Origin of the sequence: Ectopseudomonas oleovorans (assembly GCF_003052605.1) — a bacterium.
Classification (GTDB): domain Bacteria; phylum Pseudomonadota; class Gammaproteobacteria; order Pseudomonadales; family Pseudomonadaceae; genus Aquipseudomonas; species Aquipseudomonas oleovorans_A.
The window spans coordinates 12,755-69,700 of record NZ_QASO01000070.1 but is presented as its reverse complement, the minus strand read 5'-3'; the positions used below and the strand labels follow the sequence as shown (position 1 = coordinate 69,700).

Genomic DNA, 56,946 nt, shown 5'->3' with positions numbered 1-56,946 from the left:
GCTTGCTCGCCGGGCGTGGGTCGATCTGCGCCTGCAGCAGCAGCTCACCCAGGCGGCCACTGACGAAACGCAGTTCGCTGTCTACCCGTTGCGGGCGCAGTGTGCTGTCCAGGCGCAGGCTGTCGTAGGGAAAGTCCAGCCACTGCTCTTCATCCGGCTGACGAATACGCAGATTGCCAGCGCCAGCATCGAGCCTGATCTGGCCATTGGGGCCGCTGTCGGGTAGCTCGACTTTCAGCTGACCATCCAGCCGCCCCTGCCAGGCCAAATCATCGGGCAACCAGGGCTGCAGGCTGGCCAGCGGGAAGTTTTCCAGGCGCCAGTCCAGGCTGGGCTGCGGCATCAGCCGCTGCTGCCCGCCACACAGGCTGGCATCGCCGGACTGCCAGCAATGCGCGCCCAAGTTGAGCCGGCCGCTGGCCAGGCGCTCCAGGCTCGCGGCCTGCTGCAGCTGCCAATCCTGCCCGCCACTCTGCACCCGGCCACTGGCGATGCGCCCGCGCCAGTCGCCCTGCTCGCTCAAGTTGCCGTCCAGCGCCAGCGCCAGTTGCAGCAGCGGGCCTTGCAGATCGATATCCAGCGCCTGGCGACGCTGGTCGCCACGCCCCTGGGCCTGCAGACGCCCGAGGTAGGTGTCGCCGATGCGGATGCCACGCAGGTTCAGATCGACCAGCGCCTGCTGGCGAGCATCCAGCGTTGCCTGCAACTGCAGACGACGCAGGCTGGGGTCGCCGTAAGCCAGGCGCTCACCACTGAGCGCCAGCTGGCCTTGCGGCGCCTGCAGGGTACCGGCCAGGGAAAGCTGCCCCTGTATCTGCCCATGCAGGCCGGGCCAGAGCTGACCCAGGCGCGGCAAGGCCAGCTCCAGCTGACCGCGCAAGCGTTGATCCAGCGCGCCCTGGCCGCTGACCCGGTTGTCGCCCAGGCGTACCAGCAACCGTTCGAGCTGCCACTGCTCGCCGCTACCTACGCCCTGTACCTGCAATTGCGCGGGCTGGCCACGCAGACGGCCATTGAGGTCGATATCGGCCTTGGCCTGCAGCGCACCGGCATTGAAGCTGCCCGAGGTATTCAGCGGCCCTGCCAGATTACCCGGCATCTCCGCCAGCCAGTACCCCGGGTCGAGGGCGCTGAGCTGCAGCATGGCCTGCCAGTCGACGCCGTCGGCAAAACCGACCTTGACCACACCTTCGGCGCGGCCCTGGCCAGCCACCAACTGCAATTGCGGCAGGCTGACCTGGCCGAGATCGCCACTGACCGGACTGCTCAGGCTGAAGTCCCCTGCCGGTCCCTTAAGCTGCGCAGCGAAGTTACCCAGGTAATTGCCTTCGCTATAGCTGGCTTCGGCGTGCAGCTCCTGCAGCGCCACGGGCGGCGGCTCATCCAGCGGGTACAGGCGCTGCCAGGGAAAATTCAGCCAGTCGAGCTTGGCATCGACCTGAAACGCTTCGCTCCAGGCGAGCGTACCGCTGAGCTGCAGATGCTGCTGATCCTCGGCCTCGATGCGCAGCAATTCGATATCCGCGCCCTTGGCATCGACCCTGCCACGCAATGTCAACGGCATCGGCGCCTCTTCGGCGGGCAGAGTGGCGCTGCCATCGATGCGATAGCCGCTGCTCAGGTCACCCTTTGCCGACAAGGTAAGCGCCTGCAGGTGCAGCGTCTGCGGCAAACCGCTGCTGGCCTGGAAATCCTGGCTGGTCAGGCGCAGTTCAGCGGGCAGATGCTCAGCCAGCGCCTGCACCTGTCCTTCCAGACGAGCATCGAGATAGCCACTGCTATCGGCCTCGATCGTCAGGTTGCGTTGCAATTCGCCGCCCACCTGCAGCGCCACCTGCCAGGCCTTGCCATCGACCTCCGGCAACTGCAGGCGACCACTCAGGGTCAAGGGCCAATTGCCCTGTGGTGTCAGCTGACCACTGAGATCCAGGCTCAGGTCATCACGTTGCAAGGCCAGGCGCTGCAGCTCCACGCCCTGCTCGTTCCAACTGGCGATCAGTTCGAGATCGCTCAGTTGCGCCTGGCCGTCCAGACGCAACTCACCCAACTGAATATCGCCCAATTGCAAGCGCAGTGGCAGGTTGAGGTTCGGCAGGCTCAACGGCTCATCGCTGGCCTCCCCACTTTCGGGCAGAGTCACGGCCACCTGCTGCAGATGCAGGCGATCCAGACATAGCGTCAGGCGCAACAGGCAGGACGGTGACCAGGCCATGTCCAGCTGCTGCAGCTCCACGCGCATATCGTCTTGCTGCCAGATCAGCGCATCGACCTGCCAGTCACCGCCCAGACGCCCTGCGAAGTTGTCGACCTGCAGGCCTGGCACCTGGGCCAGCAGCCAGCGACTGCCACCCTGGGTACCCAGCAGCGCCCACAGGGCCGCGACGAGCAGCAACGCCAGGCCGAGCAGACCGCCGGCCAACCATTTCAGCAGGCGCCGGGTCATAGCTCAGGCCCCATGGAGAAATGCAGGCGTACGCCACCGTCGTCGTCCAGCGCATGAGCGAGGTCCAGGCGCAGCGGGCCAACCGGCGATACCCAGCGCACGCCGAAGCCGACACCAGTCTTCAAGGTGGGAATGTCCAGCGAATTGAAGGAATTGCCCTGGTCGATGAAAGTCGCCAGGCGCCACTTGTCGGTGAGACTGTACTGGTACTCGGCGCTGGTGGTGAACAGGTAACGGCCGCCGATCTTGTCGCCTCGGTTGTTCTCCGGCGACAGACTCTGATAGTCGTAACCGCGCACGCTCTGATCGCCACCGGCGAAGAAGCGCAGCGACGGCGGCACTGCAGAGAAACCATTGGTTTCGGTACCGCCGAACTGCACCCGCCCGAGCAGACGGTGATTGTCGAATACGGTAGTCAGGCCCTTGAGCATGACGTTGCCGTGCAGCACGTTGGCATCGGACAGCACGCCATCGACAGCGCCACGCAAGTCGAACTGCACGCGGTAGCCCTGATTCGGGTCGAGGCTGTTGTCGCTGCGCAACAGCGAATAGCTGACGCCCGGCATCAACAGGGTGCTCAGCCCGGAGTCGTCACCCAGGCGATATTCCTCACGCTGCCATTTCACCGACAGCACGCGCTGCCAGCCACCGGAGCGCTGGCTGTGCCATTCCGGACCGAGGGTGAGCAGCCGGCTCAAGCTGTCCTTGCTGGCCAGCTCCTCATACTGATAACCGCCGGCCAGGCGCAGTTTGTCGGTCAGTGGTGGGTCACCGGGAATGTCGTACCACAGGCCAACGTTCTGCCGCGGGGCGGACAATTCGGTTTCCACCCCGTAGCTGTGCCCCTGCGGATTGCGCCAGTGGCGCGTCCAGTTGGCGCGCAGGCGCGGCCCGACGTCGGTGGAAAAGCCCAGCCCCAGGCCCATGGTGCGTGGCTTACGCACCTGCAGCGCCACCGCCACTGGAATACGCAACTGGTCGGCCTGGGTCGGGATGGCATCGACGCGCACCGATTCGAAATAGCCACTGGACTGCAGCGCCTGATACAGCTCGGCGATCAATTCGGAGTCGTAGGGGGTGTCCGGTTCGAACGGCACCATGCGCAGCAGCAGCTCTTCATCGAACGGGAAGTCACCGCTGAAGGCGATATCGCCCAGGCTGTAACGCGGCCCGCTGACGAACACCAGCTCGATATCGGCCACCCCGACAGCCGGGTCGATTTGCAAACTCTGGCGAGAGAATCGGCCGTCGAAGAAGCCATAGCGCGAGGCCTGATTCTGAATCAGTCGCTTGGCGTCCTCATAGCGCCCATGGTTGAGCACCGAGCCTGGCTGCAAACGGCCGGCACTGGGTACGCGAAAGGCAGACAGCTCGCTGGCAGGCCCTTCGATACGAATGTCCACGTTGCGCAGGCGCACCCGTTCGCCGGGCTCGACTTCCAGCACCAGGCGTGGCGTTGCGCCCTCTTCGATATGGCTGCGGATGCGCGCCTGGTAATAGCCCAGCGCCTGCGCGGCCTTGTCCGCCTCGCTTTCGGCGATGCGGCGCAAACGGCGCAACGACTGCGTATCACGCCCATCGAGGCTACCGACGTAGCCCTCGATATTGGCCTTCAGCGCCGAATTGCTCGGAGTGATTCGCACGTCCAGCTCGCCAGCCGCGAGGGCGCCAGTACTGATCAGCAGCAGCGCGAGGCTGCGCCGGATATGTCCATATACACTCATGGCGGGGATGCTACCACGGCGCGAAGCGCGCGCCAGAGGCTTCGCGACATGGGCAGACAGCCGGAGCTTGGAACCTGCTCACGATCTTGCGAGCTAGAGCGATGCAAGGCAAAAACAGGCGAGGAAGCGCAGTTTATGAGTTGTAAATGAGCATTCCGAGCCTGTTTTTAACGCAGCAGCGCCGACGCGCAGCTGATCGTGAACAGGTTCTCAAGCGCTGGCCCGCACCACCGGCTGTGGATTGGGATGGAAGAACACGTGCTCCACCACCGGGCCGATGGCCAGCTCGCCGATTTCCTCGTAGCCCTGGCGCCTGTAGAAGTCCAGATAGCGCGCATTGCCGGTATCCAGCACCACACCTTGCGAGCCGCTGTCCTGTGCACACCAGTCGTGCAGCGCCTCGAGCAACTGCTCGCCGTGATGCTGCCCCTGAAACTCGGGGTGAATGCCCAGTAGCGGCAGCACGTGGTAAGGCCCGGGCGGCAGACTGGCAAGCACCGCATCGTGGTACTCGAGATAGCGCTTGGTGCAGCTGAAACCGGTGCTCAGCAGCATGCGCAGACGCCACCCCCAACTTTCGGTGATATCCAGGCGGCGCTGCGGTGGCGCGATCAGTGCTGCGCCGATCAGGCGGTCATCGATCAGCAGGCCAATGGCCGGCAGATCCTCGGCGAAGTGCTGCTGCACAAGTTCGCGAATCGTCGCGCGTACACGCTGATCAAAACCCGGTCGCTGCGCTTCGAACAGGTAGGCGAAGGTCGGCTCGTGGCGATAGGCGTGGTAGAGCAGCGAACGGACCTCGCGGGCGTAACCACCATCAAGCATGCGTACTTCTGCTGGAGCGTTGTTGGGCATGGCAGACCTCTGTTGTTATGCGTTGTGGGTCAGGCGCGTCCCAGCCAACTTAGCACCACCTCATGATGCCCGCCAGGCGCTGGCCGCGAGCGCCGAGGATCGGCTAGCATCGCCGTTTAATCTGAAAGTCGCGCAGCGACACCTTCCTCATGCCCTTCCCCTTTCGGGAGAAGGTGGCGCGAACCAACGGATGAGGGAAGGCATGCCGCGAAGGCTTTCATCATCCGGGATACCTCTCATGGCATGCCCGTTAGCCCAGGACCCGCCGCCCATGAAAATCGTCTCGTTCAATATCAACGGCCTGCGCGCCCGCCCCCATCAATTGGAGGCCCTGATCGAAAAACACCAGCCGGACGTGATCGGCCTGCAGGAAACCAAGGTGGCCGATGAGCAGTTCCCCGAAGCCGAGATCCGTCAGCTCGGCTACCACGTGCATTACCACGGCCAGAAAGGCCACTATGGCGTTGCCCTGCTCTCGCGTCAGGAGCCACTGAGCCTGCACAAGGGGTTTCCCGGCGATGGAGAAGACTCTCAACGCCGCTTCATCTACGGCACCTTCGCCGATGCGGGTGGCAACCCGGTCACCATCATGAACGGCTATTTCCCGCAAGGCGAAAGCCGTGACCACCCGGTGAAGTTCCCGGCCAAGCAGCGCTTCTACGCCGACCTGCATCAACTGCTGGTGGAGCACTTCGATCCGCAGCAGGCCCTGGTAGTGATGGGCGACATCAACATCAGCCCGGAAGATTGCGACATCGGCATCGGCGAGCCCAATCGCCTGCGCTGGCTGAAAACCGGCAAGTGCAGCTTCCTGCCGGAGGAGCGCGAATGGCTGGCGACGCTGAAGAGCTGGGGCCTGGTGGACAGCTTCCGCCACCTCAACCCCGAGGTGAATGATCGTTTCAGTTGGTTCGACTACCGCAGTCGCGGCTTTGAAGACGAGCCCAAGCGCGGCCTGCGCATCGACGTGATCCTCGCCAGCCAGCCGCTGCAGGCGCGCTTCAAGGATGCCGGCATCGATTACGACCTGCGTGGAATGGACAAGCCCTCGGACCATGCGCCGATCTGGCTGGAACTGGCGTGAAACTGGGCGCGTGTCGATGACGCGCCCTGTAATATGACTGCAACTCGACTGACTTAATCTGCGCGGTATTTCTCTCCACTAGAAGGTGCTTGCCGCATGCCGCGCGCCCTGTCCGCCGACCGCGACCTCTGGGGTCGTACTCTGTCCCTGCTGCTGATCGGTTTCATCTGCTACGCCCTCCCTCTTTCCGTCTTCGCCGCACTACCAGCCTCCGAGGGCAACCAACCGGTACTGCGCATCCAGGGCTCCAACACCATTGGTGCCAAGCTCGGCCCGGAGCTGGTCAAAGGGCTGTTCGAAGCTCAGGGCCTGCACGATATCCACAGCGAAGAAGGTGCCCGGGAAAACGAGCAGCGCCTGCTCGCACGACGGGCCGACGGCCGCCAGGTGATAGTCGAAGTCGCCGCTCACGGCTCTGGCACCGGTTTCACCTCGCTCAAGGACGGCAGCGCCGATCTGGCCGCCTCGTCGCGGCCGATCAAGGACAGCGAAGCCGCCAGCCTGGCCGCCCTGGGTGATCTGCGCAGCCCGCAAAGCGAACAGGTCATCGCCATCGACGGCTTGGCGATCATCGTCCACCCGTCCAACCCTGTCGCAGCACTCAGCGTGGAGCAGATCGCGCAGCTGTTTTCCGGCGAAATCGACGACTGGGCCACACTGGGCGGCAGGCCTGGCCAGGTGCGCCCCTATGCACGCGATGACAATTCCGGCACCTATGACACCTTCAAGGAGCTGGTGCTGGCCCCAGACGGACGTACCCTTGCGCCCCGCGCGCAACGCTTCGAGTCCAGTAGCCAACTGTCCGACGCGGTGAGCAGCGATCCCAATGGCATCGGTTTCATTGGCCTGCCCTACATCCGTCAGGCCAAGGCGGTCTCGGTCGCGTCTGGCGACTCCCAGCCAATGCCGCCGAGCCCCACACTGATCGCCACCGAAGACTACCCCCTGGCACGTCGTCTGTTTCTCTACAACGCCCCGCAGCAGAGCAATCCCTGGGTACGCGCGCTGATCGACTTCGCCCACAGCCCACGCGGCCAGGCCATTGTCGACAACAGCGGTTTCATCGCCCAGACCGTCCAGGCGGTCAAGGTCGCCGCAGATGCGCAAATGCCAGCGGAGTACCAGCAACTGGCAAAGCAGGCGCAGCGCCTGTCGGTGAACTTCCGCTTCCAGGAAGGCAGCGCAACGCTGGATAACAAAGCACATCGTGATTTGCAGCGGGTGCTGGACTATCTCAAGCAACACGACAAGCTGCAGGACAAGGTGGTGCTGGTTGGTTTCGGCGATCCGAAAAGCGACCCCGAGCGCGCCGAACTGCTGTCGAAACTGCGCGCCATGGCCGTGCGCCGCGAGCTGGCCAAACAAGGCGTACTGTTTCGTGAAATCATCGGGATGGGCAGCGAGCTACCGGTGGCCGCCAATGATCAGAACAATGGCCGTATCCGTAATCGCCGTGTCGAAGTCTGGGTCTACTGACGCTTGAAAATATTTCCTTACAAAGGGCTTGGCAGAGTAAGGGCTCGGCGCTAATCTTCGCCGCGCGTGACGCCGGGCCCCTCTGGCGGTGAGTTTTCTCACCGTGATGTCGGAGTCACTGAGTCGATTTCTTTCAACTCAGGCAGACATAAGGGAGGGCTCATGGACGCTCTACTTGCCTTTTTGACATCCCCCATCTTCGGTACCCCCGGCTGGTTCTGGCTGGCCTTTCTGGTACTGATCATCACCCTTCTGGTACTCGACCTCGGCGTGCTGCATCGCGATCAGCATGAAATCGAGATGCGCGAGAGCCTGCTGCTGTATTCCGGCTATTTCAGTGTCGGCGTCGCCTTCGGCGGCTGGATCTGGTGGCAGCTCGGCGGTACCAAGGCGATGGAGTACTACACCGGCTTCCTGGTGGAGCAATCGCTGTCGATGGACAACGTCTTCGTCATGGCGATGATCCTCGGCTACTTCAACATCCCGCGTAAGTACCAGCACCGCGTGCTGTTCTGGGGCATTCTCGGGGTGATCGTGCTGCGCGCGATCATGATCGGTCTGGGCACGGCCCTGGTGCAGCAGTTCGACTGGATTCTCTACCTCTTCGGTGCCTTCCTGCTGTTCAGCGGCATCAAGATGCTGCGCAGCGGCGGTGACGAAGAGTCGCATCCGGACCTGGCGCAGAATCCGGTGATCCGCTTCGTGCGCAAGCACATTCGCGTCACCGATGAGCTGCACGAAGGCAAGTTCCTGGTGCGTCTGAAGGATCAGGTCAGTGGCAAGCCGCTGCTCTATGCCACCCCGCTGCTGCTGGCGCTGGTGCTGATCGAACTGGCCGACCTGGTGTTCGCGGTGGACAGCGTGCCGGCTGTACTGGCCATCTCGCAGGACCCGTTCATCGTCTACACCTCGAACATCTTCGCCATTCTCGGCCTGCGCGCGCTGTATTTCGCCCTGGCCGCACTGATGCACCGCTTCATCTACCTGAAGTACGCCCTGGCGCTGGTGCTGATGTATATCGGCGGCAAGATCTTCCTGCACGACCTGATCAAGGTTCCCGCCCTGCTCTCGCTTGGCGTCACCCTGGGGCTGCTGGCAGGCGGGGTGATCCTGTCGCTGCTCAATACCCGCGACCAGAAAGCCCCGCAACACTGAGAAACGGCGTAGCCGGACGACCGAGCAGCAAAGTCGACGACAGACAAACAAAGAGGCCCGCAGATGCGGGCCTCTTTGCTTTGGCTTGCGGGATCAGCGGCTGGCTTTCATCACGTCGCGCGGCACGTACTTGCCAATCTCGAACTTGCCGATGGCTGCGCGATGCACCTCGTCCGGGCCATCGGCCAGGCGCAGGGTGCGCTGCATGGCGTACCAGTAGGCCAGCGGGAAGTCGTTGGAGACGCCCGCGCCGCCGTGCATCTGGATCGCCCGGTCGATCACCTTGAGCGCCACGTTGGGCGCCACCACTTTGATCTGGGCGATTTCGCTGGCGGCGATCTTGTTGCCCACGGTATCCATCATGTAGGCCGCGTTCAGGGTCAGCAGACGCGCCTGGTTGATCTCCATGCGCGAATCGGCGATGTGATCGATATTGCCACCCAGGCGCGCCAGCGGCTTGCCAAAGGCGGTCCGCGAAACAGCGCGCTTGCACATGAGTTCCAGGGCGCGCTCGGCCATGCCGATCGAACGCATGCAGTGGTGGATACGGCCCGGGCCGAGGCGCCCCTGGGCGATCTCGAAGCCACGCCCTTCACCAAGCAATACGCTCTCGTAGGGCACTCGCACGTTCTCGAACAGCACTTCGGCATGGCCATGTGGCGCGTCGTCATAACCGAACACCGGCAGCGGGCGCAGTACGGTGACGCCTGGTGCATCCATCGGCACCAGGATCATCGAGTGCTGCTGGTGGCGCGGCGCGTCCGGGTTGGTCAGGCCCATGAAGATCATCACCTTGCAGCGCGGGTCGCAGGCACCGGAGGTCCACCACTTGCGGCCGTTGATAACCCACTCATCGCCCTCGCGACGAGCATTGGCCTGCATGTTGGTGGCGTCGCTCGAAGCCACGCCTGGCTCAGTCATGGCGAACGCGGAACGAATCTCGCCGGACAGCAGCGGCTCCAGCCATTGCTGCTTTTGCGCCTCGTTGCCGTAGCGCACCAGCACTTCCATGTTGCCGGTATCCGGCGCGGCGCAGTTGAACGGCTCGGGGCCGATCAGCGAGCGACCCATGATCTCCGCCAACGGTGCATATTCGGTGTTGGTCAGGCCGGCACCGTAGTCCGACTCGGGCAGAAACAGATTCCACAGACCTTCGGCTTTGGCCTTGTTCTTCAGCTCCTCCATGATCGCGGTCGGCTGCCAACGATCACCTTCGGCCACCTGCTGCTCGAACACCGCTTCAGCCGGGTAGATGTGCGCCTCCATGAATGCACTGACGCGCTCACGCAGCTCTTGAACCTTCGGGGAATAGGCGAAATCCATGGAATTACCTGTTTGTAATAAAGGGTGAGAGGTTGTGGAAATGATGCTAGAACAGCGCTTAGGATTTATCTAACCTATTTTCAGCGTGTATGAACATTCATAACCTATATATGATCGATTGATATCGACGCCCCCTGGAGCACTGCCGGCATGAACCTGACCAAGGTGGATCTGAACCTCTTCATCGTCTTCGACGCCATCTACACCGAGGCCAACCTGACCCGTGCCGGGCAGATCGTCGGCATTACCCAGCCAGCGGTTTCCAACGCCCTCGCCCGTCTGCGCGAAACCTTCAACGACCCGCTGTTCGTGCGCACCGCCCAGGGCATGGTGCCGACGCCGATGGCGCAGAACATCATCGGTCCGGTACGCAACGCCCTGCAGTTGTTGCGCGTTTCCGTGCAGGAAAGCCGAACCTTCAACCCGCAGCAGGCCGGCAAGACCTACCGCATCAGCATGACCGACCTGTCGGAGCAGATCCTCCTGCCACCGCTGTTCCAGCGCCTGCGTCGCCTGGCGCCGAGCGTATGCATCGAGAGCTTCCTGGCCAAGCGCCGCGAAACCACCAAGGAGCTGGCCGCCGGCCGGCTCGATTTTGCCGTCGACGCGCCACTCAATACCGACCCGCAGGTTCGTCACGTCAAGCTGCTGGATGATCGCTATGTCTGCGCCATGCGCCCTGGCCACCCAATGGCCAAGGAAAAGATCAGCCTCGACGAATACCTGTCGCTGAGCCACATCCACATCTCCAGCCGCCGCAGTGGCTTAGGCTATGTGGATCTGGCCCTTGGCAAGATGGGCATCCAGCGCAAGATTGCCCTGCGCTCGCAACACTATCTGATGGCCAGTAGCGTGATACAGCAGACCGACATGGTGATGACCGTGCCGGAGCGTTTCGCCCGCCGCCACAACCTGCATCATGTGACCTTACCGGTCGGTGATGTGCCGGCGCTGGAAACGCACCTGTACTGGCATGAGAGTACCGATCAGGACCCGGCCAACCGCTGGATGCGCGAGCAGATGATCGAACTGGCGCAGCAGGTCATTGCGCAGGAAAAGAAAGCTGATCAGGCCGCTACCGCCTGATCGTTCAGCGCTTGATGCAAGAAGGCCCGCATGTGCGGACCTTCTTGCTGGTACCTGAACGCAGGATGGTGATGCCGAAGCTGGCCTGGGTGGCGGTGATGTTCTTGATCAGGTTGTTCATTACAACCCTTCCTTCGTGTGTGGAGTTGATGGCGCACAGAATATCCAATGCACTCGATTAAAAAACAGCAAAAAACCGGCAATTAATATCGAATAAATAAATATCTACTTGGCCGTCAGACGCTGCCTTTACGGTTCGAGCAGATAGCGCTCACGGTCATAAGCAAGGTAGTACTTATTCACCGCATTCACATAACTCACCACGCCCATGCCCATCTGCTCCATGGCCACACGTTCGACCTGGAAGAACCACTGATTGGGATTGAGGCCACGCCTGCGAGCCTCGGCGCGCAGGCTCTGCACCCGCTGCGGCCCCAGGTTGTAGCCAGCCAGGACGAAGGCCATGCGCTCGCGCTCGTTGAGCTGCGGGCTGTTGAAGAAGTTGCGGCGGATCATCGCCAGGTACTTGCTGCTGGCCTGGACGTTACCGTCGAGGTTCTGAATGTTGCTCACCCCGACGCTACGCGCTGCCGCCGGGGTGATCTGCATCAGCCCGGTCGCGCCGCTGGCGCCGCGCGCCGATGGGTTCAACGTCGACTCCTTGAATGCCAGCGCAGCCAGCATCAGCCAATCGAAACCCTGCTGCTCGGCATGCTGCTGCAGCACCGGGCGCACCTTCTCCAGACGCTGTCGTTCAGTGCGCCCCAGCGGCGAATGCACCTTGTATAAGCGGCGATAGACACGCTGGAACGCCGCATCCTGGTCGGCCGGGCTCTGATAGCTGCTGAAGAAACGGTCGATACTGGCTCGTAGCATCGGCGCATCGGGGCGCATGAACCATTTCATGTCGCCATCACGTGCCAGGACCAGATGCTTGTCGACGCGCAACTTGGGCATCACCTTGGCCCAACGTTCGGCGATCGGCAGCTCCACCGCAGTACGCTCGAAGATGCCGGCCTGGACCATTTCCAGTACATCTTCGACGGCCAGGCTGGGGTCGACCCACTCGACCACGATGGGCGGCAGTTTGCGCTCAGCCAGTTGCTGGTTGATCAACCGTAGCGCGTCACCCACGGCGCTACCCGCTGGCAATGAAAGACTACGCCCGGCCAGCTGTTCGAGGCTGCGGTAATGCCGGTTACCCTGCTTCGACACCAGCACCAGCGGTACTTCGCGGCGAATCGCCGTACTGGCACTGACATCATGCCCGGTGCGCACATTGAGCAGTTCGCCGGGCGCAACCAGATCGCCCTCGCCGCGCTGCAATGCGCCAAGCAACTGATCCTTGGCTTTGGGGATGATCTTCAGTCTGAGGCTGCGACCATCTCGGGCATTGCGGTTGAGGTACTGCTCGAACGCCCGTAGGCGGTGATATTCGACGCCAATGCTCTGGCCCTTGACCGAGCCCGAGCTGTTGCGGCTCTGATTGACCAGCACCCGTAGCTCACCACTGCTGCGAATCGTCGGCAGATCGCGCGCACTGCGGGCCTGACTGCCGACCTCCGGCGGGCCGGCCACGCGCGCACTGACCGACAACGGCAGCGCAGCCAGTAGGCACAGGATCAGCAGCAATCGCGACATCGACTCTCCAGGGAAGGCGGTAGACCGCCGAAGCCTCATCCGGTTGGTGGCTGCTGTACGCCGATGCGCGACAGGCGGCTACTGACCGTATACCCGCCAAACAAGCTCCAAGGGCGGCAGGGGCGCGGAGATTGGCACAGCAGAGCGCTGCCGCGCCACCCCACAACCTTGCATCAACCTTAAAAACAGCGACCAACTTATTGTTTTAAATCGACTTCCTGACGAACGGATAGCATCTGCTATTCTGCCCCCTCGCGTTCAACAGGTGGCACCATGCAACTCATCGATATTGCCGTCAATCTCACCCACCCCAGCCTCGCGGTGCAGGCCGAGGCGCTGCTCGAACGCGCCTATGCAGCCGGGGTGTGTCAGTTGGTGCTGACCGGCACCAGTCTGAATGAAAGCGAGGCCAGCCTCGCACTTTGCCGACAGTTGGATAGCAGCGGCCAGCGCCTATTTAGCACCGCCGGAGTTCACCCGCACGATGCAAGCTCGTGGAATGGCGCCAGCAGCCGCACGCTCAAGGCGTTACTGGCCGAGCCACAAGTGCGCGCCGTAGGCGAATGCGGACTGGATTTTGATCGCGACTTCTCGCCACGCCCGGCGCAGGAAAAAGCACTGGAGGAACAACTGGCCCTGGCCGTCGAGTTGCAGATACCGGTGTTTCTGCATGAACGCGAAGCCAGCCAGCGCCTGCTGGAAATCCTGCATGACTATCGTGACCGACTGCCAGCGGCCGTGGTGCACTGCTTTACTGGCGAACGCTCTGCACTCTATGCCTATCTCGATCTCGACCTGCATATCGGCATCACCGGCTGGGTCTGCGACGAACGTCGCGGTACGCACCTGCATCCGCTGCTCAAGGATATCCCCGGCGAGCGCCTGATGCTGGAGACCGATGCGCCCTTCCTGTTACCGCGCAGCCTGCGGCCAAAGCCCAAGAGCGGGCGTAACGAGCCTGCCTTTCTCGGCGAGGTGCTGCGCGAGGTGGCGTTGCACCGCGGGCAAAGCGAGGAAACCCTGGCGGCACAGACCACAGCCTGTGCGCGAGCGTTCTTCGATATGCCAGCCATAGTCGAAGACTCGACGCAAGAGTATTGATTGGCGTCAAGACCCTGGCTGTGTACCGATGCATACTGCTGGCACTTGGCCAATAGCGAACGCAGCGAGACGGATAACAACAGCATGGGCGCCTGGATCAGCGATCTTTCTCTGAAGTACAAATTCTGGGCGGTCAATGCCGTTGCCTTCGTCATCAGTCTGATGCTGGTGCTGTTCGCCCTGCATACCGAACAGCAGGCACGCAGCGCCGATGCCAAGCAGGCTGCAATCGCGCAGGCGCGCCTGCTCCAGCAGTGGCCGCAGCAGGCGGCACTGCCCAGTTCGAGCAACATCCAGGTGGGCAACGGCAGCCTGCCAGGTGCTCAAGGTGGCCCCGACGCCAGTGGCTGGCAGGCCGTGCAGCATGACGCCCGGTTCGGCGACTCGCCGGTGATCGGCGCGCAGCGCGTCACCCTCAGCGATGGACGCACCCTGGCGGTCATGGCGCGCGCGCCCAGCCTGCTCGACCTGTTCGCCCAGCACGCGCTGACCTATGCCGTCGCAGTCGCCGTGTTGATGCTGTTGCTGCTGGCTGCTTCGCAGCTGTTGATCCGCTTTCTGCTCAGCCATCTCAACACCCTCAAGGACGTGATACTGCAAGCCGAGCGCAGCGGCGACCTGTCCCTGCGCGTCCCACTGAGCAGCCGTGACGAGGTCGGCCAGATGGCCGCCGCCTTCAACGCCATGCAAGCCGGCTATCAGCGCGTGGTCGGCACCGTCGGCCAGGTGGCTGGCGAGCTGAACAGTGGCACCCGCGATATGGCCGAGCGCATGGGGGCGGTGCGCCAAGGCATGCTCAGCCAGCAAAGTGAAACCGATCAGGCTGCCACCGCGATCAACGAGATGTCGGCGACCGTGCAGCATATCGCCGATCACGCTGGCACCACCCGCGATCAGTCGCTCAATGCCGATCAGCTAGCGCGCGCAGGCCAGCAGGTGGTCGAACGGGTCGAGCAATCCATCGCAGCCCTGTCGCAAGGTGTGCGCCAGAGCGCCGCCAGCATCGAGCGCCTGGCCGAAGACAGCCAGCACATCAGCCGCGTGGTCGGAGTGATTCACGGCATCGCCGAACAGACCAACCTGCTCGCCCTCAATGCCGCCATCGAGGCCGCCCGCGCCGGTGAAATGGGCCGCGGCTTCGCCGTGGTCGCCGACGAGGTGCGCAACCTGGCCAAGCGCGTGCAGGAGTCCACCGACGAAATCACCCAGATGATCGGCAACCTGCAGGGCGGCACCCGCGACGCCGTGGAGTTCATGCGCGAAAGCTCGGAGAACGCCAACCATTGCGTACAACTGGCGCAAGAAGCCGGCGAGTCGCTGGCGGCGATCACCGCCGCCGTGGCGCTGATGCGCGACAGCAATACACAGATCGCCGTGGCCGCCACACAGCAGAGCCAGGTGGCCGAAGAAATGAGCCGCTCGGTGGTGGGCATCCGTGACGTCACCGAACAGACCGTCGGGCAAACCCTCGAGTCGGCCGCCACCAGTCAGCAACTCGCCCAGCTGGCAGGCGAGCTGAACAAGGCCATACGCCAGTTGCGCCTATAACGGCGCCGTTTAGACATAAGCCTATCTGCGCCATAGCCAGGAGCAATTCGCTCTGCATGGGCGGCGCTCCTAGACTCGCTTCATCGAGTCGAGGAGCGTGCCATGAGCAAACGTCACCCCAACCTGCTGGCCTGGCAATGGCGCCATTACGCCAGCCAGCATCGGCATCCCACCAATCTGCTGCTGCACCTGATCGCCGTGCCGCTCTTTCTACTGTCGCTGATACTGCTGCTGATCGGCCTGTGGAATCTGCGGTTCGTGCCATTGGCGCTGGGCAGCATCGGCCTGATCGCCGCCCTGGCGCTGCAAGCTCACGGCCACAGACTGGAACAACAACCCGTTGAGCCCTTCGCCAGCAAGGGCGATGCGGTGAAGCGCCTACTGCTGGAGCAGTGCGTGACGTTCCCGCGCTTTCTTTTCAGCGGCGCGTGGTGGCGCGCCTGGCGCCAACGTCGGCGCCATTGAATCAGGCAAAGACGGTCACGGTCTGCCGGCTCAAGGCGATCAGCTCGCCTGCAGGTGTCCACATCGCCGCCGCCACATGCCCGTAACCATCGCGGGCATGTTCGATGTCCGCGCGATACAGGCACCAGTCTTCACTGTTGAGGGTGTGTAGCGGCTGGACGAACTCGATGGTCCAGGTCAGCGAGCTGCCCGGCGCAGGGCTTTTCAGATACGGCAATACCGCTGGCGGCCAGGCATCGACCAGTGCCAGCACATGCGCCTCGCTGAGGGCCTGTGGCTCGAGCTCACCGCGCAAGCGCACCCAGCCGCCCATCTGCCGCGACGGCGTGTTGCTGAAAGGCATGCCGCCAATCCCCCAACGCATGGCCAGAAAGCGGGTGAACTCCGGCGTGACATTGCGCACGTAGGGCAACTCCTGGCACTGCTCGACCGGCGTAATCTGCGGTGCGGCAAGCGCCTCCACGGCAATCGCCGAGGAACGCGATGCACCAAAACTGCCCTGAACCACGGTCACCACCTGGCCATCCTGAACTGCACGCAGGGACATCTGGCTGACCGCCTTGCCCTCGCGCAGCACCTCGGCCTGGAAACTTACAGGAACATCCGGCGCCACCGGCCCGACGAAGGTGATGGCCAACGAGCGCACCGGCCGGTCCTGCGGCACCTTGGCGCGCATCGCCTCGAACGCCAGAGCCGCCACCAGACCGCCGAAACTGGCGCGCCCCTGCCCCCATTCGGCCGGGATCACCACGGCATCGGCATCGCGGCGCACCGCTTCGAGCATTTCGGAAAAGATCATACGCACCTCGGCATTCATTGATGGCGACGATCTTAGGGGATGGTGGCAACTGAACGATAGCCCGCGAGGATGCTTATTCGGTCATATTTGCGGCGAAAATGTCGCCTTATTCCACGCTGGGAAAATCGCCATACAGTGCCAGCAAGGCTCCATCAGCACGTTGCTCGGCCGCCTGCTGAGCCTGCAGCCAGATTGCCCGGCAAGGGCCCAGCGACGCCAGCGCATCGGCCTGCGCCAGCCATTGCAGGTGATCGTGCCAGTCGCCAAGGGCGCTTTGCGCACGTTTGAGCCTGAGCTGCGCCGCCTTGCTCAAACGACTTTGTGCCGGGTAGGTTTCAGCAGCGTAGCGCACACGTTTGATCAGCAGGCGCAGGCGATGGCGGTCATGCGCCGGATCGCGTAACGCGCGGGCCAGTTGTCGTTGCTGGTGCCGCAGGCGGCGCCGGATGCGCTTGTCCACATCGTTCAATTGGCCTTGCCTGGCAGCTTCACGCCAATTCGCCGGCCAGCCGTCGAGCAACAGCATCAGGTCGGCCAACTCGCGACTGCTGGCAATGGCGACGTAACCTGCGGCGCGCTGCGCTTCATCGGCAGGCGCCAGATGCACCAGGCCCAGACGCGTCAGCTCGGCCACCAACACCTCACGATCACGCAGCGGCCCACTGAGGCGGCCCAGCACTGCGGCTCCCTGCTCCAGAGCATCCACAGCCGGCAAACCGCGCAGCGGACGCAACAGGCTGCGCAATTGCCGCAGGGCGATGCGCAGGTCGTGCAAGGCCTCGGTGTCAGTGCAGTCAGCCAACCGCGCCTGGCAGGCATACAGCCGCACCTGCAGAGCCAGGACACGCCCCAAACAATGTTCGATGAAATCGCTCATGCTCGATCCTCCCAAACGACGATGCATCAAGCTAACAACCCGGCCCCCACTCAAACAAGTGACCAATGGTCGCTAACGCGACAGGCGCCAGGGTAATGCTCTGCGCAAATCACTCAATGCCTGCCGCAGGGCATCACGCGACGCGGGCCCGCCGGCATAGCGCTGCTGCTCGAAGCATCGGGCAAATGTCTCGATCTGCTCCGCCTGCTCGGGCAACTGCCGCGCCGCGCGCAACGCGAAGGAGCGTGCGCCCTCACCCGCTTCCCGGCGCACGTCATGGCGCGCCAACAGCCGCTCGAACTTGCGAAACGCCTGGCGTTGCGGATCAGGCCGCTGTTGCCAGGGCTTGAGCAACCACAGCGCCAGCAGGCCAATCAGAAGCGCTCCGGTGCCCACCAGAACGAGCGCCAGACGCTGCCAATCGAGGCTGCCGAACCAGTTCTGCAGCAGTTTCAGCTGCTGCTCGCCCTGGTACCCCAGCACCCAGCGCTGCCAGCCGTAATTGAGATTCTCCCAGCTCATGCGCAGCTGATTGAGCCAGGCCAGCTCGCGGTAGCGCAGTGGCGAGAAGGGTTGATCGTCGAGAAAACCATCCTCCTCGGCCAAGGCCTCTTCCAGCCCTTGCTCGATACGCTCCGGTGCTACCTGAAAAGTCGGATCGACGCTGCGCCAGCCACGGCCCGGCTGCCAGTACTCGACCCAGGCATGGGCGTCGAACTGACGGACCTGGATGTAGTTGCCATTGGGATTGAGCTCGCCGCCCTGATAACCGGCCACCACCCGCGCGGGAATACCCGCGGCACGCAGCACGAAGGTCATGGCGCCGGCATAGTGCGCGCAAAAACCACGCCGGGTGTTGAACAGGAAATCGTCGATGCTGTCGCTGCCCAGAGGCTGCGGGCGCAGTGTGTAGACGTAGGGTTCACGGTTAAAATGCTGCAGCACTGCCGCCACTAATGCGTCGCTCTGCGGATACTGCTCCTTCAGTGCAGCCGCCCAGGCGCGACTGCGCGGGTCGCCCTGCTCGGGTAATTGCAGCGCCTGCCGGATACCTGGCGGTTCGGCCTGCGCCTCCCGCATGGCCTCCGGCCAGGAACGCACCTGGTACAGCAGGGGCCGATCCACCGGACGCAGTCTCTGCCAACGGAAGTCGTTCATCATCCGCCCGCTGTCCTGCGCCATCTCGCCGACATCCAGCGCGTACAGCCAGCGCTTACCGCTGGGCTGCATGATGATGCTGTAATCGAGCGGTTCGCCGGCCTTGCTCCACTGCGGCGCGACGGGTACATCAGCGTAACCGGACTGCGACCAGCGCCGGCCATCGAAACGCTCCAGTGTCAGGGCGCGCCAGTACAGTTGTTCGCGCGGCGGCACGTCACCTTCGAAGCTGGCGCGAAAGGCCAAGGCCGGGGAGCGACTGAGTTCGGCGATATCGGCCGGTTCCATGCTGTCCGACAGCCCGGTAACGCCCTTATCACTGGGCAGTGGCAGCGACCACAACGGCCCCATGCGCGGGAAGAAGACGAACAGCAGCACCATCAGCGGTATCGCCTGCAGCAGCAGCCCACCGGCCAGGCGCAGGGTCGGCCAGGGGCGTTCGGCGAAACCACTGTGCTGCAATCCAACCAGGGCAGCCAGCAAGGCAGTGACCGGCAACAGACTGTAGAGCGCTGCGAGGATGCCGTCCTCGAACAGGTAGGCGGTCACCACGCAGAAGAAACCGAGGAAAATCAGCACCAGCGCATCACGTCGCGTGCGCATCTCCAGCAACTTCAGAACGAACGTGGCGATCAGCAGCACCACGGCGGCATCCAGCCCGACCAACGTGCCACGCGACAGCAGGATACCGGCCAGCACCAGCAGCATCAGCCCGCCCTTGACCCAACCACCGGGATAAGGGGCACGCATGCGAAAGATCTGTACGCGCCAGGCCGCTGCGCCCAGCCACAGCGCGATCATCCACAACGGCAAATGCAGCAGATGCGGCACGATCACCAGCACCTGGGCGACCAGCAACCAGATCAGAGCAATACGCGGGATACCCGGCAGGCTGCTCATGCGCGCGCTCCGAACAGCGCCAGGGCACGCAGGCAGGCATCGCGGTGGCCCTCGCCATAATCCGGGGCAATCACCTGCCCCGGCAGTTGCAGACCGAAGGCCTGCTGACGCTGTGATAACTGCAGCACCCAATGACAGAGCAGCGAAAGGCGCGTTTCACTGTCGCCACCCAGGCTGTCGAAGTCCAACCATAGATCGTGGCCGCTGAGCATGGCGAAATCCTTGACCAGCAGGCCCTGTCCACGTGAATAGGCTTTCCAGTCCAGGCGCCGTTTCGAGTCCCCCGGCTGATACTCGCGCAGCCCCTGGAAATCATCGGCACCCTGGCCGCGGGCACGCATGCCCTCTTCCTCCTCGTCGTCCAGGCCCGCCGACAACGGCAGCTCCCCCTCCAACGGCCGCGGGTAGACCAGCACCGCCTGATCCAGATCGACCCAGCTCCAGGCCACCAGCAAGCCCAGCGGGAAACGGCTTTCCACCCTCAGACGCTCGGGTCGCAGCCAGCCACGTCTCACGGCGGGCTGGCTCAAATCCACTTCGGTCTGCCCCTGGCGCGGCACATCACGCAGCATCAGCTCGGCTGGCGGCCAACCGAGCGCGATGGCCTGGTGCTCGCGCTCGCGGCTTTCCAGGCGCACGCGAAAACACGCCTGCTCGCCGACGAACACCGCTGCGCCGCCACCCGCCTTGAGCACCAGCCCGGCCAGGTTGCGGTAGGTGTGCAGAATGGTGACGACGAACACCGCCATCAGTAGAAAAGTCAGGCCATAGGCCAGGCTGTTCTGGTAATTGATGCCCACCAGCAGCATCAGCAGCAGCGCCACGGCAAATGCGCCCCCCACGCGGCTGGGCAGGATGAAGATACGCCGCTGGTTCAAACGCACGCTGGCCGCTGGCGGAATGCGCCTGGCCAGCCAGCGCTGCCAGAGCGGCTTCAACGCGGCACGCATCAGAGCGCCGGCACTTCACGCAGCAGCCATTGCACCAGGCTGCCGCCGCCATGGCCAGCCGGGTCGGCGCGCTCGCGCAGGCGATGGCCAACCACCGAGGGCAGTACGGCCTGCACGTCTTCGGGGATCACATAATCACGCTCGGCCAGCAAGGCCCAGGCCCGTGCCGCCGCCAACAGCGCCAGACTGGCACGCGGCGACAGGCCCCAGGCGAACTGCGGCTGGCTGCGCGTGGCCTCGACCAGACGCAGCACATAGTCGACCAGGGCATCGCTGGCGCGTACCTTCGGCACTTGCGCCTGCAGGCGGGCCAGTTCGGCATGGTCGAGAATGGATTCCATACGCGGCAGCAGATCGCGCCGGGCATCGCCCAGCAGCAACGCCCGTTCCGCAGCTTGCGCCGGATAGCCCAGCGAAAGACGCATAAGAAAACGATCGAGCTGGGATTCGGGCAAGGCGAAGGTGCCGCCACTGCTGACCGGGTTCTGCGTGGCGATCACGAAAAACGGCTCGGGCAGTGGCCGGGTCGCGCCCTCGATGGTCACCTGCCCTTCTTCCATGGCTTCGAGCAGCGCGCTCTGACTCTTCGGCGTGGCGCGGTTGATTTCATCGGCCAGCACCAACTCGGCAAAGATCGGTCCCGGATGAAAGACGAACTGCCCGCTGTCCTTGTCGAACACCGAGGTGCCAAGAATGTCGCCCGGCAACAGGTCGGAGGTGAACTGAATACGCTGGAAACTCAGCCCCAGCACGCGCGCCAGGGCATGGCTGAGAGTGGTCTTGCCCATGCCCGGCAGGTCTTCGATCAGCAGGTGACCACGCGCCAGCAGGCAGGTCAGGGCCAGGCGCACCTGCGCCTCTTTGCCCAGCAATACCTGATTGACCGAGTCGAGACAGGCATCGAGTTTGGTTCGCATCGTTGGCTCCTTATGCAGAACACCGATGCTACTGGGGCGCCGAGGCGTGGCATAGCGCTATGCAAAGTTTGCTCACGAAACTGTGAGGGCAGACGCTATGTCATGCGAAAGTGCCCTGCCATGCCCTGCAGCTCCCGCCCCAGCTCAGCCAGCTGGATGCTCGACGCAGCGGTTTCGTCCATGGCCGTAGCTGACTGATCGGCAATATCGCGGATCGAGGTGACGCTGCGGTTGATTTCCTCGGCCACGGCAGTCTGCTGCTCGGCCGCGGCAGCGATCTGCTGATTCATCTCCGAGATCAGGCTCACCGCCTCGGCAATGGCCGCCAGGGCGCCTTCGGTCTGGTTGGCGTCGCCAACCGTGAGATTCACCAGGCTGGCGCTCTGCTCCATGTCCGTCACGGCGCGGCGGCTACCCTCGCGCAAGGCCGCGATCAGCGACTCGATTTCCGCCGTGGATTGCTGAGTGCGTTTTGCCAGCGCCCTTACCTCATCGGCGACCACCGCGAAACCGCGCCCCTGTTCTCCGGCGCGCGCCGCTTCGATGGCCGCGTTGAGCGCCAGCAGGTTGGTCTGCTCGGCCACGCTCTTGATCACCTCGAGTACGGCATCGATACGCTGAGTGTTCTGGCTCAGGCGCTGAATGCTCTCGGTAGTGGCGTCCATGGCGCGAGCCAATTGCTCGATGCGCTGCAGGGTCTGGCGCACCACCTGGCTACCGGCACCGACACGCTGGTCAGCCTGTTCAGTGGAAGCCGCTGCGGCCTCGGCATTGCGTGCCACCTCGTGCACCGTGGTCGTCATCTGGCTCATGGCGGTGGCGACCTGATCGGTCTCCAGCTTCTGACCATTGACGCCCTGGCGCGTCTGCTCGGCAGTTGTCGAGAGGGTTTGGGCGGAGCTGGAAATCTGCGCCACACCCCCCTGCAGGCGGCCGACCATATCGCGCAGGTTGGCGGACATCCCTTGCATGGCAGCCAGCAGCTGCCCGATTTCATCGCGCCGATCCTGTTCGATACGTACGCTGAGGTCGCCACTGGCAATGGATTCGGCGAGGCCGATCACGCGCTTGAGCGGACGCACGATGGCCAGGCTGATCATGATCGCCGCGCCAAGACCGAAAAGCAGCGCCAGGGCCGCTGCCAGGATGATCAGACCGCTGCTGGCCTGACGCTCGGCATGCATGGCCTGGCGTTGCGTGTCCAGGGCCAGCTCGACTCGCTGCAGCAACTGCTCGACCTGAGCGACCAGTTGCCCGTATACCTGTTTTTGTTGCTGCAACTGGGTGGCGTATTCCTTCAGGCGCTCATTGAAGGAGTCGACGTTGACCACCACCTCGCCGAGCACCGCGGCATAGCCGGGATCGTCCAGCGCATCGCGCAACTCGGCAGCCAGGGCTTGCGCCTCGCCTGCCTGGGCAATTTCCGCCAGCTCACTGCTATCGCTGCGCCGGCTGGCCTCCAGGCGCTGGCGTGCCTGATCCAACGCCTGCAGCAGTAGTTGATGAATCTTGCCGACCTTGCCGGCCTGCAGGACCGAATCACCGCCCTGCTCGCCTTGGGAGCTCTTGAGCAGGTCGACGCCGTCTTCGGTCAGCCCTTCCTGCAGCAGATCCAGGCTGTTGGCCGCGCTGACCACCAGCCAGTCGGCGGCTTGCAGGGACAGCTGCATGTTGTCGGTGAGTTCAACGTAGCGGGCAAAAGCGCTGCGGTAGTCGGCCAGTGCAGGCTCGACCTGCGCCAGAATCGCGGCCGTGTCGCTATCGAGCTCACCTTGCAGTGCCTGCCCGGCCTGCAGAATCGCCTCGGCCTGTTCGGCCAGACGCGCGGCGTGCTGACTATCGCCACTCAGCGCGAACGCCTGCTCGCTCTGACGCATGCGCAGCACCTGCTCACCCAGCGCGCTCATGCGCTGCTGCAGCTCAGCGCCAGCACTGACTTCACGCAACGCCAGCAAACCGGTAACAGCCACCAGAGCGGTCAGAATCAATACCAGAGCAAAACCCAGCATCAACTTGCTGGCCGTGCTCAGACTGGCCAGCCGCTTGCTCAATGAGCCACCCATGACATCCTCCTGCCTACTGCAGCTAGCCCCGAATTCTGGAACATAGGAGCGCAGCGCTACTGGCGACAAGCCAGCAGACGCCAAGATGGCCGGGAGAGTTAACTGGACGTCGTTTTCAGAACGGGTTCAGGGCCGCTGCATCTGGAAAAGGTCACGTGTGCGGCAGTAGGCGCTGCCCCCCAGGCGACCGACCAGATCGAGCTTGAGCGGGTCGATACGCCCCTGCTCGTTGAGCACCGCATCATCAATGTGCGCCAGCAGCACTTCGGCGAAGATCAGGTGGCAATTGGGTTGTTGCGGCGGATAGGGCTGAATTTGCGTCACACGGCATTCGAAGGTCACCGGGGCGCCGACGACGCGCGGCACGTCGATGCGCTCGCACGGCTGGCTGGCAATGGCGCAGTGGGCAAATTCGCTGACCTCATGCGGCAGGATCGCGGCACTGGCATTCATCGCTTCGGCCTGAGCGAAGCTGACCAGTTGAATCGCCAGCTCGCCGCTGGCCTGGGCATTGCGCAGGCTGTCCTTGAGGCTGCCATCGTCGCGGGTGTTGACGTTGACCAGCAAGGTCGGCGGGTTGTCACTGATCACCTGAAAGAAGCTGAACGGCGCCAGATTGGCCACGCCCTCGGCCGAACGGGTGGAAACCCAGGCGATAGGCCGCGGCGTGACAGTGGACGCCAACCAGCGATAAGCCTCGAGCGGGCTCAGATCGGAGAAATCGAGCTGCATCAACGCCCCGCTCGCGATTCACGGATGTAAAAGCGCGCACGCTCGGCCTTGCTGGTGCAGCCTTCGTAGGCTTCGAACTGCTGCTGGGTCTTGGCAGCGGTAAGCAGCGAAAGCGCCTTGGAATAGCTCACCGTACCGGCGAAACCCTCGGCCTCGGCGATGCTCAGCTCTTTCCAGGCGGCATCCAGTTGATTGGCACAAGTCTCACGGTAAACGGTCTTGCCGGCGCAGCCGGTGAGCACCAGCGCAAGCAGCGGTAAACAGATCCAGTGTTTCATCGACCACACTCCTCGAACGGATATGACTACGTATAACAGGCTGTTGAAAACGTAGGCGAGGCAGCCAGTGCAATACCGATGGCGGCCCCGCAAAAACAGGTGAAAAACGACCGGGGTCGCGTTCGACTTTACGAGCTATAAATGAGCATTTTGATCGGGCTCGCGCACGAGCCTGTTTTTAACGCAGCAATGGCAACGCAGGTAGTTTTCAACGGCCTGCTAGGGTCTGTTGCCGTTTCGACGCGAGCCGTGCGCGAAACGGCAACAGACCCTAGGCCCAGTCTATGACGCTACGGCAGAAGGAAAGTGCCCACCTCACCCGCCGTTTCGCTTACGCAGGTATTCCACCACAGCCTGCTGCTCCCCGGCGAATTCAATCCGCCCGGATTTGCTCTCGCGCTGGAACACGTACATAGGATCGTAGTACTCGACCAGCAAGGCCTCGATCCAGCCGCGATGGGTATCGACCTGGCCGTCGCGCGCCTGCTCCTCCAGCGCCTGGTCCATGATCGCCGCCAGGCGCTGATAACGCTCGCCGCCCAGGCGACGGGTGATATTGGTCAGGCTCTCGCGCAGGCGCGCGGCGAACGCGGTGAAGCCTGCCTCGGCACCCTGGACTGCAACGAACTCGGCACACAACTCGACCACGTATGCCTGCAGAATCCGCTCCACACGGTTGGCCACGCTGTCCTCCAGCCACACCAGGGGATGATGCTGCATCGCCTGATACAGCGGTAATGGCAAGGAGCAGCGGCCGATCAGACGCGCCTCATCTTCCAGCACGAACTGCTGCTGTCCCGCGGCACGGCGCTTGAGCAGATCGATGGCCAGAGCATTTTCGAAATCGATCTGCTCGGGCTGGCCAGTGGCGCGCTTGCCAAAGCTGGAGCCTCGGTGATTGGCGTGCGCCTCCAGGTCCAGGCTGTTGCTCAGCTGGCTGATCACCTCGGTCTTGCCGGTGCCGGTCATCCCGCCCACCAGCACGAAATCGCACGCCTGTACCGCCTCGTCGGTGGCCTGCAGAAGGAAGGTGCGCATGGCCTTGTAACCACCGACCACGCGCGGATAGTCGATGCCCGCCTCGCTTTTCAGCCATTGCTGGACGATCTGCGAGCGCAGGCCACCGCGAAAGCAGTACAGGTAACCGTCAGGGTTGGCCTTGGCAAAGGCGGCCCAAGCCTCGATGCGCTCGGCCTTGGTCTGGCCGCTGACCAGTTGATGGCCCAGCTCGATGGCCGCCTGCTGGCCTTGCTGCTTGTAGCAGGTGCCGACCCTTTGCCGCTCGATATCGGTCATCAGCGGCAGATTGATCACGCCGGGGAACGCGCCTTTGTGGAATTCGACCGGTGCACGGGTATCCATCATCGCCCGGTCATGCAGGAACAGATCGCGGTAGTCGGTGCAGTTGTCGCGCATCAGAGCACCTCGACCGCGTAACGCTGTCGCTCGACCATCTCACCGATGGGCGCCAGATCCAGCCCCAGCTCGGCGGCCACGGCGAGGAACTCGGCCTCGCCCTCCGGCGCCACGGCAATCAGCAGGCCACCGCTGGTCTGCGGGTCACACAGCAGTAGCTTGGCCAGCTCGGGCAGCGGCGCGATCTTGTCGCCGTAACTGTCGAAATTGCGCAAGGTGCCACCCGGTACGCAGCCCTGCTCCAGATAGTGTTCGACACTCTCCAGACGCGGCACTCGGGCGAACTCGACACGGGCACTCAGACCGCTGCCATCGGCCATTTCCACCAGGTGGCCAAGCAGGCCGAAGCCGGTGACGTCGGTCATCGCGCGCACGCCGGCAAGCTTGCCAAAGCGGCTGCCGGGCTTGTTCAGGGTGCACATCCAGTCACGCGCCAGGCCAACGTCCGCATCGCGCAGCTTGGCCTTCTTCTCCGCCGTGGTGAGGATGCCGATGCCCAGCGGCTTGGTCAGATACAGCTTGCAACCAGCCGTGGCGGTATCGTTGCGCTTCATGTTGGCCTTGCTCACCAGGCCGGTCACGGCCAGGCCGAAAATCGGTTCCGGCGCATCGATCGAGTGACCGCCAGCCAGCGGGATGCCGGCTTCATCGCACACGGCGCGGCCACCGCGGATCACTTCGCGTGCCACTTCCGGGGCCAGCAGGTTGACCGGCCAGCCGAGGATGGCGATGGCCATCAGCGGGTCACCGCCCATGGCGTAGATGTCGCTGATCGCATTGGTCGCAGCGATACGGCCGAAATCGTAGGGGTCGTCGACAATCGGCATGAAGAAGTCGGTCGTAGAGACCACGCCACGCTCTTCGTCGATGGCGTATACCGCCGCGTCATCACGCGAGGCATTGCCCACCCAGAGTCTGGGGTCGAGATTCTGCGCGCCGCTGCCAGCGAGAATCACCTCAAGCACCTTCGGCGAAATCTTGCAGCCGCAGCCGGCGCCGTGGCTGTACTGGGTCAAACGGATGGGTTCGCTCATGGTTCTTCTCTCACCGCGATAACTGGCGGCGGATTCTAGCAAAGACTGCCTTGGCTAAGCCCAATTGCGCGAGTAAGGTCGAAGCTTCACTGGGGGAGTCGGTCAATGAGCAAGAAAGTGGCGCTGGTATTGGGCTCGGGAGGTGCGCGCGGCTATGCGCATATCGGCGTGATCGATGAGCTGCAGGCGCGCGGCTATGAAATCGGCTGCATCGCCGGCTGTTCGATGGGCGCGGTGGTCGGCGGTATATTCGCCGCAGGCAAGTTGCGCGAATACCGTGAATGGACGGAAAGCCTGGACTATCTCGATGTACTGCGCCTGCTCGATGTCAGCTTCCGCCTCGGTGCCATTCGCGGCGAGCGAGTGTTCGGACGCATTCAGGAAATCGTCGGCGAGATCAACATCGAAGAGCTGTCGATCCCCTTCACCGCCGTCGCCACCGACCTCACCAACCAGCAGGAAATCTGGTTCCAGGAAGGCTGCCTGCACCAGGCCATGCGCGCCTCGGCGGCGATTCCCAGCCTGTTCACCCCGGTCATCCAGGGCAAGCGCATGCTGGTCGACGGCGGCTTGCTCAACCCGCTGCCAATCGTGCCGGTGGTCTCCAGCCACTGCGACCTGATCATCGCGGTCAACCTCAACGCCACCAACCAGAATCACTACCAGTTGCCGGTGATCGAGCGCCCCGCGGCCCTCAAGGGGCGCATCGACCAGTTGATGACGTCACTTGGCTCGCGCCTGCCTAGTTTTCGCCGCAAGAGTGAGGATGAAACCCTGTTGCTCGCCGAGCAGCAGCGGCTCGCCGATACCCTCAGCCCGGCTGCCGCGCCGAGCCGCGCCTGGGAGAATGAGGCGGCGCCGAAATCCGCCAGCGGCTCGCGGGTCGCCGAGTTCAGCGGCCCGGCCTCGCTGCTGGAACTGGTCAACCAGAGCTTCGAGGTGATGCAGACCTCGCTGGCGCAATACAAGATCGCCGGCTACCCGCCGGACATCCTGATCAACGTGCCCAAGCGCGTGTGCCGTTTCTTCGAGTTCTACAAGGCGCCGGAGCTGATCATGCTCGGCCGCCAGATCGCCCGCGACACCCTCGAGCGCTACGAGCGCGAGCGCTGATCACTCACGGATCTGCACCTGCTGCGCGGTGAAGGCCAGTTGCGCCAGGCGCGCCTTGGTCTCGGCCTGGTCGAGGTGCTCGAGCGAGGTCAGCTTGCGTTCGCCCAGGTGCTGCAGTCGGCGGTAATCACGCTGGTACAACTCGGCCTTGCGGCACAACTGCTCGCGCTCGCTGCGGCGTACCTCAAGACGCGCGCAGGCCTCCTCGACCCGCGCCAGGCGGTCGTCCTGGCGCAGACGCATGAGCACCTGACCGACCTCGACCTGCTGGCCTGCGTCGACCAGCAGCTCGCTGACCTGGCCGCCGACATTGAACGACAGCCGCGAACGGCGACAGGATTTCAGGGTGCCGGCGCGGGTATTGGCGACCAGGGTTTCCACCGGGCCGCGCTCCACCGCGATCAGTTGCACGGGCATCGGTTGGGGCCGCTGCCACCATCACACAACCGCCAATAAACCGGCAAAAACGAGGCAAACCGACAAGCTACGCACAAGTGACTATTTATTGACACCTAACCTCGACCTAGGTCAGCCTCTCCCCATCAACAACGCGGTACGCCCGCCATTGGTCTCTTGATAGAAGTTCTTAGTTTCAACGGTTGTTACGTCTCATGCTGTTTGTCTGGCGGCAACTGGTCGAGGGCTGCCTGGTTGTCCGGTGTCTTCTGCGCCACCCAGTCGCTGAGCAGGCTATAGGCCACCGCCAGCAGGGTCGGGCCAAGGAACAGGCCCATAAAGCCGAAGGCCAGGATGCCGCCGAACACACCGAGCAGCACCACCACCAGCGGCAGGTTGCCGCCACGGCTGATCAGGTAGGGCTTGAGGATATTGTCCACCCCACTGATGATGAAGAAGCCCCAGATACCCAGGAAGATCGCCATGCCGATTTCCCCCTGCCATACCAGCCAAGCCACGGCGGGGCCCCAGATCAGCGGCGGGATCATGATGAAACTGCAGGCGAAGGTCAGCAGGCCCAGCACCAGGGCGCCCGGCACGCCGGCGATGACGAAACCGATGTAGGCCAGCACGGCCTGCGCGGCGGCGGTACCGATCACGCCGTTGACCACACGTTGCACGGTGCCGGCGACCAGTTCCAAGTAATGATCGGCACGCTCGCCAATCAGTCGCTCCAGCAGGCTGTGCACGAACACCGCCAGGCGCGGCCCGTCACGGTAGAAGAAGAACACCAGCACCAGGCTCAGGGCCAGTTCGACCATGCCCGCACCGATCTTCGCACTACGTGCCAACAGCCAGTTGCCGACCTGGCCCAGATAGGGCCGCAGCGTGTCGAAGAAAGCAGCGCCCTGCTGGTCGATGGTGCGCCACAGTTCCACCAGGCTATCACCGACCAGTGGAATGCTGGCCAGCCAGCTTGGAGCTGGCGGCAGGCCTTCGACCTGCAGATCCTTGATTAGGGCGTTGGCATCGTTGATGTGATCGGCCAAGTTGAAGCCCAGCCAGACCAACGGCACCGCCACCATGATCACCCAGACCACAGTCAGGATGCCCGCCGCCAGCGACAGGCGCCCATTGAGCAATTGCGTCAGCAGGCGCATCAGCGGCCAACTGGCAAAGGCCAACACGGCGGCCCAGAACAGCGCCGACCAGAATGGCGCCAGCACCCATAAGCTGGCAGCCAGCAGGCCGAGCAGAAGAATCTGCACCAGCAGACGATCATTAGTGGCCATCAAGCGAAACTCCCTTCGACGAAACGACAAAGCGCCCTTGCGGGCGCTCTGTTACAGGCGATTGCGAGTGCTAGCTTAACGCAACAAACGCACGCTCAGTGTTTCATCCGAGCTCTCACCCAACTCCAGGCGCGCTTCGCGCACGCGCTGCTCGATCAACGCCTCGCGCCAGGCCTCGGCCTGGCTACCGGCGAGGCTGACGCGCAAGGTGCTGTCGAGGTTCAGGCTGCGCGCCAGCACCTCGACCCAGGCGCTGTCGGCCTTGGCTTCATCGGGCAGTTTCAGTTGCCCATCGGTACGCAACTGACGCAGCAAGGTCGCCGGCGTCGGCAGCAATACGCCTAGAGGGGCTTCGGCATCCAGTTGCTCGGCATGCAGGTAAGCACGGCGATTCCCACGAGTGATGCTGTATAGCGCCAGCAGGCTCTGGTGATTCGGCTCGGCCAGGCGTAACAAGGCATAGGCCTGCTGGTCGTCAGGGCCATATAGCGTGGCATTGCCGAATATCGAGTTAGCCCATAGGCTACTCGCACCACACTCACGGCCCTGGCACCAGTAGAGCAATTCGGCGCCCTGCTGCAGCAGCGTTTCCCGTACGGTGGTGAATACCTGATCGGCACTGTGGGTGCGTGGCAGCTCGTAGGTCACCGCACTGTGCTTGCCCTGCACGAGAATCTCCCGCTCATAGCGCAACCGCCCGCTGATGCGGCGAATCGAGCCTTGCGGATAGATACGCTCGACATCGGGCGCTTCCTTGAACGCGACGATGTGACTGGCAGGAAACCGCGGCAGTACCTCGAGGTCGCGACTGCCAGGTAGATCGGCCGCCAGTACGGCACCGCTGCAGACCGCGGCAAGCACCGCAGAAAAAAACTGCACAGCCCCCTTCATAAGGTGGCAGTCCACTGAAAAAACGCGACGGGTGAGCTTGCTGTACAGCGAGTGGCGACTTTTAACGGGTCGATCATGCGATCCTCCATGGCAGACCACCACACCTTTCCCCACGGCCGCAGGCAAGTCAAGGCAAGCGCAGGAATGGATTGAAACAATCCGCTACGAGCTGCGCACCGGCTTCATCATCCAGATGCAGGTGATGCCCACCGGGCAGACGGTGTACCTCGAACGGCAGATCCTGCAGCAAGGTGCGCACGGCCGCCTGCGCCCTCATCATGCCCTGCTCCGCCAACACCAGGCTGACCGGGCATTGCAGCGCGCGAACGAACGCCTGGGCATGCGCCCAGCTCAGACGCAGCGGCGACGGCAGGGTCAGGCGGCTGTCGGTACGCCAGGTGTAGCCGCCCGGCACCGGCATCAACCCACGCTGGGCCAGCAATTCGGCCGCCTCACGGCTGACCGCGCCCACGCCTTTCATCCGCGCCTCGACCGCGCGCGCCATCTCCGCGTACACCGGCTTGCGCTTGTCAGTCAGCGCCTGCCTGGCGCGCAAGGCTTCACCCAGCTTCTGCGGCGCCTGCTCGGCTTCACCGGTGTAAGGCACCAGGCCGTCAATCAAGGCCAGGCGCGCGATCCGCTCCGGCATCGCTCCCGCCAGCAACACGGCAGTGATCGCGCCCATGGAATGACCGAGGATGGAGAAACGCGCCCAGCCAAACTGCTCGGCGACCTGCAGCACGTCAAAGGCATAGTCCCACAGCGCATAACCGGCGCCTGCCGAACGATGCTCGGAATGCCCATGACCGGCAAAATCAAGGGCGACGATGCGCATCCCCTCGAGTTTCGGCGCCAGCCGCGCAAAGCTCGCTGCGTTATCCAACCAGCCGTGCAGCGCCAGAACCGGCACACCATCCTCTGGACCGTAGAGATGAGCCGCCAACTCGATATGCGGCAGGCTCAGGCGCACTTCCTCGAAATCCATGCTCATGCTCATGCACGTTGCTCCTGGCTACCAGCCCAGCGGGTGAACAGTTGACGCAGCAGGTCGGCGGTAGCCTGCGGGCGCTCCAGCGGGAACATATGGCCGCCCGGCAGGTTGTGATATTCCGCGCGCGGCATGCGCCGCAACAGATGCGCATGATGCGGCAACACCACCCGACTGTGGCGACCGCGCACCATGGCCAGCGGCACCGCCAACTGCTGTGGCCGGCCCGGCGAAGTATGCGGCACGCTGCGGTAGATGCTGATCTCGGTGGCCGGATCGAACTTCAGTCGCAACCCCTGCTCGCCCAGCTGCAGGCCGTGGCTGACATAGGCGTCCAGGCACTCGGGGTCGAAACGTCGAAACAGGCTCTTGCCGGCGAAGTAGTCCCGCGCCTCGACCAGATCGGCGAATGCTTCACGGCGTCCCAAGGTGCGGCCGGCCGGCGTGATGCGATCGATGAAGCCGAAGCGCTTGGCGGCGCGGATCACCATGCGGTCGGCCAGGGTCAGTACCGGCGAATCGAGCATCACCACCCCGCGATACAGCTCGGGGCGCAGCAAGGCAGCGTGATAATGCAGCACACCGCCGAGCGAATGGCCGACACCCCAGACCGGCTCGTCACCACCCTCGAGGTGATGGATCAGCTCATCGACCAGATTCGACCAGTTGTCGTTGACCGGAAAACGCGGGTCGTGGCCATGCTGTTCCAGGTGCTGCACCTGAAAGTCCGGCGCCAGCGCGGCGAACAGCTTGCCGTAGGTGGCCGACGGAAAGCCGTTGGCGTGAGCGAAGAAGATCGACTGCGGCATGCATCAAACTCGAAAAGGCGAATATGTCCGGATTCTCCGGCAGCCGCCGACGCGCGGCAATGACCGTAACGGCCATTGATGGCGGCGCAATGGTCAGGGCTATAGCAACAGACGCCCGACGATACTCACCGCCACCAGCAGAAATACCAGGCCGCAGACGAAGTCGATGGTCGGCGCCACCTGCAGCAGCCGCTGACGCATCAGCGGGCGGCCAAGGGTCAACCCCAGCAGGCTGAACCAAAACAGGCTGAGGCCGAACAGCAGCGCCGCACAGGCCACCTTGCCGGGCAGCGACATGTCCGCCGGCACCAGGCTGCTGAGCAGCGCCAGGAAGAATACCAGCGCCTTGGGGTTGCCCAGGTTGGTGAACACGCCGCGCAACCAGGGGCCGAACAGCGAAGGCGTCAGTTCGCCATCCAGCCGCCTCGGGCCAGCGCTGCCGCGCCACCAGGCACGCACCGCGCCGATACCCAGCCAGCCCAGATAGAGTGCGCCGCCGATCTGCACCAGATCGAACAGCCACTCGGTACGACTGAGCAGCAAGGCCACGCCGCTGAGCACCAGGGTGCCGTGCAGAAGAATGCCGCAGGCCAGGCCCAACGCACTGAGCAAGCCGGCACGCTGTCCCTGATGCAAGGCGGTGCGCACCACCAGCGCTACATCCGGGCCGGGGCTTACAAGGGCCACCGCGAACACGGCAGCCAGCGACAGCAAGGCGGACGCCTCCTGCATGGTGATCTCCAGAAAATTGAAACGATGACGTATGGACTGATGGTCGATGCAGCGGATCTGTAGGAGCGGCGCCCCGCCGCGAATCAGGACGCCTCCGACTCGCAAGGCTTCCCCCCGGGTCGGAGCTCCTACAAAAGGCTAGCTTCGCGGTCTTGCCTGGTAACCGCTGAATCAGCCCTGACGCAGGCGCGCCGGTGGCAGACCGTAGGTGCGGCGGAACAGCCGCGAGAAATGCGCCTGGTCGTAGAAGCCCAGGCGCAGGGCGACCTCGCTCAGAGGCTCACCCGCCAGCACCAGCGGCAACGCCCGCTGCAAGCGCAGTTGCGTCAGCCACTGATGCGGTGGCAAACCGGTGTGCTGGCGGAAACGCCGCAGCGCCTGCCACGGGCTCATGGCGCAGAAAGCAGCGATTTCCTCCAGCGTGGGCGGATCGCCCAGGCGGTTCTCCAGCCAATCGCGCAGCCGCTGCCAGGTCTGCTGATCGAAGACGCGATGTGGCTCGCTGACGCGCAACGTCGAGCCCATCTCCAGCAGGTGGGCCAGCGCCTGCCAGAGCGCCTCCTCCTGAGCCAGTCTCGAGCCGCCCAGCATCGCCGCATGAAAGCGCTGCAGGTGCTGTGACAGCCGCGGGTGACGCAGACTGCTGGTGGTCAAGCGTGGCGCGCCCTGACGACCGTCACTCAGGGTACGACTGGCTTCATCCAGCCAGGAGGGATCGAAGGCCATCACCCGAATACGTTAACTCTGGCCATCCAGGCCGGCACCGTCATGAATCCCTTCCAGCGCCATCAGCAGCACGTCCCCCGCTCCGACATGCCGGTGCTCACCGCCATAGGCGTAGCGATGCTGACCCTGTATCAGCAGGCCGACGTGATATTCCAGGTGAAAGTGCCGGGGAAAGGCGAAGCGATGGTACTCGGCATCGATCAGGCGCACGCCGGGCAAGCTGCTTTGGATATGAGTGATCTGGTCCATGGCGCCTACTGTAGCGCCACGGACCGGGCAAATCTTGGATGAAATTGCAGGCAGAAACTTAAAGTTTCGGGGGCTGATCACCCAGGGGAACGATGGCCATGGTCAGCCGCGAGATACAGCTGGCCTTGCCGTCGTCGCCACTGAGGCGAATGTCCCAGACGTGGGTGGTACGGCCCAGATGCACCGGCCGCGCCACCGCATGCACACGCCCGCTGCGTAAACCGCGCAGATGGTTGGCGTTGACTTCCAGGCCGACGCAGTAGAAGCGGCTGCTGTCGATGCACAGGTAGCTGGCAGTGGAGCCTAGGGTTTCCGCCAGCACCACCGAGGCGCCACCGTGCAGCAGGCCATAGGGCTGGTGAGTACGCGAGTCGATCACCATGCTGGCGCTGAGCGATTCGTCGTCGAAGGCGTCGAAACGGATGTCCAGCACCTCACCGATGCTGTTTTTCAAGGTCGCGTTGAGTGCATCGATATCGGGCGTTCGTTGCCACAGTCCCATGGAGGCGTTCCTTGTGCGTTGAACACAGGGCCGGTCAACCCGGCCCATTCAGGCTCAATCGTGCCAGAGCACGGCTTCGCTGCGCTGTTGCCACTCGGCGAAACGCTCGCCATAAGTGCCTTCGATCACCGCGCGTTTGATTTTCAGGGTCGGCGTCAGGAAACCGTTCTCCACTGCCCAGACCTCCTTGACCAGTACCTGGCCTTGCAGCCGCTCATGATGATCGAGACGACCATTGACCTCGGCGAGCAAGGCCTTGAGGCTGTTCTCCAGCTCATCGCGACTGTCATTGGCCGCTTCCTGACGCCCTACATCGGATAGCACGCACAGGGCTATGGGCTGCGGCAGGCCGTCGCCGACCACGCACACCTGCTCGATACGCGAGTGCTCGCCAATGCGGTTTTCGATCGGCGCAGGCGCGACATACTTGCCCTTGCTGGTCTTGAAGATTTCCTTGATGCGGCCGGTAAGGCGCAGGTTGCCTTCGGCGTCCTGCTCGCCCTTGTCGCCGGTGCGCAGGAAGCCATCGTCAGTCAGCGTCTCGGCGGTCTTGATCGGGTCCTTGTAGTAACCCTGCATGGTCGCGCCGCTGCGCACCAGGACTTCGCCATCCTCGCCGATACGTACCTCGACGCCTGGGTTGTTCTGGCCGATCCAGCCCTGCTTAAACTTGCCCGGCAGACACACGTGGGAATAACCACAGTTCTCGGTCATGCCATAGACCTCCTGGATCTCCATGCCCAGGCGGCGATACCAGTTGAGCAGCGCCTCGGGCACCGGCGCGGCGCCGGACAGCGCATAGCGAATGGCGTCCAAACCGAGGCCGGCCAGTACCTTACGACCGATGAAGCGGCCGATGATCGGCAGCCGCAGCAGGCGGTCGAGCTTCTGCGCCGGCATCTTGCTGTACACCCCCATCTGGAACTTGGTCCAGATGCGCGGCACGCCGAACATCACGGTCGGCCGCGCGCGCTTGAGATCCTCCAGAAAGGTATCCAGGCTCTCGGCAAAGAAGATCGCCTGCCCGGCATAGATGGACGCCAGCTCGACAAACATGCGCTCGGCCACATGGCACAGCGGCAGGTAGGAGATCAGTCGATCATCTTCACCGACGCCAAACAGCTTGATGGCGTTGCTGGCGGCGAAACCGAAATTGGAGAAATTGTGCATCACGCCCTTGGGCGTACCGGTGGTGCCGGAGGTATAGATGATGGTGGCCAACTGGTTGGCTGCGGGCTTGGGGTCGTCCTGAATCGGCGCGCTGCGCTGCAGATCATCCCAGCTGTAGTCGAAGCTGCCCTGCGGATGCAGCGGCAGGCTGACGGTCGGCAAGCCCTGCGGCAAGCCCGGCGCCATCGAGGCCCAGTCATCGAGCTTGCCGACAAAGGCCAGGGCAGCTTCTGAATGCTCTAGCACCTGCCCCATGGAGTCGGCGGTGAGGTTGGGGTACAGCGGTACCGAAACGTGGCCTGCCATCCAGATCGCCAGATCGGCAACGATCCAGTGCGCGCAGTTCTTGGAGATGATGGCGATGCGGCTGCCCTGTGGCAGTTCGCGGCTACGCAACCAACTGGCTGCACAGCGCGCCTGCTCGCCCACGTCGGCCCAACTCAGCTCCAGCAGCTGGCCGCCCCCTAGAGGTTGCACCATGTAGCGTTTGTTCGGGTGCCTTGCTTCACGTTCATAAAACAGCTCGAGCGGCAAACGGATTGCATCAGCCACAGGGCTTCCTCCTTTGTTGTTTTTGTAGGAATCAACCAAGCACTTGCTTGGTTGAATATTCCACGCAGACAAAAGAGGCGCAAGTTAAGAAATGTTTCTCGCCTGGAACATTTGCCCCCACGGGCAATAAGTCAGGCATGAGGCACCTGCGACGCCACAAGTGGCGACACAGGGCGAAAGGTCAACGGGGGTGGATAAGCGCCAACAGCTCCATCAGCCCGGCGGCCGGGATATCGCCTTCCAGCTCAGCCAGGCTGGCGGTGCGCATGGGCAGCGGCTCCTGGCGATGCCCGTGCACCAGCAGCCCGCCCAGCGCGCCGATCAGCGGTTGATGGCTGACCAGCAGCACCTCGGCACGCTCACGCTCATCGAGATACTTCAGGGCATCACGCGGATCACTGTCCGGCGTCAGCCAGGTCACGGTGTTTATCTTGCCGCTGAACCCCAGCTCGCTGCGTACCAGCTCGGCCGTCTGCTGGGCACGCACGTAGGGGCTGGCGACGATGGCGGTCAGGGGCCGACCGGCGAGCTGGGCGGCAGCCTGCTGCACTTCCTTGCGACCATGGGCGGTCAGCTCGCGGGCAGCATCAGTGGCTGCCTGCGGCTCGGCCTCACCATGGCGCAACAGCCATAACCTCACAGCTTGGGCTCCTCGTCACGCACCGGATGCGGCGCCGGCGGGATACTGTGCGCGGTCTCGCCTTCCGGCGCCCGCGGCGTCGGCCAATCGGCGAACGGCCAGGGTTTTTCATCGGTATTGAAGGTGCCGAAACGACCGATCTGCGCCAGATACTGGCTGAGGCTGTCGCCAAAACCCAGCAGGCTGGCATTGGGCGCACCGTAGAACAGGCGGTAACCCAGTTGCAGCAGCACCACGGTGCCGAGCAGCAATTCGGCCAGTTGCCAGACGATGACGAATATCACCATCCACATAATGCGCAGCAGAATCGACTCACGCTCCAACTCCTGCTTTTCATCACTCATGACTTACGCTCCTTGATTGGCTGCCTGGTTCAGAAGCCGGCAGTGGGGATGAAATCGACGTCGGTCTTGGGCTCACCGAGCATCAACAGTTCGATGACCTGCGCCAGCGTACGCCCCTCGAAGAGAATGGCATGCAGGCCAGCGACCAGCGGCATGTACACGTCCAGTTCTTCGGCACGGGCCTTGAGTACCTTGAGCGTATTGACCCCTTCGGCGACTTCGCCAAGGCGCTGCACCGCGTCTTCCAAGCTGAGGCCTTCACCCAGGGCGTAACCCACCTGATAATTGCGACTTTTCGGTGACGAACAGGTGACGATCAGATCGCCGACGCCGGCCAGGCCAAGGAAGGTCATGGGATTGGCACCAAGCTTGACCGCGAAACGAGTCATTTCCGCCAGGGCGCGGGTGATCAGCATGCTTTTGGTGTTCTCCCCCATGCCCAGCGCCGCCGCCATGCCGGACATGATGGCGTAGACGTTCTTCAACGCGCCGCCGAGCTCGACGCCGAAACGATCGGCGCTGGCGTAGACACGGAAGGTTCTGCCATGCAGAGCCTGCTGCACGCACAGGCACAGTTGTTCATCTTCACTGGCGATCACCGTGGCAGTCAGGGCGTGATCGGCCACTTCCTTGGCCAGATTCGGCCCGGACAGCACGCCGATACGCGCGTCGGGGGCGATCTCTTCGAGAATCTGGCTCATCAGCTTGAAGGTCTTGGCCTCGATGCCCTTGGTGGTGCTGATCAGCATCTTGCCCGCCAACTGCGCCGCCACCGGTTGCAGTGCATCGCGCAGGGCGTTGGAAGGCAATGCGACCAGCACCAGCTCGGCCTGCTGCAGCACGCCGCTCAGGTCACTGGTCGGCTCGATACCGCAATGCAGCTTGACGCCCTTCAGATAGCGCGGGTTCTCGCCGCTCTGACGCATCTGCTCGGCCTGCTCGGGATCACGCATCCACTGCAGGACGCGCTGGCCGTTCTCCGCCAGCAGGTTGGCCAGGGCGGTGCCGAAGCTGCCGCCGCCGAGTACGGCAATGGGTTGGAGCTGTGTCATAGGTCTTCCGAATGAGGCCATGCGTGATGGCGGTCTGCGGGCATTATACGGAGCCGAGAGTACCCGGTCAGGGCAAAAGTTCAGTGCAGACTATCCGCAGAGCGGGGCAAACGAGAATTACCGCAGAGTGCAGGCGCCTGACGCTGGCAAAGCGCGTCGGGTCGGTTAACATGCGGGATTGACCATAATTGCCAAGGACGATGCGCCTCTCGTCAGGCAGCAGCGCCGCTTTTCAGGGATGGTGGAGCCATGAACCAGCGTCGCGGCTAGAACATTCACACCTGCACTCAGTTGATCAGTGTCGGCCCGTCCCTGCTGCTGACCGGCTTTCTCACCCATCCGCCTGCAGGACCTGCGCCTGGAGCAAGGTCATATCGGCCACTGGAAAGCCTGCTGCGTGCCACCCTTGGCCCCCCCGACGTGCGTTTCGCTGAAGTGCGTGACCGCGACGACAACATTCTGGTGTACGTCGAGCGACCCAAGGAACAAGGCCATAGCACGCCGCAAGTCGAGGTATTCCAGGCACCGATTCGCCTGCAGGGCCAGCCTGCCCATACGCAAGCGCTGCCACCCTTGGGCAAGTCACTCGGCGACAGCTACCTGGGCCGGGTTGTGGTGGGCATGTCCAACGACACCTTAAATACGCGCCAGCAGGAGATACTGTTCAAGGCCGGCGTTCTCTCATTGTTTGCCCTGCTCCTGACCTTCCTGCTCGCCCGTACCCTGGCCGAGCGCATGGGCGGCACCCTGTGCGCGGAAAGCCAACTGGACACAGGCTCGGTGTTTACCCTGGAAATACCGCTGCCCTTTCTGGCCCACAACGAACCGGTACAAAGCAGTGACACTCAAAACCTGGGTAGCGGCGAGGGTCAGTCGGTGTTGCTGGTCGAGGACAACCCGGTCAACCAGACCGTGATCGAAGCCATGCTGCGCAGCCTGGGCTACCAGATCAGCCTGGTCGGCGACGGCCAACAGGCCGTACAGAACTGCCGCGCACAGGATTACGCCGCCCTCCTCATGGACTGCAGGCTACCGCTGATCGACGGTTACGAGGCAACGCGGCAAATTCGCCAGCTCGAGGCAGACAACAACTGCCCATCATCGCCCTCACCGCCAATGCCCTGCAGGGCGACCGCGAAGCCTGCCTGGCCGCCGGAATGAACGATTACCTGGCAAAACCATTCAAACGTGCCGACCTGCAACGTATCCTGCAGCGCTGGCTGCCATCGCGACCTTGGTCAACTGGCGCCCGTGACAAGCCGGCGTTACAAGGGGAAACTGCGGCAACTGTGACAACATGGAAGCAGCAGAGTACAACTGTACTCACTGCGCTGTGACTTTCACCACAACGCAACAGTCTATGACTAGGCTGCCGGCAGACGCCCCCTATTTCAGGCGCGCCGGCCAGGACGATTCGCCCAGCCTTAGAAGCATGGGGACAATTGAGGAGCTCGCATGACAAAACAAAACGCCTACTCTCGGGAAGACCTGCTCGCCTGCAGCCGCGGCGAACTGTTCGGCCCGGGGAACGCGCAACTGCCCGCCCCAAATATGCTGATGATCGATCGCATCGCTCACATCAGCGAAACCGGCGGCAAGTACGGCAAGGGCGAAATCGTCGCTGAGCTCGATATCAATCCGGACCTGTGGTTCTTCGGCTGCCACTTCGAGGGTGATCCGGTCATGCCGGGCTGCCTCGGTCTCGACGCCATGTGGCAGTTGGTCGGCTTCTATCTCGGCTGGCAAGGCAACCCGGGGCGCGGCCGTGCCCTGGGTAGCGGCGAAGTGAAATTCTTCGGTCAGGTACTGCCGACCGCCAAGAAGGTCACCTACAACATTCACATCAAGCGCACCATCAGCCGCTCGCTGATCCTCGGCATCGCCGACGGCACCGTAGCCGTCGACGGTCGCGAAATTTACAGCGCCGAAGGCCTGCGCGTCGGCCTGTTCACCTCCACCGACAGCTTCTGAAGGACTTGCACATGCGTCGTGTAGTGATCACCGGTCTGGGCATCGTTTCCTGCCTGGGCAATGACAAAGAAACCGTTGCCGGCAGCCTTCGCGTGGGCAAATCAGGCATCCGTTTCAACCCCTCCTACGCCGAAATGGGCCTGCGTAGTCATGTCTCCGGTTCGGTCAACCTGAATCTGGAAGAGCTGATCGACCGCAAACTGTTCCGCTTCATGGGCGACGCTGCGGCTTACGCCTATCTGTCGATGGAACAGGCGATCAAGGACTCCGGCCTCAGCGAAGAGCAGGTTTCCAATCCGCGCACTGGCCTGATCGCCGGTTCCGGTGGCGCTTCCACCGTCAACCAGATGGAAGCCATCGATACCCTGCGCGAAAAAGGCGTCAAGCGCATCGGCCCATACCGCGTAACCCGCACCATGGGCAGCACCGTATCAGCGTGCCTGGCGACTCCGTTCAAGATCAAGGGCGTCAACTTCTCCATCTCCTCGGCCTGCGCCACCAGCGCACACTGCATCGGCCAGGCCATGGAGCAGATCCAGCTGGGCAAGCAGGACGTGGTCTTTGCCGGCGGCGGTGAAGAAGAACATTGGAGCCAGAGCTGCCTGTTCGACGCCATGGGCGCCCTCTCCACCCAGTACAACGAGACCCCGGAAAAAGCCTCGCGCGCCTACGACGCCAAGCGTGACGGTTTCGTCATCGCCGGCGGTGGCGGCATGGTCGTGGTCGAGGAGCTGGAGCACGCTCTGGCCCGCGGCGCCAAGATCTACGCGGAAATCGTCGGTTACGGCGCCACCAGCGATGGCTACGACATGGTTGCTCCGAGCGGCGAAGGCGCGATCCGCTGCATGCAGCAGGCGCTGGCCACCGTCGACACCCCGATCGACTACCTGAACACCCACGGCACCTCCACCCCGGTCGGCGACGTCGCCGAAATCCGCGGTGTACGTGAAGTGTTCGGTGACAAGGCTCCGGCCATCAGCTCGACCAAGAGCCTGTCCGGCCACAGCCTCGGTGCAGCCGGCGTGCAGGAAGCGATCTACTGCATGCTGATGATGGAAGGCAACTTCATCGCCGCCTCGGCCAACATCGACGAACTCGATCCGGAAGTCGCCGACATGCCGATCCAGCTCAGCACCGTCGAGAACGCCAAGCTCGATACCGTGATGAGCAACAGCTTCGGCTTCGGTGGCACCAATGCCACCCTGGTGCTCAAGCGCTGGGCCGGCAAGTAACTGCTGCCGCGGTAAAGAAAACGGCGCCTTCGGGCGCCGTTTTCGTTCGTGCTGCTTTCCCCTGCCGCTGGCAGGAGGGAAAATGGCCGTGCCTCAGACCTTGAAACGCGCTACCAGGTTGTTCAGGTCGATCGCCAGGCGCGACAGCTCCTGGCTAGCCGCACTGGTCTGGTTGGCACCCGCCGAACTCTGCAGCGACAGATCGCGAATATTGACCAAATTGCGATCCACCTCCCTCGCCACCTGAGCCTGCTCTTCCGACGCACTGGCAATCACCAGGTTGCGCTCGTTGATCGAGGAGATCGCCTGAGTGATCAACTCCAGCGCCGCGCCCGCAGCCTGGGCCACCTCAAGGGTGGAGCGGGCGCGATTGTTGCTGCTCTGCATCGAACCGACAGCCTGATCGGTGCCGCTTTGAATGGCACCGATCATCTGCTCGATCTCCTGCGTGGATTGCTGAGTGCGATGCGCCAGCGCACGCACCTCGTCAGCCACTACAGCGAAGCCTCGTCCCGCATCACCGGCCCGCGCCGCCTCGATGGCAGCGTTGAGCGCCAACAGGTTGGTCTGCTCGGCAATGGAGCGGATCACGTCAAGCACCTTGCTGATCTCACGGACCCGCTCGGCCAACTTCTCAACCTCACCCGCGGTGCCATTTACGTCATCAGCCAGCTGACTGATCGAGCTCACGGTCTGGCGCACCTGCTCGCGCCCCTGCTGTGCGGTCACGGTAGAGGCGCGCGACGCTTCCGAGGTGCTCACCGCATTACGCGCGACCTCTTCGACCGCGGCAGTCATCTCGTTGACTGCCGTAGCAGCCTGTTCGATCTCGGTGTTCTGCTGATGCAGGCCGCGAGTCGAATCTTCGGTCACCGCATGCAATTCTTCGGATGCCGATGCCAGTTGATTGGACGAGTCGGCGATGCTCTGAATGGTGTTACGCAGGCTCTGCTGCATGCTTTTCAGGGCGTTTAGCAGCCGTGCCGGCTCGTCACGGCCCTCGACGTGGATGCTCTGGGTCAGATCACCCGACGCCACTACCTCGGCAAGACGTACCGCCTCCGTCAGCGGCGCGACGATGCTACGGGTCAGCAGCAGTGCCAGGCCCACGGTAGCCAGCGCCGCCAGTGCCATCATCACCACTACCCAGGTACGCGCCGAATCGAACACCTGCCCAGCCTTGCGAGCTGCCTCGATAGCGCCCTTGCGGTTCAGCTCGGAAAGATCAGTTAGAGCACGCGCCATATCATCGGCATGTTGATTAAGCGTGCCACGGGTCACGGCAATGGCATCGTCGAAGTTACCTTGGCGAATGAAGGCAACGATCTTGCACTGCTCCTGCAAGTAGGCCGCTTCGGCTCGGCGAAAAACCTCGTAAAGGCTACGCTCCTCACTACCGGAGATAAGCTTTTGATACGAAGAGTCAGCCGCACTCAACTCAGTACGCAGTTCATCGGCAAGGCGCAGGTTCCTCTGAAGCTCATCAGGCTCACGACTGAGCATCAGCCGCAGCGTCACGGCACGCAGACGCAGGATGTCCTGGCTGACCTCCCCCAGCGCCATCATACTTGGCAGCCAATCCTGATCGACTGCCTCGGACTGCTTGCGCATCTCGCTCATCTGCAACAGCGAAAAAGCCCCAAGCAGCAACACCAGCAAAGCCACCAGGCCGAACCCCAAGGCAGCCCGTGGTGCGATAGAAAGATTACGCAGCGACATTTTTGCCACTCCCATTGCGCGCAGAAATCGAGACATCCTTCGCCGCACTTGGCAAAAGACCTTCAGAGATTGCGCTAATCCCTTCTTTCTTATCGACGCGATTCAGTCGTTCTTGATAAGGAAATAAAGAAATTTCTAACGACGCAGAGCCTTGGCCATCGCCTGGTCGACGTGGTGTCGCCATTCGTCATCGCGCCACTGCTCCTCCCGACGCGCCTGCCAGTCATCGATGCGCTGCACGTCTTCGCATTGGCGGAAGCCATCCTCCCAGCCGCGGGCATACAGCGGCTCGGCCATGTAACGTGGCACGTCCTTGTCGAACTGACCGAGCGGGCCAACAGCCGAACGCCCACTGCTGCAACCGTCCTCGAAGCCGTCGACGAAGGTCGGCGGATAGTTCTCTGCCAGCATCTGCTCGCGCAGGCTCTGACACCCCAGCAAGACCAGCAACGACAGGCCACAGATCAGCAAACGCGCGACCTTCATGACTTCATACCCCCTCGATTACGCCGAGCAGCCGATCCTTCAGAGGCCGCTTCGTCAGCTATATGCAAACGAGTTCTAAGCTTATTTTGTTTCTAGAGGTCAGCCCGGCCGCTGTGATAGCGTTTTCATGCGACAAGCTGCTGCATACCGCCAACAGAACAGAGCGTCGCGCGACGACGCCGGGTAGCGGACAGCATAACCACAACAGCTGATGAGGCGCTTTTCATGAACTCCACTCACTGGCCCCTGGCCGGCGTGGCTGCGTTGTTGCTGACGATGCAGGCACAGGCCGCCGACGGGCAGACGATCTATGCACAAGGGGGTGCCAACCCAGCCGCCATGGCCTGCGCGACCTGCCATGGCGCCGATGCGATGGGAATGGCAGCGGCGGGCTTTCCGAGACTTGCCGGAATCGCTGCGGGCTACAGCCGCAAGCAGCTCGAAGACTTTCGTTCCGGTGCGCGCAGCAACCCGATCATGCAGCCGATAGCCGCTGCGCTGACGGATGAGGAGATGAATGCCGTCGCAGCGACCCTGGAGGCCATGCCGGCTCCGACCTTCGCTGCCACCAGCCGAGCAGAGAAGGCCGAAGGCGTCGGCGCACGCCTGGCGCTGCGTGGCGCCTGGGAGCGCAACATTCCCGAATGCGTGGCCTGCCATGGCCCCGCAGGCATGGGTGTCGGCGCGAGCTTCCCGCCACTGGCCGGACAGTCGGCCCAGTATCTCGGCGCTCAGCTCAACGCCTGGCGCCAGGGCACGCGCAAGAACGATCCGAATGATCTGATGGGACATATCGCTCGGGCGATGAGCGACGACGAGGTTCAGGCCGTAGCCGGGTATTTCGCCGACCTCGGGCAGAAGGAGACCGGTCAATGAACACGCATCTGCTTCCTACGCTGCTGGCGCTGTCCGTGAGTGGCGCGGTGCTGGCCGCCGAGATCAAGATGGACGATCAGTCCCAGCTGACTCAGAAGGCGACCAAGGGTGCCGGTGAGCGCTACTTCCAGCCGCCCCAGGAAAAGGACCTGCCGAGCAACGCCTATGGCGAACTGGTTCAGCAGGGGCGAGCCATCTTCGTCGATACGCAGAAGCATGCGGCCGAGTACGTCGGCAACGGCATGAACTGCACCAACTGCCATCTGGATCAGGGCCGCAAGGCCAACTCCGCGCCGCTGTGGGGTGCCTATCCGATGTATCCGGCCTATCGGAAGAAGAACGACAAGGTCAACAGCTATGCCGAGCGGGTGCAGGGCTGCTTCCAGTTCAGCATGAACGGCACGCCGCCAGCGGCCGACAGCCACGTCATCAACGCACTGACGGCCTACTCCTACTGGTTGTCCACCGGCGCTCCCACAGGTCAGGAACTGCCGGGGCGGGCCTATCCGGAAGTCCCGCAGCCGGAAGGGGGTTTCGACATCGCCAAGGGCAAGCGAGTCTATGCCGAGCAGTGCGCGATCTGCCACGGGGACAACGGCCAGGGGCAGAAAGCCGGCGATGGTTATGTGTTTCCGCCGCTGTGGGGAGCGGACTCGTTCAACTGGGGTGCCGGCATGCACCGAATCAATACCGCAGCGGCCTTCATCAAGGAGAGCATGCCGCTCGGCAAGGGCGGCACCCTCAGTGATGCCGACGCCTGGCATGTCGCGGCCTACATGAACAGCCATGAGCGCCCGCAGGATCCGCGCCTGATCGAGGGTTCGGTGGAGAAGACGCGGGAGAAGTACCACGCCAACGATGGCATCAACCTCTATGGCCAGCAGGTCGACGGCGTGCTGCTCGGGCAGGGCGTCAAATAGCGCTGCAGGCTACGCTGTGAACAGAAGAGGGCGCCAAATGGCGCCCTCTTCATATTCAGACCGTGCAGTCACGGGTTTATGCGCCGAATGGCTTAATTACAGCGATTGTAATCTGCGCAATGTTACGGATTCTTTCAGCTTTTCATGCACAATAGCTGCCATTACAGATCACGAGAAAGCGTAGCGAGCGAAGGCCGGACAAGGCGAAACGCGGACGAGATAGCAGCGTTTACCGGTGGTGAACGAGGATTTCTGCTAACGCGCACAGCGCCCATGCGCTGGTGCTGCATGCACCGCTGGCCAACGCCGAGCGCAACGCCGGAATATCGACACCTCGCAGGTAACGCTCGGCGTCGTCCATGCGCTCCTGGCCACCAAAACCGCCACCGCGCATTTCCGCCAGCGCCTGCTCCTTGCTCCAGTTCTGGTAGATCACCCGGTACAGGGCGGCGATCAGCCCGGTACGGTTTTGCCCATGCTTGCAATGAATCAGTACCGTGCCGCGACTCTGCGCCTGGCGGATGCTGCGCAGCACCTCGATGACATCGGTGTCATCGATACGATCAGTGCGCAACGGCAGGTGTACCTGATGAACGCGCGGATCACCCAACCATTGCTCGTCGCCGCGCTGATAGAAGTTGATCACCGTGGCGATGCCGAGCGCCTGCAGTTGCGGCCAGTCCCGCGCCGCAGGCAATGCGCTGCGGTACAGATCAGGCGTCATGCGATACAGGTTGATGCGGGTGTCCAGTGGCTGTGCCCAGCTGGCCGGGCGCACGCCTTGCACGGGCGCCGCCGACGTCGTCGCGCCCCACGCCATGCTCAGGGGCAGCGCCAACAGCGCACTGACGAAAACCACGGTGGCCAACGCCAGGCGCAAGCCCTGTTGGAGTCTGTTCATCGGCAGGTTTCTCCCCAGACCACCTGATTCCCTGCGTTTTGTGCGACAGGCGCTCGGTAAAGCAGCCAGCGATAGGTCAGCACGCAGATCACCCAGTCGATCAGCAGCGTCCACAGGTTGTGCGAAAGAAAGTGCGCGCCCTGCAACATGCGTCCCAGGGAAAACAGTGAGCCGAGCCCCAGCGCGACGACCAGTGCGATGCGCGCAGCGCGTGGGCGGCGGTCGCGCAGCACAAAAAACAGCGCCAGCAGCGAAAACCCGGCCGAGGCATGCCCGCCTGGCCAGCAACGCCCGGGGTTGGCCGTTGGCGCGCGTTCAGCGAGCAGCGGTGTGAACTGCTCCTGGCCACCAAACTCGCTCAGGCTCCAGGGGCAATGCATACCGGTCAGGGTCTTCAGTGGCGTGACCACCGAAGTCGACAGACCCAGCGCCAGCACCAGATAACCGAGCTGTCGACGCCAGGCACGCAGCCGTGTCGGCATGAGGCTGAGCAGAAAGCCGGCGATGGCCAGCACACCGAGCATGATCAGCGCCTGCTTGGCACGGTCATGCAGGATGTCTTCGAGCCAGAAACTGCTACGACCGATGAAGCCCTGGCCAGGTTCGTAGAACAGACGGGCCAGGGCGAAGTCCACAGGGCTGGGATCGACTACCAGCAACAGCGCCATCAGCAGCAGCGCAATACCCAGCGCCAGGCGAAAATCGAAAAAACGAGACGGCATCTTCATTCCTTAGCGCTGGCTGAGCTGCTGGCTCGATTGAGCGTCTGGTTGCCAGGCGATCAGCCGCTTGCCGAAGGCATGACTGGCGCCCTGGTAGTAGGCGATGTCGCGCCGCAACAGCGGATCGGCATCATCCACCCGCCACTCATGACTCAGGCCCAGAGCATCGTCGTGGCGACGCATGCCCTGGCGCGGGCTGAGAATCGCCAGGTTCTGCCCATCGAACAGGCCCAGATGCTGGTAGTTGCCGAGTAGTGCCCGCCCGGGCGCGTGGTCGGCGCGCAGCAGGTTGCGACCGAAGAAAGTGGAGACGTAATCCAGGTTGAGCAGACCAAGCAGTGTCGGTGCTACGTCGATCTGACTGGCCACATCGGTGTACTGCGCCGGTTTGACATACCTGGGCGAGTAGATGAACAGCGGGATCTGGTAGTTGGCCACCGGCAGATCCTCACGCCCGGCGCTGCCTGCGGTGTGGTCGGCGACGAAGACAAACAGCGTGTTGTCGAACCAGGGCTTGCTGCGCGCCTGCGCCAGGAACTGGCCGATGGCGTAGTCGGTGTATTTCACTGCTCCCTCACGCCCCTCGCCGGAGGCGATGTCGATACGCCCGTCCGGGTAGGTGTAAGGCCGGTGATTGGAGGTTGTCATCAGTTGCAGGAAGAACGGCTTGCCGGCCGCATGGTCGCTATCGGCCACCTTCAGCGCCTGATGGTAGAGATCCTCGTCGGCCATGCCCCAGGCATTCTGGAAGCTCATCTCGGACTCATCGACGCTGCTCTGATCGACGATGCGATAACCATTGCCGCCGAAGAAGGCGTTCATGTTGTCGAAGTATCCGCGCCCGCCATAGACGAAGACGCTGTCGTAGCCCTGCGCGCCCAACTGCTGGCCCAGGCTGGCATAGCCGGACTCGCGGCCGATGCGCTTGACGATGGAGCGCCCCGGGGTCGGCGGTACCGACAGGGTCAGCGCCTCCAGACCGCGGTCGGTGCGCGTACCCGTGGCATAGAAATTGGTGAACACCAGGCTGTGCTTGCGCAGCTCGTCCAGGTTCGGGGTCAACCCACGGGTATCGCCAAAACTGCCCAGATACTTGGCACTCAAGCTCTCGATGGTGACCAGCACCACGTTGAGCTTGCGCGCCTGGCCGGGGTTGTCGATCACCCGGCGAATGTCCTGCGGGTCACTGCCGATGAAGCGCGCATTGGGCTCGGCCACTTCGGCGCGCAACTGCTCGGCCACCGCAGCATCGGGCAAGGTGGCGTAGAACTGCTGATAGTCCAGCTCGTTGTTACGAAACGCAGCGAAGAACTGGTACGGGCCATTGCTCGCCAGCTCACGCTGGTAGGTATTGCCACCCAGGCTACGCGGCGCGTCCTGCCCCACCAGGCCGCTGCACAGCCAGACCAACAATGCCAGCATCACCAGTGCATAGACCGCACGCAGCCGTGGCAAACGTGGCGCCTGCAACGCCGCGCGCAGCGGCCGGCGCAGCGCTACGGTCAAGCCGATGGCCAAGACTGCCAACAGCGCCAGCAGCGGATAGATCGGGTAGGACTCGAGAATGTTGTCGACGACCTCTTTGGAGTACACGAGGTAGTCCACGGCAATGAAGTTGAAGCGCACGCCGAACTCGTCCCAGAACAGCCATTCGGCCACCGCGGTGAAGAACATCGCGAACAGGCTGAAGGCCGCCAGGGCGATCAACAGACGCTGGTGCCAACGGCGCTGCCACAACCAGGCAGGACACAGCAGCAGGTAAAGCGCCAGCGGCGCGGCGGCGTAGACCAGGAAGCTCAGGTCATAGATCAGACCGACGCCATACAGGCCAAGCAGGTTCGGCAGGGTGACACCGGCATCGCCCAGATGCGCAATCAGCAGCACGCTACGAGTGAGGAAGAAAACCGCCAGCCAAGCCAGCAGAATGATCGACAGATAACGAAGTTGCGCGTAATGGAGACGTGGCATCGTATGATCCTTGTAGGATGAACGAGCCGCAGTCTGCGAGGCGAGCTGTGAGCCTCTCGTCAAAGCCGTGTGAAAAAATCGTCAAACCCAGGAATAACCCGCGATGCGCATTCTGGTCATCGAAGACAACCGAGACATCCTCGCCAACGTGCTCGACTATTTGCAGCTCAAGGGCTTTTCTGTCGACTGCGCGCAGGACGGCCTGAGCGGCCTGCACCTGGCCAGCAGCGGCCACTACGACCTGATCGTGCTGGACATCATGCTGCCGGGCATCGACGGTTATCAGGTGTGCAAGCGCCTGCGCGAGGATGGTCGCAGCGAAGTCCCCATCCTCATGCTGACCGCGCGCGATGCGCTGGATGATCGCCTGAAGGGGCTCAATGCCGGCGCCGATGACTATCTGATCAAGCCTTTCGCCCTGTCCGAGCTGGTGGCGCGCATCGAAGCGATCCTGCGCCGTAGCCGCGGCAGCCGCAAACGCCAGCTGCAGGTCGCCGATCTCAGCTACGACCTCGATACCCTGCAGGTCAGTCGCGCCGGCCAACTGCTCAAGCTCAACCCGTTGGGCCTCAAGCTGCTGGCCATCCTCATGCAACGCAGCCCAGCGGTGGTACGCCGTGAAGCGCTGGAAGAAGCCCTGTGGGGCGACGATTGCCCGGACAGTGACAGCCTGCGCAGCCATGTCCATCAACTACGCCAGGTACTCGACAAGCCCTTTCCCACACCACTGCTGCACACCATCCACGGCGTCGGCTATCGCCTGGCGGAGAACCCCGATGCCGTCTAAGCAGCAGTTCGAACGGCGGATTCTGATCGCCTTCGTGCTGATGACGGTGATGGTCAGCGGCCTGTTCTCGTTGAGCATCGTCGGTGTGGTGCATTTCATCGAGGAGCATCTGGTTTCCCAGGAGATGAGTCGCGAGCTGGGTGAAACACTGAACGAGGACATCCGCCAGGGGCGCCCACCGCGCCTGGACTCCAGCACCCGCTTCTTCTCGTCGAATAATCCCGACTATGCCATCCCGCCCGAATATGACGGCCTGCGGGAAGGGTTCAACGAGGTCGTCAGCGGCAACGAGGCGTTTTACGTCTACGTACAGAAGATCAACGGCGAGACCTACATGCTGGTGCAGGAGCAACAGGAATTCGAAGCCCGCGAGAATGCGCTGTTCAATGTGGTGCTGGCGGGCTTTCTGCTGACGGTGATCGCCGCCTGGGGCCTGGGCTTGATGATGGCGCGCAAGGTCATGGCGCCGATCAGCCGGCTGGCGCAGCAGGTGCGTCATCGCGACCAGCTGCATCCGCTGGCGCCACCATTGGCACCGGATTACCCCGACGACGAAATCGGCCAGTTGGCCGCTGCCTTCGACAGCACGCTGGGCCAGGTGCGTCAGTCCCTGGAGCGCGAGCGTCTGTTCACCAGCGATGTCAGCCACGAACTGCGTACACCGCTGATGGTCATCGCCACTTCCTGCGAGCTGCTTGCCGAGGCGCCCCTGGGCTCGCGCGAGAAGGAACAGGTGGCGCGCATCGCCCGCGCCAGTGAGGAAATGCGCGAACTGGTGCAGACATTCCTGCAGCTGGCGCGCGACAAGAGCAACGAAGCCGCGTTCGTCGGCGACCGTACCTTGGCTGCCGTCGCCGATGAGCAAGCCAGTCGCTGGGGCGCGCTGATGAAAGAGAAAGGCCTGGACTTCCAGTTGATCGAGGAAGGCCAGGACGACGGCCGCTACAACGCCACGTTCCTCGGTACGGTGATGGCCAACCTGCTACGCAATGCCCTGCACTACACCGAGAGCGGCAGTGTGCGCCTGATCCTCGAAGCGGGCGCGTTTCGTATCGAGGACAGCGGCGCCGGCATTCCTGCCGAGCAGCACGAGCAGATTTTCCAGCACTTCGTGCGCGGCTCGCAGGCACGTGGCGAGGGGCTCGGGCTGGGGCTATCGCTGGTCAAACGCATTTGCGCCAAACAGGGCTGGAGCGTCAGTTTGCAGAGCGAGCCAGGTCATACCCGCTTCCGGGTCACCCTGAACAATGGCGCTTGACGAAATTTTCACACCCTTTTGACGCGGCCTTGATGCCCTGCTCTTTAGGCTGACGAACGTATCCATCAAAGGACGTTCGTCATGCCCAAGCCTAGCCCCATCGAACTGGACTTTTCCCGCAAGTACGATTTCGAGCATTCGCAGCAATACCTGCACAAGCATCAGGATGGCCTGGCCCGACGCCTGTCGCACTGGCGCGACGTACAGGTGGCGCGCCGTGCATTGCAGATGGCCGATAAGCCGAATCTGGTACTCGACCTGCCCTGCGGCGCCGGGCGCTTTTGGCCGATGCTCTGCGAGCAGCCGAACCGGGTGATCTTCGCCGCCGACAACTCGGCCGACATGATCGCCACCGCCCGCGCTGCGCAAACGCCTGAAGTGGTGGCGCGGATCAACAGCTTCCGCACCTCGGCCTTCGATATCGACCTGGGCGCCAATGCGGTGGACTGCGTCTTCTGCATCCGCCTGCTGCATCACATCGAATCGGCCGAACACCGCCTGGCCATCCTTCGCGAGTTTCATCGCGTCAGCCGCGATACGGTGATCGTCTCGCTATGGGTCGACGGCAACTACAAAGCCTGGAAACGCCGCCGTCTGGAGGCCCGTAGAACGGCTCAGGGCCGCGCCGCGGAAAACCAGAACCGCTTCGTCGTCGCTCGCAGCACGGTGGAAGAGGAATTTCGTCAGGCCGGCTTCGCCATTCTCGGCCACCTGGACTTCCTGCCCGGCTACGCCATGTGGCGCACCTACGTCCTGCGCAAGGTGGCCTGAGATGGGCGTCCTCAGCGAACAGGCAATGGCCGCCCTGCCCTCGACCGAATTCGATCGCTGGTGGTACAGCCCCGGGGAATGGGTCGAGCCGGCCAATCAGCGACGCGGCGGCGAAAGTGGCGTGCGCCTGCTGCAACACTGTGACACAAGCCGGCCCCTGCTGTTCTGCAAGCGCCAGAGCGGGCATCTCTACCGCTCGCTGCGCCACCCGTTGGGGCGGCCAACCATCCTGCGCGAGCTGCAGGCCTACCGCGCCCTCGCCCGCCTCGGCATCCGCACGCCGAAGATCGTCTACTGCTCGGCGCGCAAGCAGAGCGGGCAGTGGCAGGCGCTGTTGGTCACCGAAGCGCTGCAGGACTTCGTCAGCCTGGAACAGTGGTACGAAGAGGCGCATGCAGCGAAGCTCCACCAGGCCATGCTGCAACGCCTGGCCGTCACCCTGGCGCGTCTGCACCTGGGTGGATGGCAGCATGGCTGCTGCTACGCCAAGCATCTGTTCGTCAAAGCTCGCAGCGACGGTGATGTGGACATCGCCCTGCTGGATCTGGAGAAAAGCCGCCGGCATTGGCGTATCGCCAGCGCTTCGCGGCGTGATCTCGGCCAGCTGCAACGCCACGGTGGCGGCATGCCCGAGGCTGACATGCTCTACCTACGCCAGGCTTACCAGCGTGCGCTGAACGATCTATGGGGTGGGCAATCATGAACGACAGCCCCGATCTGGACGCCCTGTCCTTCAAGGGCCGCCGAGGCCTGGCGCGCATCCTCGACGCCACCGGCTACTCGCTAGCCGGGCTGCGCGCGGCCTACCGGGGTGAAGCCGCGTTCCGTCAGTTGGTGTGGTTGAACCTGGTGCTGTTGCCGCTGGCCTGCCTGGTCGATGTCGGCCGCGCCGAGCGCGCGTTGCTGATGCTGGTGCCGCTATTGGCGCTGGTGGTGGAACTGCTCAATTCCGCCATCGAGGCGGTGGTCGACCGCATCTCGCTGAACCTGCACCCACTGTCCAAGCAGGCCAAGGACATGGGCAGCGCGGCGCAGATGGTCGCGCTGCTGATGATCGCCCTGACCTGGGCGATCATCCTGCTCTGATCAACGCACCATGAAGCGCTGTTCGGCCAGCTTGCGATCCCCCTGATAGACGATGAAATGCCATTCGCCGGGCACCACTTCATGATGCTCGGTGAATTCGAAGGCCATCACGTCCTGCGGTGCACCGACCACCAGCTTCTGCTGCACTTCGAACTTGTCATGACGCTGACCATCCGGCGTGACAACGCCTGGCGTGAGGTACAACAACGTCAGGGGTGGTTCGCCCTCACGCTTGCCGGCCAGGCTGTAACGCATGCCGAACTTGGTGCCTAGCTTGGCGGGAATCTGCTCGGTACGCTCGATTTCCTGGTTGCTGCGGGTCAGTACCCGCTCGCCGGGCTGGTAGTCCTGATACTGGCTGCTGAAGATGCCGTATTCCACCAGCCCTTCGACACGGACGTCAGCCTGGCTCAGACCTGCCCAGGCGAATAGACCGGCCATCACGGCCACTCGGGTGTAATGCATGGTGCGCTCCTCGTTGAGATGAGCGCGAGCCTATGACGTGTGAATGACAGGTTGATGACATATTGCCCTTACCGCCCTTGCTTGTAAGACTGCACCGCACGGTTTAAAGGACATTACCGAGGGAACCTGATGCCGTCGCTCACGCCCCCAAGCAGCCTTACCCCGCATCACGCCAAATATTTCGCCTGGGAGCTCACGCGCCGTCGCGCTGCCAGCGAAGAGGATCGGCTCTCCCAATCGTTATTCGATGCCAGTGTCGATCTCAATCCACACCAGATAGACGCAGCCCTTTTCGCCTTGCACAACCCACTCAGCAAAGGGGTGATGCTGGCGGATGAGGTAGGCCTCGGCAAAACCATCGAAGCCGCGCTCGTCCTGTGCCAGATGTGGGCAGAACGCCGCCGTCGTTTGCTCGTCATCTGCCCGGCAGCGCTGCGCAAACAGTGGGCACAGGAGCTCTCCGACAAATTCAACCTACCGACCCAGGTGCTGGACGCACGGACCTGGAAATTGCTCCGCGAGCAAGGCATCTACGACCCATTGGATCGCGACGTCATCAGCATCATGTCGCTGAACTTTGCAGCCCGGATGGAGGAGCAGCTTGGCAACATTCCCTGGGATTTGGTCGCCATCGATGAAGCCCACAAACTGCGCAACGCCCATCGCAAAAGCAATGAAACCGGCCAGTCGCTCAAGCGTTCATTGGCTGGACGGCGCAAGCTTCTGCTGACCGCCACCCCTCTGCAGAACTCATTGATGGAGCTGTATGGTCTCAGCTCCTTGATAGACGAAGACATCTTCGGCGATGAGCGCAGCTTCCGTGCCCAGCACAGCAACATCGACGCGGACCTGGCTGCGCTACGTCGCCGCCTGCATGCCTTCATCAAGCGCACACTGCGTAAAGACGTCCTTGAGTACGTGCCCTATACGCAGCGTCACGCACTGACTACGCCGTTCACCCCCAGCGATGATGAACAGCGCCTCTACGATCTCATTTCCGCCTACTTGCATCGCGACTTCAGCTACGGCTTTCCACAGCGGCAAAAGCATCTCGTCGCACTCATCCTGCGCAAGCTCCTGGCCTCTTCGACAGAAGCCGTTCTGGCTACCCTGCAAGCCATCAAAGCGCGTCTACAGAAGCTACTGGATCGCCAGAGCATTGATGAGCAATGGTTCGAGCATCTGATCGAAGAGAACGAACTCGAAGAAGACCTCCTGGAAGCCGCAGAAGCGGCAGCTAGCTACGAAGCCCAAGACTCTGCAAGCAAGATCGACTTCGAGCTGCTGAGCAAGGAAATCACCGAGCTCGATACCTACATCGAGATTGCCCACAGCATTCGCGAAGACCAGAAATCATTCGCCTTGCTCAATGCGCTGGAGCAAGGCTTTGCACGCATGTCCGGCATGGGCGCCCAACGCAAGGCCGTCATTTTCACCGAGTCACGCCGGACTCAAGAGTACCTGGCCCGTTTTCTAGAAGCCCACGGCCACCTTGGCAAAGTCGTCACCTTCAGTGGTGGCAACCAGGGTGAGGCCGCTACCGGCATCTATCAACGCTGGCTGGCTCGCTACCAGGGTAGTGACCGTGTAACCGGCTCGCCAGCTATCGATCGCCGCACAGCGCTTATCGATCACTTCCGTGATACGGCCGAAATTCTGATTGCGACCGAGGCTGCCGCCGAAGGTGTAAACCTGCAGTTCTGCTCTTTGGTCGTGAACTATGACCTGCCGTGGAACCCGCAACGGGTAGAACAGCGCATTGGGCGTTGCCACCGCTATGGCCAACGGTTTGACGTGGTCGTCATCAACTTCCTCAACCAGCGCAATGCCGCAGATCGACGAGTCCTGGAACTCCTCCAGGACAAGTTCCATTTGTTCGAGGGCGTTTTTGGTGCGTCCGACCAGGTGCTCGGCAGGATCGAAGCCGGCATTGACTTCGAGAAGCGCATTGCCGAGATCTACGACTGCTGCCGCACCCCACAAGAGATCGACGCAGCGTTCACCCGCTTACGCGCCGAACTGGACGCCGACATCCAGGCAAGAATGCTGGAAACCGAAAAGCTCCTGCTGGAAAACTTCGATGCGGACATTCACAGCCTGCTCAAGACCCACAAAGAGCGCGCCGAAAGCCAGCTAGACCGTATAACCCGCCTGTTCTGGAAGCTGACTCAGTACATCCTGGCTGAGCACGCTAAATTCGACAGCCAGAACCTGGCTTTCGATCTCCAGCTGCCACCTCTCCCACAGGTGGTCACAGGGCATTATCAGCTCATCCGCAAAGGCGAACAGGCCAAGCAGATCCAGCCTGAAAACACCCGCATCTACCGGCTTACACACCCCCTTGGTGAATACGTTCTCGATCAAGGCCGCAGCGCTCAGGCGCCCAGCGCAACGCTGCACTTCAGTTATGCGCAATGGCTTGAAGCCCGTAACCCACGTATCAGCGTGATCGAGCAACTGCTGGGTAAACAGGGCTGGCTTCAGCTCAACCTGCTGGAACTCGATAGTTTTCAGCGCGAAGAGCACTTGGTTTTCACCGCCATGACCGATAGCGGCGAGCTACTCGATCAAGAAACCTGCGAGAAGCTCTTCCAGCTTTGCGCAAATGTAGAGCCAACGCAGATCAGCCCGCCTGATGATCTGCATGGCAATGCCCGTCGCCAGATCGATGCCGCATTGAGCCAAGCACTGGAACACAATGACAAGTTCTTCCAGCAAGAACGCGACAAGCTCGATGCCTGGGCCGAAGACCGCATTCTCGCTGCCGAGCAAGCCCTACAAGACACCAAGCTCAAGCTCAAAGGACTGAAACGTCAAGCGCGAGTTTCCCAAAGCATGGACGAGGCCCGCCGTCTGCAGGATGACATTCGCAAGGTAGAGGGAGAACAGCGGCGTCAACGACAGGAAATCTTCTCCGTGGAGGACGAAATCGAGGCTCGCCGCGATGCGCTCATAGAAGCCCTGGAGAAACGCCTGCATCGCGCCAGCCGTACCCAAACACTCTTCACCGTGCGCTGGGCCGTGATTTGACACGTCGCCGAAAGAGCATTTCGAGAACACGAAGAGCACACATGTCGCTACCAACGACATGAACGCAAAACGTGTCGCCGAAATCTAATAATAGCGACACGTCGCGCATACATGTTTACACTGCAACCACGAAAGGGCGCTCACCAGAGCGCCCTTGCCACTAGCAGGCCGTTGAAAAACGTAAGCGAGGCAACCAGTGCAAGGCAAAAGCAGGCGAAAAAGCGGAGTTTACGAGCTGTAAATGAGCATTTTGATCGGACTCGCGCACGAGCC

Annotated in this window: 50 protein-coding genes and 2 pseudogenes (1 of these 52 running past the window's edge); 19 read left to right on the top strand and 33 right to left on the bottom strand. The window is 62.8% G+C overall.

The annotated features are described in order from the left end of the window. The 3 genes from DBO86_RS12320 to DBO86_RS12305 all read right to left on the bottom strand — a co-directional run. Positions 1-2,443, bottom strand: the 5' portion of a protein-coding gene (locus DBO86_RS12320) for a translocation/assembly module TamB domain-containing protein (RefSeq protein ID WP_108233794.1). The gene continues 1,241 nt to the left of window position 1, outside the view; 2,443 of the gene's 3,684 nt are visible here — the first part of the coding sequence; the start codon lies at positions 2,441-2,443; the stop codon falls past the left edge of the window. Next, positions 2,440-4,167 carry an autotransporter assembly complex protein TamA gene (locus DBO86_RS12315; protein ID WP_104730241.1) on the bottom strand — a complete coding sequence of 576 codons (1,728 nt, stop codon included), beginning with the start codon at positions 4,165-4,167 and terminating at the stop codon, positions 2,440-2,442. The genes DBO86_RS12320 and DBO86_RS12315 overlap by 4 nt, the downstream gene beginning before the upstream one ends. Positions 4,168-4,377: 210 nt before the next feature. Then, the gene (locus DBO86_RS12305) at positions 4,378-5,022 is read right to left on the bottom strand and encodes a GNAT family N-acetyltransferase (RefSeq protein WP_075747381.1); all 645 of its coding nucleotides are present in this window, start codon (positions 5,020-5,022) and stop codon (positions 4,378-4,380) included. 271 nt (positions 5,023-5,293) lie between these two features. Here DBO86_RS12305 and xthA point away from each other — a divergent pair, with 271 nt between their 5' ends. The 3 genes from xthA (at position 5,294) to DBO86_RS12290 (ending at position 8,737) form a co-directional block, all read left to right on the top strand. Next, complete coding sequence (gene xthA / locus DBO86_RS12300; RefSeq protein ID WP_075747379.1) at positions 5,294-6,106, top strand: exodeoxyribonuclease III; 813 nt, start codon at positions 5,294-5,296, stop codon at positions 6,104-6,106. 96 nt (positions 6,107-6,202) lie between these two features. Beyond that, complete coding sequence (locus tag DBO86_RS12295) at positions 6,203-7,582, top strand: substrate-binding domain-containing protein (protein WP_108233793.1); 1,380 nt, start codon at positions 6,203-6,205, stop codon at positions 7,580-7,582. Between the two features lie 162 nt (positions 7,583-7,744). After that, positions 7,745-8,737, top strand: coding sequence for a TerC family protein (locus DBO86_RS12290; RefSeq protein WP_108233792.1), 993 nt, complete (start codon positions 7,745-7,747; stop codon positions 8,735-8,737). Between the two features lie 93 nt (positions 8,738-8,830). Here the strand turns inward: DBO86_RS12290 and DBO86_RS12285 are convergent, their stop codons facing one another. Next, positions 8,831-10,060 carry an acyl-CoA dehydrogenase gene (locus DBO86_RS12285; protein WP_003460500.1) on the bottom strand — a complete coding sequence of 410 codons (1,230 nt, stop codon included), beginning with the start codon at positions 10,058-10,060 and terminating at the stop codon, positions 8,831-8,833. 150 nt (positions 10,061-10,210) lie between these two features. Here DBO86_RS12285 and DBO86_RS12280 point away from each other — a divergent pair, with 150 nt between their 5' ends. Further along, positions 10,211-11,146, top strand: a complete 936-nt coding sequence (locus DBO86_RS12280) for a LysR family transcriptional regulator (protein ID WP_003460507.1) — start codon at positions 10,211-10,213, stop codon at positions 11,144-11,146. Between the two features lie 249 nt (positions 11,147-11,395). On the opposite strand, the gene DBO86_RS12275 is transcribed toward DBO86_RS12280, so the two are convergent. Continuing rightward, positions 11,396-12,787, bottom strand: a complete 1,392-nt coding sequence (locus tag DBO86_RS12275) for an MltF family protein (RefSeq protein ID WP_092375184.1) — start codon at positions 12,785-12,787, stop codon at positions 11,396-11,398. Positions 12,788-13,060: 273 nt separating this feature from the next. Here DBO86_RS12275 and DBO86_RS12270 point away from each other — a divergent pair, with 273 nt between their 5' ends. The 3 genes from DBO86_RS12270 (at position 13,061) to DBO86_RS12260 (ending at position 15,901) form a co-directional block, all read left to right on the top strand. Beyond that, complete coding sequence (locus tag DBO86_RS12270) at positions 13,061-13,888, top strand: TatD family hydrolase (protein WP_075747371.1); 828 nt, start codon at positions 13,061-13,063, stop codon at positions 13,886-13,888. 84 nt (positions 13,889-13,972) lie between these two features. Continuing rightward, on the top strand, positions 13,973-15,436 hold the full coding sequence (locus tag DBO86_RS12265) for a methyl-accepting chemotaxis protein (RefSeq protein ID WP_108233791.1): 1,464 nt from the start codon (positions 13,973-13,975) through the stop codon (positions 15,434-15,436). A 102-nt stretch (positions 15,437-15,538) separates the two neighbouring features. Then, positions 15,539-15,901 carry an Mpo1-like protein gene (locus DBO86_RS12260; protein ID WP_108233790.1) on the top strand — a complete coding sequence of 121 codons (363 nt, stop codon included), beginning with the start codon at positions 15,539-15,541 and terminating at the stop codon, positions 15,899-15,901. A 1-nt stretch (position 15,902) separates the two neighbouring features. Here DBO86_RS12260 and DBO86_RS12255 read toward each other — a convergent pair whose 3' ends face one another. From DBO86_RS12255 to selD, 10 genes are all read right to left on the bottom strand, one after another. Next, positions 15,903-16,700: an acyl-CoA thioesterase gene (locus tag DBO86_RS12255; RefSeq protein ID WP_108233797.1), complete on the bottom strand. Its 798-nt coding sequence runs from the start codon at positions 16,698-16,700 to the stop codon at positions 15,903-15,905. Between the two features lie 106 nt (positions 16,701-16,806). Beyond that, positions 16,807-17,577, bottom strand: coding sequence for a CHAD domain-containing protein (locus tag DBO86_RS12250; RefSeq protein WP_108233789.1), 771 nt, complete (start codon positions 17,575-17,577; stop codon positions 16,807-16,809). Positions 17,578-17,649: 72 nt separating this feature from the next. Next, entirely contained in the window at positions 17,650-19,635 is a 1,986-nt protein-coding gene (locus DBO86_RS12245; RefSeq protein ID WP_108233788.1) for a transglutaminase TgpA family protein, read from the bottom strand. After that, positions 19,632-20,585 (bottom strand): DUF58 domain-containing protein, encoded by a 954-nt coding sequence (locus DBO86_RS12240; RefSeq protein WP_108233787.1) that lies wholly within the window; start codon positions 20,583-20,585, stop codon positions 19,632-19,634. The genes DBO86_RS12245 and DBO86_RS12240 overlap by 4 nt, the downstream gene beginning before the upstream one ends. Further along, positions 20,585-21,502, bottom strand: coding sequence for an AAA family ATPase (locus tag DBO86_RS12235; RefSeq protein WP_074857207.1), 918 nt, complete (start codon positions 21,500-21,502; stop codon positions 20,585-20,587). Before DBO86_RS12235 ends, DBO86_RS12240 begins: the two co-directional genes overlap by 1 nt. Positions 21,503-21,597: 95 nt before the next feature. Then, a complete protein-coding gene (locus DBO86_RS12230; RefSeq protein WP_108233786.1) occupies positions 21,598-23,565 on the bottom strand; it encodes a methyl-accepting chemotaxis protein in 1,968 nt (655 codons plus the stop codon). Between the two features lie 126 nt (positions 23,566-23,691). Continuing rightward, positions 23,692-24,297: a flavin reductase family protein gene (locus DBO86_RS12225; protein ID WP_108233785.1), complete on the bottom strand. Its 606-nt coding sequence runs from the start codon at positions 24,295-24,297 to the stop codon at positions 23,692-23,694. Beyond that, a complete protein-coding gene (locus tag DBO86_RS12220; protein ID WP_003240752.1) occupies positions 24,297-24,575 on the bottom strand; it encodes a hypothetical protein in 279 nt (92 codons plus the stop codon). The genes DBO86_RS12225 and DBO86_RS12220 overlap by 1 nt, the downstream gene beginning before the upstream one ends. A gap of 315 nt (positions 24,576-24,890) precedes the next feature. After that, a complete protein-coding gene (gene mnmH / locus DBO86_RS12215; RefSeq protein ID WP_108233784.1) occupies positions 24,891-25,991 on the bottom strand; it encodes a tRNA 2-selenouridine(34) synthase MnmH in 1,101 nt (366 codons plus the stop codon). Next, positions 25,991-27,025, bottom strand: a complete 1,035-nt coding sequence (selD, locus tag DBO86_RS12210) for a selenide, water dikinase SelD (RefSeq protein WP_074857213.1) — start codon at positions 27,023-27,025, stop codon at positions 25,991-25,993. Before selD ends, mnmH begins: the two co-directional genes overlap by 1 nt. 105 nt (positions 27,026-27,130) lie before the next feature. On the opposite strand from selD, the gene DBO86_RS12205 reads away from it, so the two are divergent. Beyond that, positions 27,131-28,138 (top strand): patatin-like phospholipase family protein, encoded by a 1,008-nt coding sequence (locus tag DBO86_RS12205; RefSeq protein ID WP_108233783.1) that lies wholly within the window; start codon positions 27,131-27,133, stop codon positions 28,136-28,138. Here the strand turns inward: DBO86_RS12205 and DBO86_RS12200 are convergent, their stop codons facing one another. The 12 genes and pseudogenes from DBO86_RS12200 to DBO86_RS12145 all read right to left on the bottom strand — a co-directional run bounded on the left by DBO86_RS12200 (position 28,139) and on the right by DBO86_RS12145 (position 38,481). After that, a complete protein-coding gene (locus DBO86_RS12200; RefSeq protein ID WP_108233782.1) occupies positions 28,139-28,555 on the bottom strand; it encodes an efflux RND transporter periplasmic adaptor subunit in 417 nt (138 codons plus the stop codon). It lies immediately after the preceding gene. 185 nt (positions 28,556-28,740) lie between these two features. Next, the gene (locus tag DBO86_RS12195; RefSeq protein ID WP_108233781.1) at positions 28,741-29,826 is read right to left on the bottom strand and encodes an AI-2E family transporter; all 1,086 of its coding nucleotides are present in this window, start codon (positions 29,824-29,826) and stop codon (positions 28,741-28,743) included. Between the two features lie 75 nt (positions 29,827-29,901). Next, complete coding sequence (locus tag DBO86_RS12190) at positions 29,902-30,717, bottom strand: DUF4892 domain-containing protein (protein ID WP_045107744.1); 816 nt, start codon at positions 30,715-30,717, stop codon at positions 29,902-29,904. A 127-nt stretch (positions 30,718-30,844) separates the two neighbouring features. Continuing rightward, on the bottom strand, positions 30,845-31,708 hold the full coding sequence (locus tag DBO86_RS12185; RefSeq protein WP_039964665.1) for an alpha/beta fold hydrolase: 864 nt from the start codon (positions 31,706-31,708) through the stop codon (positions 30,845-30,847). Positions 31,709-31,710: 2 nt separating this feature from the next. Further along, positions 31,711-32,514: an alpha/beta fold hydrolase gene (locus tag DBO86_RS12180; protein ID WP_108233780.1), complete on the bottom strand. Its 804-nt coding sequence runs from the start codon at positions 32,512-32,514 to the stop codon at positions 31,711-31,713. 99 nt (positions 32,515-32,613) lie between these two features. After that, complete coding sequence (locus DBO86_RS12175; RefSeq protein WP_108233796.1) at positions 32,614-33,246, bottom strand: LysE family translocator; 633 nt, start codon at positions 33,244-33,246, stop codon at positions 32,614-32,616. Positions 33,247-33,417: 171 nt separating this feature from the next. Continuing rightward, positions 33,418-34,221, bottom strand: a pseudogene (locus DBO86_RS12170) (helix-turn-helix domain-containing protein). A 58-nt stretch (positions 34,222-34,279) separates the two neighbouring features. Continuing rightward, on the bottom strand, positions 34,280-34,723 hold the full coding sequence (locus DBO86_RS12165) for a hotdog fold thioesterase (RefSeq protein WP_108233779.1): 444 nt from the start codon (positions 34,721-34,723) through the stop codon (positions 34,280-34,282). Positions 34,724-34,777: 54 nt separating this feature from the next. After that, on the bottom strand, positions 34,778-36,445 hold the full coding sequence (locus DBO86_RS12160) for an AMP-binding protein (RefSeq protein WP_108233778.1): 1,668 nt from the start codon (positions 36,443-36,445) through the stop codon (positions 34,778-34,780). Between the two features lie 181 nt (positions 36,446-36,626). Then, positions 36,627-37,085: a phosphohistidine phosphatase SixA gene (gene sixA / locus DBO86_RS12155; RefSeq protein WP_003460536.1), complete on the bottom strand. Its 459-nt coding sequence runs from the start codon at positions 37,083-37,085 to the stop codon at positions 36,627-36,629. Next, positions 37,082-37,429 carry a DUF4389 domain-containing protein gene (locus DBO86_RS12150; protein ID WP_108233777.1) on the bottom strand — a complete coding sequence of 116 codons (348 nt, stop codon included), beginning with the start codon at positions 37,427-37,429 and terminating at the stop codon, positions 37,082-37,084. Before DBO86_RS12150 ends, sixA begins: the two co-directional genes overlap by 4 nt. Positions 37,430-37,458: 29 nt before the next feature. Beyond that, positions 37,459-38,481, bottom strand: coding sequence for an NAD(P)H-dependent glycerol-3-phosphate dehydrogenase (locus tag DBO86_RS12145; protein WP_074857229.1), 1,023 nt, complete (start codon positions 38,479-38,481; stop codon positions 37,459-37,461). A 711-nt stretch (positions 38,482-39,192) separates the two neighbouring features. Between DBO86_RS12145 and DBO86_RS27270 the strand changes: the two are divergent. The 3 genes and pseudogenes from DBO86_RS27270 to fabB all read left to right on the top strand — a co-directional run. Further along, positions 39,193-39,818 (top strand): annotated as a pseudogene (locus tag DBO86_RS27270) (response regulator); the annotation flags it as partial. A gap of 118 nt (positions 39,819-39,936) precedes the next feature. Next, positions 39,937-40,452: a 3-hydroxyacyl-[acyl-carrier-protein] dehydratase FabA gene (gene fabA, locus DBO86_RS12135; protein WP_108233776.1), complete on the top strand. Its 516-nt coding sequence runs from the start codon at positions 39,937-39,939 to the stop codon at positions 40,450-40,452. An 11-nt stretch (positions 40,453-40,463) separates the two neighbouring features. Further along, a complete protein-coding gene (fabB, locus tag DBO86_RS12130; protein ID WP_074857232.1) occupies positions 40,464-41,684 on the top strand; it encodes a beta-ketoacyl-ACP synthase I in 1,221 nt (406 codons plus the stop codon). A gap of 93 nt (positions 41,685-41,777) precedes the next feature. Here fabB and DBO86_RS12125 read toward each other — a convergent pair whose 3' ends face one another. Then, positions 41,778-43,403, bottom strand: coding sequence for a methyl-accepting chemotaxis protein (locus tag DBO86_RS12125; protein ID WP_108233775.1), 1,626 nt, complete (start codon positions 43,401-43,403; stop codon positions 41,778-41,780). A gap of 135 nt (positions 43,404-43,538) precedes the next feature. Continuing rightward, on the bottom strand, positions 43,539-43,889 hold the full coding sequence (locus DBO86_RS12120) for a hypothetical protein (protein WP_003240801.1): 351 nt from the start codon (positions 43,887-43,889) through the stop codon (positions 43,539-43,541). A gap of 225 nt (positions 43,890-44,114) precedes the next feature. Here DBO86_RS12120 and DBO86_RS12115 point away from each other — a divergent pair, with 225 nt between their 5' ends. Both DBO86_RS12115 and DBO86_RS12110 read left to right on the top strand, forming a co-directional pair. Further along, positions 44,115-44,765, top strand: coding sequence for a c-type cytochrome (locus DBO86_RS12115; RefSeq protein ID WP_013983464.1), 651 nt, complete (start codon positions 44,115-44,117; stop codon positions 44,763-44,765). Next, entirely contained in the window at positions 44,762-45,685 is a 924-nt protein-coding gene (locus DBO86_RS12110; protein WP_017244049.1) for a c-type cytochrome, read from the top strand. The genes DBO86_RS12115 and DBO86_RS12110 overlap by 4 nt, the downstream gene beginning before the upstream one ends. Positions 45,686-45,914: 229 nt before the next feature. Here the strand turns inward: DBO86_RS12110 and DBO86_RS12105 are convergent, their stop codons facing one another. Genes DBO86_RS12105 through DBO86_RS12095 form a run of 3 tightly spaced genes read right to left on the bottom strand, consistent with a single transcriptional unit; the run spans position 45,915 to position 49,276 of the window. Continuing rightward, positions 45,915-46,586, bottom strand: a complete 672-nt coding sequence (locus DBO86_RS12105) for a phosphatase domain-containing protein (protein WP_108233774.1) — start codon at positions 46,584-46,586, stop codon at positions 45,915-45,917. Then, positions 46,583-47,308 (bottom strand): phosphatase PAP2 family protein, encoded by a 726-nt coding sequence (locus DBO86_RS12100; RefSeq protein ID WP_108233773.1) that lies wholly within the window; start codon positions 47,306-47,308, stop codon positions 46,583-46,585. The genes DBO86_RS12105 and DBO86_RS12100 overlap by 4 nt, the downstream gene beginning before the upstream one ends. Positions 47,309-47,317: 9 nt before the next feature. Beyond that, the gene (locus DBO86_RS12095; RefSeq protein ID WP_108233772.1) at positions 47,318-49,276 is read right to left on the bottom strand and encodes an LTA synthase family protein; all 1,959 of its coding nucleotides are present in this window, start codon (positions 49,274-49,276) and stop codon (positions 47,318-47,320) included. Between the two features lie 103 nt (positions 49,277-49,379). Between DBO86_RS12095 and DBO86_RS12090 the strand changes: the two genes are divergently transcribed. The 5 genes from DBO86_RS12090 (at position 49,380) to DBO86_RS12070 (ending at position 53,178) form a co-directional block, all read left to right on the top strand. Beyond that, positions 49,380-50,063 (top strand): response regulator transcription factor, encoded by a 684-nt coding sequence (locus tag DBO86_RS12090; RefSeq protein WP_075747322.1) that lies wholly within the window; start codon positions 49,380-49,382, stop codon positions 50,061-50,063. Next, complete coding sequence (locus tag DBO86_RS12085; protein ID WP_108233771.1) at positions 50,053-51,321, top strand: sensor histidine kinase; 1,269 nt, start codon at positions 50,053-50,055, stop codon at positions 51,319-51,321. Before DBO86_RS12090 ends, DBO86_RS12085 begins: the two co-directional genes overlap by 11 nt. Before the next feature lie 81 nt (positions 51,322-51,402). Beyond that, complete coding sequence (locus DBO86_RS12080) at positions 51,403-52,092, top strand: class I SAM-dependent methyltransferase (RefSeq protein WP_084340390.1); 690 nt, start codon at positions 51,403-51,405, stop codon at positions 52,090-52,092. Position 52,093: 1 nt separating this feature from the next. Next, positions 52,094-52,795, top strand: coding sequence for a lipopolysaccharide kinase InaA family protein (locus DBO86_RS12075; RefSeq protein WP_108233770.1), 702 nt, complete (start codon positions 52,094-52,096; stop codon positions 52,793-52,795). Beyond that, a complete protein-coding gene (locus DBO86_RS12070; RefSeq protein ID WP_084340392.1) occupies positions 52,792-53,178 on the top strand; it encodes a diacylglycerol kinase in 387 nt (128 codons plus the stop codon). Before DBO86_RS12075 ends, DBO86_RS12070 begins: the two co-directional genes overlap by 4 nt. Here DBO86_RS12070 and DBO86_RS12065 read toward each other — a convergent pair whose 3' ends face one another. Beyond that, positions 53,179-53,643, bottom strand: a complete 465-nt coding sequence (locus DBO86_RS12065; protein WP_003460556.1) for a DUF3859 domain-containing protein — start codon at positions 53,641-53,643, stop codon at positions 53,179-53,181. A gap of 129 nt (positions 53,644-53,772) precedes the next feature. On the opposite strand from DBO86_RS12065, the gene DBO86_RS12060 reads away from it, so the two are divergent. Next, the gene (locus tag DBO86_RS12060) at positions 53,773-56,673 is read left to right on the top strand and encodes an SNF2-related protein (RefSeq protein ID WP_108233769.1); all 2,901 of its coding nucleotides are present in this window, start codon (positions 53,773-53,775) and stop codon (positions 56,671-56,673) included. Positions 56,674-56,946: the final 273 nt, after the last annotated feature.

Bases quoted from the DNA above. Each gene is read 5' to 3' on its own strand.
- DBO86_RS12315 (WP_104730241.1), bottom strand. From the start codon at position 4,167: ATGAGTGTATATGGACATATCCGGCGCAGCCTCGCGCTGCTGCTGATC.
- DBO86_RS12305 (WP_075747381.1), bottom strand. From the start codon at position 5,022: ATGCCCAACAACGCTCCAGCAGAAGTACGCATGCTTGATGGTGGTTAC.
- xthA (WP_075747379.1), top strand. From the start codon at position 5,294: ATGAAAATCGTCTCGTTCAATATCAACGGCCTGCGCGCCCGCCCCCAT.
- DBO86_RS12295 (WP_108233793.1), top strand. From the start codon at position 6,203: ATGCCGCGCGCCCTGTCCGCCGACCGCGACCTCTGGGGTCGTACTCTG.
- DBO86_RS12290 (WP_108233792.1), top strand. From the start codon at position 7,745: ATGGACGCTCTACTTGCCTTTTTGACATCCCCCATCTTCGGTACCCCC.
- DBO86_RS12285 (WP_003460500.1), bottom strand. From the start codon at position 10,060: ATGGATTTCGCCTATTCCCCGAAGGTTCAAGAGCTGCGTGAGCGCGTC.
- DBO86_RS12280 (WP_003460507.1), top strand. From the start codon at position 10,211: ATGAACCTGACCAAGGTGGATCTGAACCTCTTCATCGTCTTCGACGCC.
- DBO86_RS12275 (WP_092375184.1), bottom strand. From the start codon at position 12,787: ATGTCGCGATTGCTGCTGATCCTGTGCCTACTGGCTGCGCTGCCGTTG.
- DBO86_RS12270 (WP_075747371.1), top strand. From the start codon at position 13,061: ATGCAACTCATCGATATTGCCGTCAATCTCACCCACCCCAGCCTCGCG.
- DBO86_RS12265 (WP_108233791.1), top strand. From the start codon at position 13,973: ATGGGCGCCTGGATCAGCGATCTTTCTCTGAAGTACAAATTCTGGGCG.
- DBO86_RS12260 (WP_108233790.1), top strand. From the start codon at position 15,539: ATGAGCAAACGTCACCCCAACCTGCTGGCCTGGCAATGGCGCCATTAC.
- DBO86_RS12255 (WP_108233797.1), bottom strand. From the start codon at position 16,700: ATGATCTTTTCCGAAATGCTCGAAGCGGTGCGCCGCGATGCCGATGCC.
- DBO86_RS12250 (WP_108233789.1), bottom strand. From the start codon at position 17,577: ATGAGCGATTTCATCGAACATTGTTTGGGGCGTGTCCTGGCTCTGCAG.
- DBO86_RS12245 (WP_108233788.1), bottom strand. From the start codon at position 19,635: ATGAGCAGCCTGCCGGGTATCCCGCGTATTGCTCTGATCTGGTTGCTG.
- DBO86_RS12240 (WP_108233787.1), bottom strand. From the start codon at position 20,585: ATGCGTGCCGCGTTGAAGCCGCTCTGGCAGCGCTGGCTGGCCAGGCGC.
- DBO86_RS12235 (WP_074857207.1), bottom strand. From the start codon at position 21,502: ATGCGAACCAAACTCGATGCCTGTCTCGACTCGGTCAATCAGGTATTG.
- DBO86_RS12230 (WP_108233786.1), bottom strand. From the start codon at position 23,565: ATGGGTGGCTCATTGAGCAAGCGGCTGGCCAGTCTGAGCACGGCCAGC.
- DBO86_RS12225 (WP_108233785.1), bottom strand. From the start codon at position 24,297: ATGCAGCTCGATTTCTCCGATCTGAGCCCGCTCGAGGCTTATCGCTGG.
- DBO86_RS12220 (WP_003240752.1), bottom strand. From the start codon at position 24,575: ATGAAACACTGGATCTGTTTACCGCTGCTTGCGCTGGTGCTCACCGGC.
- mnmH (WP_108233784.1), bottom strand. From the start codon at position 25,991: ATGCGCGACAACTGCACCGACTACCGCGATCTGTTCCTGCATGACCGG.
- selD (WP_074857213.1), bottom strand. From the start codon at position 27,025: ATGAGCGAACCCATCCGTTTGACCCAGTACAGCCACGGCGCCGGCTGC.
- DBO86_RS12205 (WP_108233783.1), top strand. From the start codon at position 27,131: ATGAGCAAGAAAGTGGCGCTGGTATTGGGCTCGGGAGGTGCGCGCGGC.
- DBO86_RS12200 (WP_108233782.1), bottom strand. From the start codon at position 28,555: ATGCCCGTGCAACTGATCGCGGTGGAGCGCGGCCCGGTGGAAACCCTG.
- DBO86_RS12195 (WP_108233781.1), bottom strand. From the start codon at position 29,826: ATGGCCACTAATGATCGTCTGCTGGTGCAGATTCTTCTGCTCGGCCTG.
- DBO86_RS12190 (WP_045107744.1), bottom strand. From the start codon at position 30,717: ATGAAGGGGGCTGTGCAGTTTTTTTCTGCGGTGCTTGCCGCGGTCTGC.
- DBO86_RS12185 (WP_039964665.1), bottom strand. From the start codon at position 31,708: ATGAGCATGGATTTCGAGGAAGTGCGCCTGAGCCTGCCGCATATCGAG.
- DBO86_RS12180 (WP_108233780.1), bottom strand. From the start codon at position 32,514: ATGCCGCAGTCGATCTTCTTCGCTCACGCCAACGGCTTTCCGTCGGCC.
- DBO86_RS12175 (WP_108233796.1), bottom strand. From the start codon at position 33,246: ATGCAGGAGGCGTCCGCCTTGCTGTCGCTGGCTGCCGTGTTCGCGGTG.
- DBO86_RS12165 (WP_108233779.1), bottom strand. From the start codon at position 34,723: ATGGGACTGTGGCAACGAACGCCCGATATCGATGCACTCAACGCGACC.
- DBO86_RS12150 (WP_108233777.1), bottom strand. From the start codon at position 37,429: ATGAGTGATGAAAAGCAGGAGTTGGAGCGTGAGTCGATTCTGCTGCGC.
- DBO86_RS12145 (WP_074857229.1), bottom strand. From the start codon at position 38,481: ATGACACAGCTCCAACCCATTGCCGTACTCGGCGGCGGCAGCTTCGGC.
- fabA (WP_108233776.1), top strand. From the start codon at position 39,937: ATGACAAAACAAAACGCCTACTCTCGGGAAGACCTGCTCGCCTGCAGC.
- fabB (WP_074857232.1), top strand. From the start codon at position 40,464: ATGCGTCGTGTAGTGATCACCGGTCTGGGCATCGTTTCCTGCCTGGGC.
- DBO86_RS12125 (WP_108233775.1), bottom strand. From the start codon at position 43,403: ATGTCGCTGCGTAATCTTTCTATCGCACCACGGGCTGCCTTGGGGTTC.
- DBO86_RS12120 (WP_003240801.1), bottom strand. From the start codon at position 43,889: ATGAAGGTCGCGCGTTTGCTGATCTGTGGCCTGTCGTTGCTGGTCTTG.
- DBO86_RS12115 (WP_013983464.1), top strand. From the start codon at position 44,115: ATGAACTCCACTCACTGGCCCCTGGCCGGCGTGGCTGCGTTGTTGCTG.
- DBO86_RS12110 (WP_017244049.1), top strand. From the start codon at position 44,762: ATGAACACGCATCTGCTTCCTACGCTGCTGGCGCTGTCCGTGAGTGGC.
- DBO86_RS12105 (WP_108233774.1), bottom strand. From the start codon at position 46,586: ATGAACAGACTCCAACAGGGCTTGCGCCTGGCGTTGGCCACCGTGGTT.
- DBO86_RS12100 (WP_108233773.1), bottom strand. From the start codon at position 47,308: ATGCCGTCTCGTTTTTTCGATTTTCGCCTGGCGCTGGGTATTGCGCTG.
- DBO86_RS12095 (WP_108233772.1), bottom strand. From the start codon at position 49,276: ATGCCACGTCTCCATTACGCGCAACTTCGTTATCTGTCGATCATTCTG.
- DBO86_RS12090 (WP_075747322.1), top strand. From the start codon at position 49,380: ATGCGCATTCTGGTCATCGAAGACAACCGAGACATCCTCGCCAACGTG.
- DBO86_RS12085 (WP_108233771.1), top strand. From the start codon at position 50,053: ATGCCGTCTAAGCAGCAGTTCGAACGGCGGATTCTGATCGCCTTCGTG.
- DBO86_RS12080 (WP_084340390.1), top strand. From the start codon at position 51,403: ATGCCCAAGCCTAGCCCCATCGAACTGGACTTTTCCCGCAAGTACGAT.
- DBO86_RS12075 (WP_108233770.1), top strand. From the start codon at position 52,094: ATGGGCGTCCTCAGCGAACAGGCAATGGCCGCCCTGCCCTCGACCGAA.
- DBO86_RS12070 (WP_084340392.1), top strand. From the start codon at position 52,792: ATGAACGACAGCCCCGATCTGGACGCCCTGTCCTTCAAGGGCCGCCGA.
- DBO86_RS12065 (WP_003460556.1), bottom strand. From the start codon at position 53,643: ATGCATTACACCCGAGTGGCCGTGATGGCCGGTCTATTCGCCTGGGCA.
- DBO86_RS12060 (WP_108233769.1), top strand. From the start codon at position 53,773: ATGCCGTCGCTCACGCCCCCAAGCAGCCTTACCCCGCATCACGCCAAA.